At 69.0% G+C, this 55,318-nt stretch carries 56 protein-coding genes, 1 tRNA gene and 9 pseudogenes; 40 read left to right on the top strand and 26 right to left on the bottom strand.

The features are described 5' to 3' along the window. Positions 1-46: 46 nt before the first annotated feature. A pseudogene (locus ACWD3E_RS38980) lies at positions 47-145 on the top strand (IS21-like element helper ATPase IstB); the annotation flags it as partial. Between the two features lie 177 nt (positions 146-322). Here ACWD3E_RS38980 and ACWD3E_RS38975 read toward each other — a convergent pair. Continuing rightward, positions 323-820, bottom strand: a complete 498-nt coding sequence (locus ACWD3E_RS38975) for a peptidylprolyl isomerase (protein WP_451392225.1) — start codon at positions 818-820, stop codon at positions 323-325. Between the two features lie 243 nt (positions 821-1,063). Continuing rightward, positions 1,064-2,023, bottom strand: coding sequence for a restriction endonuclease (locus tag ACWD3E_RS38970; RefSeq protein ID WP_451392224.1), 960 nt, complete (start codon positions 2,021-2,023; stop codon positions 1,064-1,066). Between the two features lie 31 nt (positions 2,024-2,054). Between ACWD3E_RS38970 and ACWD3E_RS38965 the strand changes: the two are divergent. The 16 genes and pseudogenes from ACWD3E_RS38965 to ACWD3E_RS38890 all read left to right on the top strand — a co-directional run. Then, a pseudogene (locus tag ACWD3E_RS38965) lies at positions 2,055-2,234 on the top strand (hypothetical protein); the annotation flags it as partial. Between the two features lie 560 nt (positions 2,235-2,794). Further along, a complete protein-coding gene (locus tag ACWD3E_RS38960) occupies positions 2,795-3,838 on the top strand; it encodes a lytic transglycosylase domain-containing protein (protein WP_451392223.1) in 1,044 nt (347 codons plus the stop codon). Positions 3,839-3,939: 101 nt separating this feature from the next. Further along, positions 3,940-4,995 carry an RNA polymerase sigma factor gene (locus ACWD3E_RS38955; RefSeq protein ID WP_451392222.1) on the top strand — a complete coding sequence of 352 codons (1,056 nt, stop codon included), beginning with the start codon at positions 3,940-3,942 and terminating at the stop codon, positions 4,993-4,995. Between the two features lie 107 nt (positions 4,996-5,102). After that, on the top strand, positions 5,103-6,032 hold the full coding sequence (locus ACWD3E_RS38950) for an ABC transporter ATP-binding protein (protein WP_451392221.1): 930 nt from the start codon (positions 5,103-5,105) through the stop codon (positions 6,030-6,032). Then, positions 6,029-6,799, top strand: a complete 771-nt coding sequence (locus tag ACWD3E_RS38945) for an MlaE family ABC transporter permease (protein ID WP_451392220.1) — start codon at positions 6,029-6,031, stop codon at positions 6,797-6,799. The genes ACWD3E_RS38950 and ACWD3E_RS38945 overlap by 4 nt, the downstream gene beginning before the upstream one ends. Positions 6,800-6,802: 3 nt before the next feature. Continuing rightward, on the top strand, positions 6,803-7,627 hold the full coding sequence (locus ACWD3E_RS38940; protein WP_451392219.1) for an MlaE family ABC transporter permease: 825 nt from the start codon (positions 6,803-6,805) through the stop codon (positions 7,625-7,627). Between the two features lie 20 nt (positions 7,628-7,647). Further along, complete coding sequence (locus ACWD3E_RS38935; protein ID WP_451392218.1) at positions 7,648-8,895, top strand: MCE family protein; 1,248 nt, start codon at positions 7,648-7,650, stop codon at positions 8,893-8,895. Continuing rightward, complete coding sequence (locus tag ACWD3E_RS38930) at positions 8,892-9,932, top strand: MCE family protein (protein WP_451392217.1); 1,041 nt, start codon at positions 8,892-8,894, stop codon at positions 9,930-9,932. Before ACWD3E_RS38935 ends, ACWD3E_RS38930 begins: the two co-directional genes overlap by 4 nt. Beyond that, positions 9,929-11,089: an MCE family protein gene (locus ACWD3E_RS38925; RefSeq protein WP_451392216.1), complete on the top strand. Its 1,161-nt coding sequence runs from the start codon at positions 9,929-9,931 to the stop codon at positions 11,087-11,089. Before ACWD3E_RS38930 ends, ACWD3E_RS38925 begins: the two co-directional genes overlap by 4 nt. Beyond that, positions 11,086-12,195 carry an MCE family protein gene (locus tag ACWD3E_RS38920; protein WP_451392215.1) on the top strand — a complete coding sequence of 370 codons (1,110 nt, stop codon included), beginning with the start codon at positions 11,086-11,088 and terminating at the stop codon, positions 12,193-12,195. The genes ACWD3E_RS38925 and ACWD3E_RS38920 overlap by 4 nt, the downstream gene beginning before the upstream one ends. Further along, a complete protein-coding gene (locus tag ACWD3E_RS38915) occupies positions 12,192-13,475 on the top strand; it encodes an MCE family protein (protein WP_451392214.1) in 1,284 nt (427 codons plus the stop codon). Before ACWD3E_RS38920 ends, ACWD3E_RS38915 begins: the two co-directional genes overlap by 4 nt. Continuing rightward, complete coding sequence (locus ACWD3E_RS38910) at positions 13,472-14,746, top strand: MCE family protein (protein WP_451392213.1); 1,275 nt, start codon at positions 13,472-13,474, stop codon at positions 14,744-14,746. The genes ACWD3E_RS38915 and ACWD3E_RS38910 overlap by 4 nt, the downstream gene beginning before the upstream one ends. Further along, positions 14,719-15,231: a hypothetical protein gene (locus ACWD3E_RS38905; RefSeq protein ID WP_451392212.1), complete on the top strand. Its 513-nt coding sequence runs from the start codon at positions 14,719-14,721 to the stop codon at positions 15,229-15,231. Before ACWD3E_RS38910 ends, ACWD3E_RS38905 begins: the two co-directional genes overlap by 28 nt. A 31-nt stretch (positions 15,232-15,262) precedes the next feature. Further along, a complete protein-coding gene (locus ACWD3E_RS38900) occupies positions 15,263-16,018 on the top strand; it encodes a hypothetical protein (protein ID WP_451392211.1) in 756 nt (251 codons plus the stop codon). A gap of 328 nt (positions 16,019-16,346) precedes the next feature. Continuing rightward, positions 16,347-16,931, top strand: coding sequence for a DinB family protein (locus ACWD3E_RS38895; RefSeq protein ID WP_451392210.1), 585 nt, complete (start codon positions 16,347-16,349; stop codon positions 16,929-16,931). A 40-nt stretch (positions 16,932-16,971) separates the two neighbouring features. Beyond that, positions 16,972-17,798, top strand: a protein-coding gene (locus ACWD3E_RS38890; protein WP_451392242.1) for an IS5 family transposase whose coding sequence is annotated in 2 segments (ribosomal slippage) — positions 16,972-17,328 and positions 17,331-17,798 — 825 coding nt in all. Because the reading frame shifts where the segments join, the coding sequence is not laid out codon by codon here. Positions 17,799-17,908: 110 nt separating this feature from the next. Here the strand turns inward: ACWD3E_RS38890 and ACWD3E_RS38885 are convergent. Both ACWD3E_RS38885 and ACWD3E_RS38880 read right to left on the bottom strand, forming a co-directional pair. Next, entirely contained in the window at positions 17,909-18,859 is a 951-nt protein-coding gene (locus tag ACWD3E_RS38885; RefSeq protein WP_451392209.1) for an alpha/beta hydrolase, read from the bottom strand. Beyond that, positions 18,849-19,061 carry a TetR family transcriptional regulator C-terminal domain-containing protein gene (locus ACWD3E_RS38880; protein WP_451392208.1) on the bottom strand — a complete coding sequence of 71 codons (213 nt, stop codon included), beginning with the start codon at positions 19,059-19,061 and terminating at the stop codon, positions 18,849-18,851. The genes ACWD3E_RS38885 and ACWD3E_RS38880 overlap by 11 nt, the downstream gene beginning before the upstream one ends. A gap of 258 nt (positions 19,062-19,319) precedes the next feature. Here ACWD3E_RS38880 and ACWD3E_RS38875 point away from each other — a divergent pair, with 258 nt between their 5' ends. Together ACWD3E_RS38875 and ACWD3E_RS38870 are read left to right on the top strand one after the other, a co-directional pair. Next, positions 19,320-19,955 (top strand): hypothetical protein, encoded by a 636-nt coding sequence (locus ACWD3E_RS38875; protein WP_451392207.1) that lies wholly within the window; start codon positions 19,320-19,322, stop codon positions 19,953-19,955. A 435-nt stretch (positions 19,956-20,390) separates the two neighbouring features. Continuing rightward, positions 20,391-20,936, top strand: a complete 546-nt coding sequence (locus tag ACWD3E_RS38870; protein ID WP_451392206.1) for a hypothetical protein — start codon at positions 20,391-20,393, stop codon at positions 20,934-20,936. Positions 20,937-21,036: 100 nt separating this feature from the next. On the opposite strand, the gene ACWD3E_RS38865 is transcribed toward ACWD3E_RS38870, so the two are convergent. Then, on the bottom strand, positions 21,037-21,462 hold the full coding sequence (locus ACWD3E_RS38865; protein WP_451392205.1) for a DUF3592 domain-containing protein: 426 nt from the start codon (positions 21,460-21,462) through the stop codon (positions 21,037-21,039). Positions 21,463-22,294: 832 nt separating this feature from the next. Then, a tRNA-Trp gene (locus ACWD3E_RS38860) sits at positions 22,295-22,370 on the bottom strand. A 300-nt stretch (positions 22,371-22,670) separates the two neighbouring features. Between ACWD3E_RS38860 and ACWD3E_RS38855 the strand changes: the two genes are divergently transcribed. Continuing rightward, on the top strand, positions 22,671-23,465 hold the full coding sequence (locus ACWD3E_RS38855; RefSeq protein ID WP_451392204.1) for a hypothetical protein: 795 nt from the start codon (positions 22,671-22,673) through the stop codon (positions 23,463-23,465). A gap of 65 nt (positions 23,466-23,530) precedes the next feature. Next, positions 23,531-25,864 carry a SpoIIE family protein phosphatase gene (locus tag ACWD3E_RS38850; protein ID WP_451392203.1) on the top strand — a complete coding sequence of 778 codons (2,334 nt, stop codon included), beginning with the start codon at positions 23,531-23,533 and terminating at the stop codon, positions 25,862-25,864. 122 nt (positions 25,865-25,986) lie between these two features. Here the strand turns inward: ACWD3E_RS38850 and ACWD3E_RS38845 are convergent, their stop codons facing one another. Further along, complete coding sequence (locus ACWD3E_RS38845) at positions 25,987-26,481, bottom strand: PaaI family thioesterase (RefSeq protein ID WP_389180957.1); 495 nt, start codon at positions 26,479-26,481, stop codon at positions 25,987-25,989. Between the two features lie 174 nt (positions 26,482-26,655). After that, positions 26,656-27,147, bottom strand: coding sequence for a winged helix-turn-helix transcriptional regulator (locus ACWD3E_RS38840; protein WP_451392202.1), 492 nt, complete (start codon positions 27,145-27,147; stop codon positions 26,656-26,658). 108 nt (positions 27,148-27,255) lie between these two features. Here ACWD3E_RS38840 and ACWD3E_RS38835 point away from each other — a divergent pair, with 108 nt between their 5' ends. Continuing rightward, positions 27,256-27,954 (top strand): SDR family oxidoreductase, encoded by a 699-nt coding sequence (locus ACWD3E_RS38835; protein ID WP_451392201.1) that lies wholly within the window; start codon positions 27,256-27,258, stop codon positions 27,952-27,954. 12 nt (positions 27,955-27,966) lie between these two features. After that, the gene (locus ACWD3E_RS38830; protein WP_451392200.1) at positions 27,967-29,550 is read left to right on the top strand and encodes an MFS transporter; all 1,584 of its coding nucleotides are present in this window, start codon (positions 27,967-27,969) and stop codon (positions 29,548-29,550) included. A 46-nt stretch (positions 29,551-29,596) separates the two neighbouring features. Here ACWD3E_RS38830 and ACWD3E_RS38825 read toward each other — a convergent pair. Both ACWD3E_RS38825 and ACWD3E_RS38820 read right to left on the bottom strand, forming a co-directional pair. Beyond that, positions 29,597-30,240: pseudogene (locus tag ACWD3E_RS38825) on the bottom strand (phosphorothioated DNA-binding restriction endonuclease); the annotation flags it as partial. A 23-nt stretch (positions 30,241-30,263) separates the two neighbouring features. Further along, entirely contained in the window at positions 30,264-30,989 is a 726-nt protein-coding gene (locus ACWD3E_RS38820; protein ID WP_451392199.1) for a dienelactone hydrolase family protein, read from the bottom strand. A 486-nt stretch (positions 30,990-31,475) separates the two neighbouring features. Here ACWD3E_RS38820 and ACWD3E_RS38815 point away from each other — a divergent pair, with 486 nt between their 5' ends. Together ACWD3E_RS38815 and ACWD3E_RS38810 are read left to right on the top strand one after the other, a co-directional pair. Continuing rightward, on the top strand, positions 31,476-31,913 hold the full coding sequence (locus ACWD3E_RS38815; protein ID WP_451392198.1) for a hypothetical protein: 438 nt from the start codon (positions 31,476-31,478) through the stop codon (positions 31,911-31,913). Continuing rightward, a complete protein-coding gene (locus tag ACWD3E_RS38810; RefSeq protein ID WP_451392197.1) occupies positions 31,910-32,266 on the top strand; it encodes a hypothetical protein in 357 nt (118 codons plus the stop codon). Before ACWD3E_RS38815 ends, ACWD3E_RS38810 begins: the two co-directional genes overlap by 4 nt. A gap of 146 nt (positions 32,267-32,412) precedes the next feature. On the opposite strand, the gene ACWD3E_RS38805 is transcribed toward ACWD3E_RS38810, so the two are convergent. From ACWD3E_RS38805 to ACWD3E_RS38795, 3 genes are all read right to left on the bottom strand, one after another. Continuing rightward, positions 32,413-32,556, bottom strand: a complete 144-nt coding sequence (locus tag ACWD3E_RS38805) for a hypothetical protein (RefSeq protein WP_451392196.1) — start codon at positions 32,554-32,556, stop codon at positions 32,413-32,415. 438 nt (positions 32,557-32,994) lie between these two features. Then, positions 32,995-33,840: a hypothetical protein gene (locus tag ACWD3E_RS38800; RefSeq protein WP_451392195.1), complete on the bottom strand. Its 846-nt coding sequence runs from the start codon at positions 33,838-33,840 to the stop codon at positions 32,995-32,997. Beyond that, positions 33,837-34,157 carry a PadR family transcriptional regulator gene (locus ACWD3E_RS38795; RefSeq protein ID WP_451392194.1) on the bottom strand — a complete coding sequence of 107 codons (321 nt, stop codon included), beginning with the start codon at positions 34,155-34,157 and terminating at the stop codon, positions 33,837-33,839. The genes ACWD3E_RS38800 and ACWD3E_RS38795 overlap by 4 nt, the downstream gene beginning before the upstream one ends. A gap of 232 nt (positions 34,158-34,389) precedes the next feature. Here ACWD3E_RS38795 and ACWD3E_RS38790 point away from each other — a divergent pair, with 232 nt between their 5' ends. Beyond that, positions 34,390-35,073 carry a transposase family protein gene (locus ACWD3E_RS38790; protein ID WP_451392193.1) on the top strand — a complete coding sequence of 228 codons (684 nt, stop codon included), beginning with the start codon at positions 34,390-34,392 and terminating at the stop codon, positions 35,071-35,073. A 59-nt stretch (positions 35,074-35,132) separates the two neighbouring features. After that, complete coding sequence (locus ACWD3E_RS38785; protein ID WP_451392192.1) at positions 35,133-35,540, top strand: YunG family protein; 408 nt, start codon at positions 35,133-35,135, stop codon at positions 35,538-35,540. A 35-nt stretch (positions 35,541-35,575) separates the two neighbouring features. Here ACWD3E_RS38785 and ACWD3E_RS38780 read toward each other — a convergent pair whose 3' ends face one another. Together ACWD3E_RS38780 and ACWD3E_RS38775 are read right to left on the bottom strand one after the other, a co-directional pair. Then, a complete protein-coding gene (locus ACWD3E_RS38780) occupies positions 35,576-36,016 on the bottom strand; it encodes a hypothetical protein (RefSeq protein WP_451392191.1) in 441 nt (146 codons plus the stop codon). Beyond that, positions 36,013-36,666 (bottom strand): hypothetical protein, encoded by a 654-nt coding sequence (locus ACWD3E_RS38775; protein WP_451392190.1) that lies wholly within the window; start codon positions 36,664-36,666, stop codon positions 36,013-36,015. Before ACWD3E_RS38775 ends, ACWD3E_RS38780 begins: the two co-directional genes overlap by 4 nt. Positions 36,667-36,910: 244 nt before the next feature. Here ACWD3E_RS38775 and ACWD3E_RS38770 point away from each other — a divergent pair. Then, a pseudogene (locus ACWD3E_RS38770) lies at positions 36,911-37,700 on the top strand (DDE-type integrase/transposase/recombinase); the annotation flags it as partial. On the opposite strand, the gene ACWD3E_RS38765 reads toward ACWD3E_RS38770, so the two are convergent. Further along, positions 37,697-38,242, bottom strand: coding sequence for a DUF1772 domain-containing protein (locus ACWD3E_RS38765; RefSeq protein ID WP_451392189.1), 546 nt, complete (start codon positions 38,240-38,242; stop codon positions 37,697-37,699). The pseudogene ACWD3E_RS38770 and the gene ACWD3E_RS38765 sit on opposite strands and share 4 nt — an antisense overlap. Before the next feature lie 5 nt (positions 38,243-38,247). Beyond that, positions 38,248-38,904 carry a maleylpyruvate isomerase family mycothiol-dependent enzyme gene (locus tag ACWD3E_RS38760; RefSeq protein WP_451392188.1) on the bottom strand — a complete coding sequence of 219 codons (657 nt, stop codon included), beginning with the start codon at positions 38,902-38,904 and terminating at the stop codon, positions 38,248-38,250. 71 nt (positions 38,905-38,975) lie between these two features. On the opposite strand from ACWD3E_RS38760, the gene ACWD3E_RS38755 reads away from it, so the two are divergent. Further along, a complete protein-coding gene (locus ACWD3E_RS38755) occupies positions 38,976-39,953 on the top strand; it encodes a LysR family transcriptional regulator (protein ID WP_451392187.1) in 978 nt (325 codons plus the stop codon). On the opposite strand, the gene ACWD3E_RS38750 is transcribed toward ACWD3E_RS38755, so the two are convergent. The 5 genes and pseudogenes from ACWD3E_RS38750 to ACWD3E_RS38730 form a co-directional block, all read right to left on the bottom strand. Further along, the gene (locus ACWD3E_RS38750) at positions 39,950-40,168 is read right to left on the bottom strand and encodes a hypothetical protein (RefSeq protein ID WP_451392241.1); all 219 of its coding nucleotides are present in this window, start codon (positions 40,166-40,168) and stop codon (positions 39,950-39,952) included. The genes ACWD3E_RS38755 and ACWD3E_RS38750 overlap by 4 nt on opposite strands. A 104-nt stretch (positions 40,169-40,272) precedes the next feature. Beyond that, positions 40,273-40,782 (bottom strand): annotated as a pseudogene (locus ACWD3E_RS38745) (transposase family protein); the annotation flags it as partial. Positions 40,783-41,057: 275 nt separating this feature from the next. Beyond that, positions 41,058-41,414: a hypothetical protein gene (locus ACWD3E_RS38740; RefSeq protein ID WP_451392186.1), complete on the bottom strand. Its 357-nt coding sequence runs from the start codon at positions 41,412-41,414 to the stop codon at positions 41,058-41,060. Between the two features lie 110 nt (positions 41,415-41,524). Then, on the bottom strand, positions 41,525-41,695 hold the full coding sequence (locus tag ACWD3E_RS38735; RefSeq protein WP_451392185.1) for a hypothetical protein: 171 nt from the start codon (positions 41,693-41,695) through the stop codon (positions 41,525-41,527). A 157-nt stretch (positions 41,696-41,852) separates the two neighbouring features. Beyond that, entirely contained in the window at positions 41,853-42,839 is a 987-nt protein-coding gene (locus ACWD3E_RS38730) for a hypothetical protein (RefSeq protein WP_451392184.1), read from the bottom strand. Between the two features lie 190 nt (positions 42,840-43,029). Between ACWD3E_RS38730 and ACWD3E_RS38725 the strand changes: the two genes are divergently transcribed. Both ACWD3E_RS38725 and ACWD3E_RS38720 read left to right on the top strand, forming a co-directional pair. Continuing rightward, positions 43,030-43,632 (top strand): hypothetical protein, encoded by a 603-nt coding sequence (locus tag ACWD3E_RS38725; protein WP_451392183.1) that lies wholly within the window; start codon positions 43,030-43,032, stop codon positions 43,630-43,632. A gap of 115 nt (positions 43,633-43,747) precedes the next feature. Further along, a complete protein-coding gene (locus ACWD3E_RS38720) occupies positions 43,748-43,933 on the top strand; it encodes a hypothetical protein (protein ID WP_451392182.1) in 186 nt (61 codons plus the stop codon). A gap of 324 nt (positions 43,934-44,257) precedes the next feature. On the opposite strand, the gene ACWD3E_RS38715 is transcribed toward ACWD3E_RS38720, so the two are convergent. Beyond that, a complete protein-coding gene (locus tag ACWD3E_RS38715) occupies positions 44,258-45,058 on the bottom strand; it encodes an FkbM family methyltransferase (protein WP_451392181.1) in 801 nt (266 codons plus the stop codon). A 215-nt stretch (positions 45,059-45,273) separates the two neighbouring features. Between ACWD3E_RS38715 and ACWD3E_RS38710 the strand changes: the two are divergent. Then, positions 45,274-45,505, top strand: a pseudogene (locus tag ACWD3E_RS38710) (helix-turn-helix domain-containing protein); the annotation flags it as partial. Between the two features lie 173 nt (positions 45,506-45,678). On the opposite strand, the pseudogene ACWD3E_RS38705 reads toward ACWD3E_RS38710, so the two are convergent. Further along, positions 45,679-46,472: pseudogene (locus ACWD3E_RS38705) on the bottom strand (transposase); the annotation flags it as partial. 113 nt (positions 46,473-46,585) lie between these two features. Next, complete coding sequence (locus ACWD3E_RS38700; RefSeq protein ID WP_451392180.1) at positions 46,586-47,575, bottom strand: helix-turn-helix transcriptional regulator; 990 nt, start codon at positions 47,573-47,575, stop codon at positions 46,586-46,588. Positions 47,576-47,668: 93 nt separating this feature from the next. Here ACWD3E_RS38700 and ACWD3E_RS38695 point away from each other — a divergent pair, with 93 nt between their 5' ends. The 6 genes and pseudogenes from ACWD3E_RS38695 (at position 47,669) to ACWD3E_RS38670 (ending at position 51,824) form a co-directional block, all read left to right on the top strand. Beyond that, the gene (locus ACWD3E_RS38695) at positions 47,669-48,067 is read left to right on the top strand and encodes a VOC family protein (protein WP_451392179.1); all 399 of its coding nucleotides are present in this window, start codon (positions 47,669-47,671) and stop codon (positions 48,065-48,067) included. Positions 48,068-48,116: 49 nt separating this feature from the next. Further along, positions 48,117-49,219, top strand: a pseudogene (locus ACWD3E_RS38690) (IS481 family transposase). A 229-nt stretch (positions 49,220-49,448) separates the two neighbouring features. Further along, positions 49,449-49,745, top strand: a complete 297-nt coding sequence (locus ACWD3E_RS38685) for a hypothetical protein (RefSeq protein WP_451392178.1) — start codon at positions 49,449-49,451, stop codon at positions 49,743-49,745. A 195-nt stretch (positions 49,746-49,940) separates the two neighbouring features. After that, entirely contained in the window at positions 49,941-50,882 is a 942-nt protein-coding gene (locus ACWD3E_RS38680) for a hypothetical protein (protein WP_451392177.1), read from the top strand. 275 nt (positions 50,883-51,157) lie between these two features. Next, the gene (locus tag ACWD3E_RS38675) at positions 51,158-51,340 is read left to right on the top strand and encodes a hypothetical protein (protein ID WP_451392176.1); all 183 of its coding nucleotides are present in this window, start codon (positions 51,158-51,160) and stop codon (positions 51,338-51,340) included. 214 nt (positions 51,341-51,554) lie between these two features. Continuing rightward, complete coding sequence (locus ACWD3E_RS38670; RefSeq protein ID WP_451392175.1) at positions 51,555-51,824, top strand: hypothetical protein; 270 nt, start codon at positions 51,555-51,557, stop codon at positions 51,822-51,824. Between the two features lie 468 nt (positions 51,825-52,292). Here the strand turns inward: ACWD3E_RS38670 and ACWD3E_RS38665 are convergent, their stop codons facing one another. Then, complete coding sequence (locus ACWD3E_RS38665; RefSeq protein ID WP_451392174.1) at positions 52,293-52,847, bottom strand: CGNR zinc finger domain-containing protein; 555 nt, start codon at positions 52,845-52,847, stop codon at positions 52,293-52,295. A 160-nt stretch (positions 52,848-53,007) separates the two neighbouring features. Between ACWD3E_RS38665 and ACWD3E_RS38660 the strand changes: the two genes are divergently transcribed. Continuing rightward, positions 53,008-53,856 carry an SDR family NAD(P)-dependent oxidoreductase gene (locus ACWD3E_RS38660; RefSeq protein ID WP_451392173.1) on the top strand — a complete coding sequence of 283 codons (849 nt, stop codon included), beginning with the start codon at positions 53,008-53,010 and terminating at the stop codon, positions 53,854-53,856. 828 nt (positions 53,857-54,684) lie between these two features. Next, positions 54,685-55,092, top strand: a pseudogene (locus ACWD3E_RS38655) (transposase family protein); the annotation flags it as partial. Positions 55,093-55,318: the final 226 nt, after the last annotated feature.

Here is a 55,318-nt window from a genome sequence, read left to right as displayed (position 1 = left end):
ATCCTCGCGGACGTCGGCCGCCTCGCGGCGGGGGTTGCCGGTCCCCGCCGTGAAGGGCTACCGCGTCCGCTACACACTTGCCACGAGGCTGGTGAACGAGCTGGTCGAGGCCACCGACGAGATGGAGGCCGTCGACACGCTCGCGGCGGTCACAGCTGCCTGTGCGGCCTGGGACGCCTCGCGCCGACGGCGCCACTGAACTTCGTACTCGTCACCAGTGAGGCCCGTCCTGGCCCCGGGCGACTTCATCTCCCTGGTCGTGCCGGTGGTGGTGTTGCGCACGCTCCTGCTCAGCGGATCGGACCAGGGCGAGAGGCCGGGATCAGGCGGCGTCGACGACGCCGGAGGCCGCGATCTCGACCTTGCCCTTGGGGGCACCGGACTGCGAGCCCAGGGCCTCGATCTGGTCGACGAGCTCCTGGCCCTCGACGACCTCGCCGAAGACGACGTGCTTGCCGTCGAGCCAGGGGGTGAGGACGGTGGTGATGAAGAACTGCGAGCCGTTGGTGTTGCGGCCGGCGTTCGCCATCGACAGCAGGTACTTGCGGTCGTGCTTCAGCTTGAAGTTCTCGTCCTCGAACTTCTCGCCGTAGATGCTCTTGCCACCGGTGCCGTTGTGGTTGGTGAAGTCACCGCCCTGCAGCATGAACTGGGGGATGATGCGGTGGAAGCCCGAACCGGCGTAGCCATAGCCGTTCTGGCCGGTGGCCAGCTCACGGAAGTTGCGCGCGGTCTTCGGGACGACCTCGTCGAACAGGTTGAAGACGATACGGCCAGCAGCGGAGCCGTTGATGCTGATATCGAAGTAGACGTTGCTCATGGGGCTCATCCTGTCACCCCTGATGCCGGGCACGCCGAACGGGCCCGGCATCACCAGACATGCAGGACGAGGCGAGCACCGGGCGCGACGCGGTCATACAGCTGGGCGCGGCCACACCCGGGCCCAGTGAACCCCGTACTCGGTAGGCGTGGCGAAGCCGTCGCAGCACAGACAGGTACCGCGCTCGGCGACAGGCCCTATACCGATCCGGCAACCCAGACAGCGCAACAGTTCCCCCTGGCATCAGTCCAGTTCCAGGGGCTTCCCGCAAGTTGCCCAAGTGCGCAATGCCGTGCGGTCCACCAGGGCGATACCGTACCTCGCCGCTGCCGCCTCCGCGTCCTGAGTGAAGCGTGCGTTCGTCACCATGATCGGATGGGTGGCCCGGTGGTCCGGCCTGGCCGTTCCGTTGAACGTCTGCACCTCGGGCGATCCGATCTTGGCGGACGGTGTCCTTCGGAGTTTGCACTGCACAACAATCCGTTCACCGTTCCCTCCGGTGGCGATGACGTCCGCGCCCCTGTCACCGGCACCCCCGTACGCGCGCTGCACCACGTATCCGTCGCGTTCCAGGAGCGAGGCGATGAGCGTTTCAAACTCCCGGCCCGTGAGGTCGCGTATCTCCTCAAGGGAGATGCTGGCGCTGCTCTGGAGGTACTCCTGCCGTTGCTGTTCTTCCGCATCCAGCTGCTGCAACTCGTCCTGGTGGGTTTCCGAAGCACAGGCGTAGCGTGCCCGCGCCCGTTTCAGCTCCTCAAGCAGCTCGCCCAACGGGGCGGCCTTGGCCGAGGGAAACTGCGTGCGCCGCTCCCTCATCAGTCGGCCGAGGTCCATCATGACGTCATGACGCGCCTGTTCGCACCGCTGGACGGCCTTGTCCGTTACGGACACCAGCTCGCGCAGGTCCCCCTTGAGAATCATTTCTGCCGCGCAGCGCCCGTAGCGCACGGTGTCCTGTGGTGCCGTCACATCCTTGAGGGTCCGGATGGCCTTCTCACAGCGGGCGAGTTCGGCTTTCACCTCCTCGCCCAGCCCACGCCAGTCAGCCAGGAGCTCCTCCGCCAGACGCCCTTCCGTCATCCACGCGAACGCGGCCTCCAGGTCCACAGACGTCGCCTGCTCAAGGGCCGACTCCAGCACACTCCGCACCGTGCGCTCCGGCGACGGCCGGACCGAATCCGCGGAAGGTTCCAGCAAGCTCATACGAACAGCCTAGAAGCAAACACTGACACACCAGGGCCTGCGCTCCCACGATGAGCGCCTGGTCGAACAGCTGGCCTCGCGCGCCCTGTCCCGGGGCCGGCACGAGCGCAAGATGCACGTGAAGCGTGACGAGGAGGGCCCGACCGTCGGCGCCGACGGCGAGGACCAGGAGCAGAAGAACACCGACGGCACTGCGGAGTCCGCGCTGCTCTGGCCGAGGGGCGGTGCGTGAGCCACGGGCGCTCTTGCCGTCGACGGCCAGGGTGTCGGCCCCGGCAGGATCGGTACCGAGCAGGTCCGAGAGCCCGCCCGGGCATACGGGCGTTCAGGACACGGCGGATGGTCGCCGCGCTCGGCGCGACACAGGCGCTGAACGCGGTCGTGGTACGGGCGCCGAGGCGGGCGAGGGTGTCCTGCGGGGCGCTGCGGGCCCCTGCCCGATCGCAGCAAGCGAGCGCACTCCGGCCAACCACCCATGTTCGCAAGCCTGTTGGAGTCCCCGCGTCCAGGTCAGCACTGCTCACACGGGCGGCGAGCTGACACGCTCCCGCTTCGAGCCAGACCGTCCGCAGCCCACCCTTACGCACGTGGTGGGGCGGGTCGGCGATCGGGGTCGGTGACCGCCCCGACCGCTTGGTGAGACCTTGGCGGACACGCGTGTGTACCCCCCTCCCGAAAAGGCGCCGCCCCATCCGCCCGCTTCCACGCGACGGACCTGCCCTCCGGCCGCGTAGAGCAGACGACGGATTCACCCACGGAGGGGACTGCACAGTGACAGCGCGTGCACTCAAGGGGGCACTGAGGGGTGCCAGGGCTACGGCGATCGCGGCGGCGGCGATGGCCGTCCTGACCGCGTCGCAGGCGCCGGGGGCAGTCTCGGCCGAGGCCGCGGAGCCCGCGCGGAAGGCGGCTCCCGCCGAGCACGGCCCCAGCGTGTCCGGCAACACCCCGTACCGCACCGGACTTCCCCCGCTGCGGACACGGAAGAACGGCTCGGCACCGGGAGCGACGGGCGGCGGCGCCCTGCCCGCGAGCGCGTTCGCCGCGTACCGGCGTGCCGAGGAAGAGCTGGCGCGCAGCGAGCCCGGCTGCCGGCTGCACTGGCAGCTACTGGCCGCGATCGGCCAGGTGGAGTCCGGGCAGGCATGGGGCGGCCGGGTGACCCCGGACGGTACGACCGTGACGCCCATCCTCGGCCCGCGGCTGACCGGCGGCGCCTTCGCCGTCGTGCCGGACACCGACGGCGGCGCGTACGACGGCGACACGGTGTACGACCGCGCGGTCGGCCCGATGCAGTTCATCCCGTCCACCTGGGCCCGCTGGGGCGCGGACGGCAACGGCGACGGACGGTCGGACCCGAACAACGTCTACGACGCGGCGCTCGCCGCCGGCCGCTACCTGTGCGCGGGCGGCCGGGACCTGTCGCACCCCGCCGACCTGGACCGGGCGATCCTGGGCTACAACCACTCGGACGCCTATCTGCGCACCGTCAAGGCCTGGTACGCGTACTACCTGACCGGACACCGCGTGGTGCCGGACGCGTCCGCCGGATCCCCGTCGGACCGGCTAAAGCCGTCCCGCCCGCAGAGGCCGAAGCCCTCGCCGTCGAAGCCCTCGGACGACCGGAAGCCGAGCCCTGGTCCCTCGCGCACGCCGTCCGCGCCGCCCGCCTCACCCTCCCCCAGCCCGTCCCGTACGGCCGGCGTCCCGAAGGCGTCCGGGACGCCGCTGGTCCCCGTCCCCGAGCCGACTCTCACGCTGCCCGGCGGCGGCGTGCTGCCCGACGCCGGGCCGCTGACCATCGGCAACGGCTAGAACACGATGGGCGTCTCCCCCTCCACAACCACGACTACTCGGCGGTAGTGTCGCCGCCCGCCGGGAGCACAGGACCGGCGGGTGAGTGCGAAGGGGCCCTCATGGCGACGGACATACCTGCGGACACGGACATACCTGCGGACACAGCGGCCGCCGAGGAGCGTTGGCAGCGCATGTGGAGCCATCGTGAGCAGCTGCTCAAGGTGGCCCGACGACGCTCCATGAGCCAGGAGGACGCCGAGGACGCCGTGCATGAGGCGATGCTGCGGGCCGCGGAACGCCCGGACCTCGACGACGAGCGACTCGGCGCCTGGCTGACGAAGGTGACGATGCGGCTGTGCGTCGACCGGTACCGGCAGGTCAACCGCGAGGCCGAGGTGGGCAGCCGCCCCACGCTCGTCGCGCCGGGCCCGGTACCCGTCGAGGAGGCGGTGTGCGACCGGGCCGAGGCGAAGTGGCTCGCCGTGCGCAGCGGAGAGCTGCCCGCCCGGCAGGCGGAGGCGCTCCGGCTGAAGTCCGAGGACCTGGACGTGAGCCAGGTCGCGGTGCGGATGGGGCTCAGCTATCGGACCGTCGAGTCGCTGCTCGCCCGGGCCCGGCGGACGCTGCGCGCCTCGCTGGCCGGGACGCTCGGGCTGGTGCTGTTCCTGGTCGGGCGCGGGCGGCTGCGCGGGGGCGGCAAGGTCCAGGTGGTCGCGGTGACCTCGACGGCGGCGACCCTGGCGGTGGCGGGGTTCGTGCTGCCGTACGCGCTCAATGCGGGCGGAAACGGGAACGGTCCGGCGCCGCGGCCGGCCGCGTCCAACGCGCAGGTCCGGCTCAGCGACGCCACGGGCCGGGGACGCACCCCCAAGACGCGCACCTCCTCGCCCCCGGCGCGCGAGGCCCGGAGTCGGACGCCCTCACCCACCGGGAGAACGGCCCTGCCGCTGCCGGTCCCTGTGCCGTCCCTGCCGGACGTTCCCTCGTCCCCACTGCCGGGGCTTTCGGCGCCGCAGGTGCCCGGCGTGCCGAAGGTGCCGGACCTGCCGACGAGGTCGGCCGCCTCGTCGGTCCCGTCGCTTCCCCCGGCCTCGGCGGTACCGGCCGCTCCGTTCTCCGCCCCTGTCCCTGCCCCGAGGACGCCTTCGCGCACGCCGTCGCCGAAGCTGCCGTAGCACGCCGTAAACGCGTCCGAAAAAAATCCCGGTCGCCGCGACGGACGCCCCGCGCCTCCCCGTAGAGCAGATGTCGGAGCTGCTCCACGGGCGAAGGGTGGAACCGGATGGGTGTCGAGATCTGTGTGGAAGGACTGACCAAGTCCTTCGGCCACCAGGTCATCTGGCAGGACGTCTCGCTGACTCTGCCTGCCGGGGAGGTCTCGGTGATGCTCGGCCCCTCGGGGACGGGCAAATCGGTGTTCCTCAAGACGCTCGTGGGGCTGCTGAAGCCGGAGCGCGGCTCCATCACGATCCAGGGCCGGGACATCACCAAGCTCCGTGAGCACGACCTGTACGAGGTGCGGAAGCTTTTCGGCGTGCTGTTCCAGGACGGCGCGCTGTTCGGCTCCATGAACCTGTACGACAACATCGCCTTCCCGCTGCGCGAGCACACCCGCAAGTCCGAGAGCGAGGTCCGGCGCATCGTGCTGGAGAAGATGGACATGGTCGGGCTGATCGGCGCCGAGGGGAAGCTGCCCGGCGAGATCTCCGGCGGTATGCGCAAGCGTGCCGGGCTCGCCCGCGCCCTGGTCCTCGACCCGGAGATCATCCTGTTCGACGAGCCGGACTCGGGCCTGGACCCGGTCCGCGTGGCCTACCTCAACCAGCTCATCGTCGACCTCAATGCCCAGATCGACGCGACCTTCCTGATCGTCACCCACGACATCGCCTCGGCCCGCCAGGTCCCGGACAACATCGGGCTGCTGTTCCGGCGCGAGCTGGTGATGTTCGGGCCTCGCGAGGAACTGCTGACCAGTGACGAGCCCGTCGTACGGCAGTTCCTGAACGGCCGGATGCAGGGGCCGATCGGCATGGCGGAGGAGAAGGACGCGGCCCAGGTCGAGCAGGAGCTGGCCCAGATCGACGAGGGTCCACGAGTCCGGGACCTGACTCCCCGCCTGCTGCCCGGCCCCGGCATCACCCGCCCGCCCCGCTGGGAGGCGATCGCGAGACGCGAGGCAGAGCTGCACGGGACGGGGGTGAGCAGCGCATGAGGCTCTCCCCGACAGGTGCGCTCCGACACTCGGGCAACCTCTTCGCGATGGCGCTGGACGTCGTCCGGACCCTGCCCCGACGGCCCTTCCAGGCACGGGAGTTCATCCAGCAGGCGTGGTTCGTGGCGAGCGTCACCATTCTGCCGACGGCGCTGGTCTCGATCCCCTTCGGGGCGGTCATCGCGCTGCAGATCGGCAGCCTGACCCGGCAGTTGGGCGCGGAGTCCTTCTCCGGTGCCGCGTCCGTGCTCGCGGTGCTGCGCGAAGCCTCGCCGATCGTCACCGCGCTGCTGATCGCGGGCGCAGGCGGCACGGCGATCTGTGCGGATCTCGGGGCGCGCAAGATCCGGGACGAGATCGACGCGATGCAGGTGCTCGGCATCGACCCGATACACAGGCTCGTCGTACCGCGCGTGCTGGCGTCGATGGTCGTGGCCGTGCTGCTCAACGGCCTCGTCTCGGTCGTCGGCGTTGCGGGCGGCTACTTCTTCAACGTCGTCCTCCAGCACGGGACGCCCGGCGCCTACCTGGCGTCCTTCACCACCCTCGCCCAGCTGTCCGACCTGTGGGCGGCGGAGATCAAGGCGCTCGTGTTCGGGGCCATCGCGGCGATCGTCGCCTCGTACAAGGGGCTGACGGCACAGGGTGGTCCGAAGGGCGTGGGCGATGCCGTCAACGAGTCCGTAGTGATCACCTTCATGTTGCTGTTCGTGACCAACTTCGTGATGACCGCGGTGTACTTCCAGGTCGTCCCGCAGAGGGGTTAGCCGATGAGACCTCGGAAAGTCCTCGATCGCCCCTTGCGCTCACTCGAAGAGCTGGGCGCCCAACTGTCCTTCTACGGGCGCTCGCTCGCATGGACGGGCCGCACCCTGCGCCGCTACAAGAAGGAGATCCTGCGGCTGCTCGCCGAGGTGAGCTTCGGGCGCGGCGCGCTCGCCGTCGTCGGCGGCACGGTCGGCGTGATCGCGTTCCTGTCCTTCTTCACCGGCACCGAGGTCGGCCTCCAGGGCTACGCGGCCCTCAACCAGCTCGGCACCTCCAACTTCGTGGCGTTCCTGTCGGCGTACTTCAACACCCGGGAGATCGCCCCGCTGGTGGCCGGGCTCGCCCTGTCCGCGACGGTCGGCGCCGGGTTCACCGCGCAGCTCGGTGCGATGCGGATCAGCGAGGAGACCGACGCGCTGGAGGTGATGGGCGTCCCGTCGCTGCCGTTCCTGGTGACGTCGAGGATGATCGCCGGCTTCGTCGCGGTGATCCCGCTGTACGTGATCGGGCTGCTGTCCTCGTACCTGGCCGCCCGCACCATCACCACCAGCTACTACGGGCAGTCGACGGGCACGTACGACCACTACTTCCACCAGTACCTGCCGCCTGTCGACGTGTTCTGGTCCTTCGGCAAGGTGATCGTCTTCGCCGTGCTGATCATCCTGGTGCACTGCTACTACGGCTACCACGCGAGCGGCGGCCCGGCGGGCGTCGGCGTCGCGGTGGGCCGTGCGGTGCGGACCTCGATCGTCGCCATCAACGTCCTGGACTTCTTCCTGAGCCTCGCGATCTGGGGCGCCACCACGACCGTACGGATAGCGGGGTGAGAGCGGTGCGCATCCACAGAATGAGACTCAGGCTGTACGGCATCGCCTTCCTCGCCGTGCTCGCACTGCTGCTGTCGCTCGCGGTGGCCGTCTACCAGCAGGCGTTCACGTCCGTCGTGCCCATCACCCTGGAGGCCGGCACCCTCGGCAACCAGCTCGGTCCGCGCGCCGATGTCAAGCTGCGCGGGCTGCTGGTCGGCGAGGTGCGCGAGGTGCACGCGGACGGCACGAAGGCCACGCTCGACATCGCGCTCGATCCCCGGTACGTCCCGTACATCCCCTCGGACGTGCACGCCCGCCTTCTGCCCAAGACGCTGTTCGGCGAGAAGTACGTCGACCTGGTCCCGCCCCCGCGTTCTGCGCGGTCGTCGGCTCGGCCCATCCGCGCCGGAGACGTCATCACCCAGGACCGCACGAAGGTCGGCATCGAGGTGCAGCAGCTGATGAACGACCTGCTGCCGCTGCTGCGCACGGTCCAGCCGGGTGAACTCAACGCCACGCTCTCGGCGTTCGCCACAGCGCTGGAGGGCCGCGGTGACCGGATCGGTGACAACCTCACCCGGGTCGAGGGTTATCTGCGCCGTCTCAACCCGCACATGCCCTCCCTCAAGGAGGACATCTCGCGGTTCGCGGACGTCACCGAGGTGTACGGCGACGCCGCGCCCGACCTGATGCGGATCCTGCGCAACACGGTCACCACCAGCCGCACGATCGTCGACAAGAAGGAGCAGCTGGCCGCCGCGCTCCGCTCGACCGCTTCCGTGGCGGACACGGCGAACGACTTCCTGTCCGAGAACGGGGACCGGCTGATCACCCTGGGCCGGGTCTCCCGCCCCACGTTGGAGCTGTTCGCCCGCTACTCCCCCGAGTACCCGTGCCTGTTCCACGGACTGGTCCGGCAGGAGAAGGCCTCGGAGGACGCGTTCCGGGGTGGCGAGATGCGGATCACCCTCGAAGTCGTCCGGCCGCAGGGAGCGTACCAGCCTGGTGAGGAGCCGGTGTACGGCGAACGGTCCGGCCCGAACTGCCGTGGCCTGCCGCATCCTCAGGTGCCCGGCCCGAAACCCCATCTCAATGACGGTACGTCGGCCGGAGGTTCCGGCGGCGCACTCCCCGGAGGTGTCAACGTGTCCGCCACCCGGGCCGAGCAGCGGGCCGTCGGCTCGCTCGTGGCCCCCGTCATGGGCGTCCCCGCCGACCAGGTGCCGCCGGTCGCGACCCTGCTGTTCGGTCCGCTCGCGCGCGGAACGGCGGTGAGTGTCGCATGAGCAGGTCAGGAGCCCGGCAGACCGCTGCCCCGCTGGTCAAGTTCAGCCTCTTCGCACTGGTCACGATCGCGGCGACGGCGCTGCTCGCCGCCACCATCGTCAACATCTCCTTCACTCCGAAGGACACCTACCACGCCGTGTTCACCGACGTCACCGGGCTGGAGACCGGCGACGACATCCGCGTGGCCGGAGTGCGGGTGGGAGAGGTCGAGGGCATCCGGGTCAAGGACCGGACCCTGGCGGAGGTCACGTTCACCGTCAGCGCGGTCCGGCCGCTGCTCGCGGGGACCCACGCGGTCGTCCGCTACCGCAACCTGGTCGGGCAGCGGTACATCGCGCTCACCGAAGGCCCCGGCGACGTCACCGCCCGGCTGCGGCCGGGCGGCACCATCCCGCTGTCCCGTACCCAGCCGGCGCTGGACCTCAACGCCCTGCTGAACGGCTTCAAGCCGCTGTTCGCCGCGCTCAGCCCGAGCGACGTCAACCAGCTCGCCACCGAGATCGTCCGGACCCTCCAGGGCGAGGGTGGCACGGTGAACAGCCTCCTCGCGCACACGGCCTCGCTCACCACCACCCTCGCCGACCGCGACAAGCTGATCGGCTCGGTGGTCGACAACCTCAACACCGTCCTGGACACGCTCGACAAGCGCGGCTCCCGCTTCTCCGGGCTGCTCACACAGCTGCGCCGGGTGGTCTCGGGGCTGGCCGCCGACCGCAAGCCCATCGGGAAGTCGCTGGTGAGCGTCGGTGACCTCACCGACGTCACGTCGGGGCTGCTGAAGGACGCGCGTCCACCGCTGAAGGACGACATCGCCGGGCTCGGCGATCTCACCGGAACCCTGAACAAGAACGAGCACACCGTGGAGGGCGTCCTGAAGCGGCTGCCGAACAAGCTCAACGAGCTGACCGGAACGGCGTCCTACGGCTCCTGGTTCAACTTCTACCTCTGCGACTTCGACGGCCGGATCGTGCTGCCGAAGACCAAGCAGGTGATCTCCCCGGACCTGCACGTGGCGCGGGCGAGGTGTGGCGGATGAGACTGCGTGTCCTACGTCGGCGCCGTCCTGAGCCGCTGGTGAAGGTACGGGTCCTGCCGCCGAAGCTGCCGAAACTCCCCCGGCTGCTGCCGAAGCGCAAGCCCCGCCCCCAGCCGCTGGTCAAGGTACGCGTCCTGCCGCCGAAGCTGCCCAGGATCCGGCTCAAGCGCCCACGCCTGAAGCCCTTCCGCGAGAGGAACCCTGTCGTCGTAGGCGCCGTCGGCCTCACCGTCCTCGCCCTGCTCACGTTTGCCGCCTTCAACGCCGACAGCCTGCCGCTGATCGGCGGCGGCAACACCTACAGCGCGGCCTTCTCCGAGGCCGGCGGGCTCAAGCCGGGCGACGAGGTACGGATCGCCGGGGTCAAGGTCGGCAAGGTCGAGGGCGTCGACCTGGACGGCGATCACGTCAAGGTCACCTTCAAGGTGAAGGGCCATTCCGGGTTCGGCACCGACACGGGCGCGGCGATCCGCGTCAAGACGATCCTCGGCGCGAAGTACCTGGCCCTGTACCCGAAGGGGCCCGGCCAGTTGAAGCCGGGCAGCGAGATCCCGCTCGGCCGGACCGTGTCGGCGTACGACGTCGTCCAGGCCTTCAGCGACCTGACGACCACCGCCGAGGCGGTCGACACGGACCGGCTCGCGAAGGCGCTGGACACCATCTCCCTCACCTTCCAGGACTCCCCCGAGGAGGTGCGGGCGTCGATCAAGGGACTGTCACGGATCTCCAGGACCGTCGCCTCCCGTGACCAGGCGCTGCGCGGGCTCCTCGACCATGCGAACGGGGTCACCAAGGTGCTGGCCGGTCACACCAAGGACTTCTCCGCTCTGGTGAAGGACGGTGACGCGCTGTTCAAGGAGATCCACAACCGGCGCGCGGCGATCCACACGCTGCTCAAGAGTTCCGCGCTGCTGGGCATCGAGCTGTCCGGCCTGGTCGACGACAACAGCAAGGAGATCGGGCCCGCACTGAAGAACCTCAACACCTTCCTGAAGATGCTCGAACGCAACCAGGCGAGCCTCGACCGCAGCGTCCAGCTCCTCGCCCCCTACGTGCGGCTGTTCACCAACACCCTCGGAAACGGCCGCTGGTTCGACTCCTACGTCCAGAACATGGTCGCCGCCCCGGTCACGCCACGGACGGGAGGCACCCGATGACCCGCAGACTCCTGGCCCTGTTCACCGCGCTCGCGGTCGTCGCCGGCCTCGCCGTCGTCCTCTGGCCGGGCCCCGGCCCCGTCCGCGTCACGGCGTACTTCCCGCGCACCGTCGGCATCTACCCCGGCTCGGACGTCCGCGTCCTCGGCGTCCGCATCGGCGAGATCAGGAAGATCACACCGGAGGGCGACCGGGTTCGGGTGGAGCTGGAGTACGACCGGGGGCGCAAGGTCCCCGCCGACGCACAGGCCGCCATCGTCAACTCCTCGGTGGTCAGCGACCGTTACGTGCAGCTGCTGCCGGTGTACCGCAAGGGCGCGGTCATGCGGGACGGAGACGTCATCCCCGAGTCCCGTACGGCCGTCCCCGTCGAGCTGGACCGGATCTTCGACAGCCTGCACACCACCGCCGAGGCGCTCGGCCCGAACGGCGCCAACAGGCAGGGCTCGCTGTCCCGGCTGCTAGGGGTGAGCGCGGACAACCTCCGGGGGCAGGGCCAGAACCTCAACCAGACGGTGGACAACCTGTCCCAGGCGGTCACCACGCTGTCCGACGGGCGCGGCGACCTGTTCGGGACCGTACGGAACCTTCAGGTGTTCACGGCCGCGCTGGCGGCGGACGACACCAGCGTGCGGTCGTTCAACACCGACCTCGCCGACGTGGCCGGGCAGCTGGCCGGGGAGCGCAAGGATCTCGCCGCCGCGCTGAAGTACCTGGCCGCCGCACTCGGTGACGTGGCCGGCTTCGTGAAGGGCAACAAGAAGGCGCTGACCTCGGACGTGCAGGGCCTGGCCAGGGTCACCAAGGTCCTCGTCACCCAACGGGCCGCACTGGAGGAACTGTTGACCGTCGCGCCCACGGGCCTGTCGAACCTGCAGAACGCCTACAACCCCGCCGCCGGCACCCTCGACACCCGCAACAACGCGCAAGCCTCTCAGGATCCGTCATCGCTGCTCTGCTCGATCCTGAAGACGACCGGCGACGACCACGACAATTGCGCCGGGCTGAAGAAGCTCTTCGACTCCCTGCCCAAGGTGCCGTCGGCCCCGGCGTCGACGGGCGCGGTCGACAAGACCCTCGGCGGAATCCTGGGGGCACCGGCATGAGGGGGAAGCGCTCGGGGCGGGTGGCCGCCTGGACGGCGATCGGCTCGCTGCTGCTGACCGGCTGCGAGTTCAACGGCTGGTACGACGTCCCGCTCCCCGGCGGCGCCGCCTCGGACGGCCACGCCTACCACGTCACCGTCGAGTTCCGGGACGTCCTGGACCTGGTGCCGCAGTCGGCAGTCAAGGTCGACGACGTCACCGTGGGCACGGTCGAGAAGGTGGAACTGGACGGCTGGCACGCGCGGGTACGGCTGCGCATCGCCGACTCGGTGAAGCTGCCCGGCAACGCGGTCGCCGACCTGAGGCAGACAAGCATGCTCGGCGAGAAGTACGTCGCCCTGTCCGCGCCGGCCGGCGCCACGCCCGTCGGACGGCTCCACGACGGCGACCTCGTCCCGCTGTCCCGCAGCGGCCGCAACCCGGAGGTCGAGGAGGTGCTCTCGGCCCTGTCCGCGCTGCTCAACGGCGGTGGGGTGGCCCAGCTGAAGACGATCACCGTCGAGCTGAACAAGGCCCTCGGCGGCCGCGAGGACCGGGTCAGGTCCCTGCTGAAGCAGCTCGACACGTTCCTCGGCGGCCTCGACGACCAGCGGGCGGAGATCGTGCGCGCGTTGAAGGGCGTCGACCGGCTCGCAAAGCGGCTGAAGAAGGAGAAGAAGACGATCGTCCTGGCCGTCGACACCATGCCGCCCGCCCTGAAGGCCCTCGCCGACCAGCGCAAGGACCTGACGAAGATGCTCACCGCCCTGTCCGGACTCGGCAAGACCGGCACCAGGGTGGTGAACGCCTCCCACGACGACACCGTCGCCGACCTGAAGAAGCTCCAGCCCATCCTGCAGGAGCTGAACAAGGTGGGCGACGACCTGCCCAACTCCCTGGAGATCCTCACCACTTACCCGTTCCCGCGCAACGCGACGGACGCCGTCAAGGGCGACTACGTCAACCTGAAGATCACCGCCGACCTCGACCTGGCGGACCTGTACGGCAACATCACCGGCAAGCCGGTCAAGGGCGGGAAGTCCCCGGCCCCCGGGACCCCGCACCTTCCCGGCCTCCCCACTCCCGCCCCTCTCCCGTCCATCCCGTCCCTGCCGGGCACCCCGTCCGCGCCCCCCGTTCCCTCCGCACCCGCCGTGCCCTCGACGCCCTCCGACGGCAGCACCCTGCTGTGCCCGCCTGTGTGCACCGCGGCCTACAGCCCCGAGGGCGGCTCGCGTCGTCTCCCGCCCGGGATCGATCTCGGCCTCGCCGAGCTGATGCTGAAGGGGATAATGCCGTGATCACACGTACGGTCAGGGCCCAGCTGCTCGCCTTCGCAACCGTCACGGCCCTCGGGGTGTCGTACGTCGGCGCCCGGTACACGGGCCTCGTGGACGACGTCCTGCACCGCGGGTACACCGTGCGCGCCGACTTCGCCGAGTCCGGGGGCGTCTTCCCCGGCGCCGAGGTCACCTACCGGGGCGTGCCGGTGGGCCGCGTGGGCGATCTGCAGCTGACCGGGTCCGGGGTCTCGGTGGCGCTGAAGATCGAGGACGGCGCCCCGAGGATCCCGGCCGACACGCTCGCGGTGGTCGCCGACCGTTCGGCGGTGGGCGAGCAGTACGTCGACCTCCAGCCGCGGCGGTCGGGCGGGCCGTACCTCATGGACGGCAGCCCGATCCCGCGCAGCCGCACCCGGACCCCGCTGCCGGTCACCGACCTGGTCCTCAGCCTCGACCAGCTGGTCAACTCGGTCGGCAAGGACGATCTGCGGGTCACCGTGGACGAGCTGGGCAAGGCCTTCGCCGGCACCGGACGGAACCTGAGCCGGCTGGTGGACTCCGGCAACGCGCTGGTGGAATCGGCATCCGAGTCACTCCCCCAGACGGTCTCGCTGATCGAGGACTCGCGGAAGGTGCTCAAGACACAGGCCGACCAGGGCTCGGCCATCAAGTCGTTCTCCCGCGACCTGGCCACGCTCAGCGAGCAGCTGAAGTCGAGCGACGGCGATCTGCGCAGGCTGATCGGCAACACCGCGCCCGCCGCCCAGCAATTGGACTCCCTGCTGAAGTCCACCCGGCCGCACGTACCGGTCCTGCTGGCCAACCTCATCAGCGGCGGCCAGATCACCCTGGCCCGGCTGCCCGGCGTCGAACAGGCCCTGGTCACGCTCCCGCTCACGGTCGCGGGCAGCTACACGGTCATCCCCGGCGACGGCACCACCCACTTCGGGCTGACCGTGAACGCCGACGACCCGCCCGCGTGCACCCAGGGCTACGGCACCCAGCGGCGCGACCCCGCCGACACCGGCACGCGCCCGGCGAACACCGGCGCGCGCTGCACGGCACCGCGCGGCAGCACGACCTCGGTGCGCGGTGCCCAGAACGCGCCCGGCCCGGCCACCGGCCGGTACGGCGCCGACCAGGCCGCGTTCGTGGCCCCGTACGACCCGGAGACCGGCACCGTGACCGGCCCGGACGGCACGCCCGTCGAGATCGGCTCGACGGGCGGCGAACAGACCGTGTTCGGAAAGGAGTCGTGGCAATGGCTGCTCGTGGGACCGATGGCGTGACAGGGGGCCGGGCGAGGCTGTTGTCGGCGGGGCTCGTCGCCGCGACCGTGCTGACGACCGTGCTGTGTGTCTGGCTGGGCCTGAAGCTGTCCGACCAGCACGCGGCGGAGCAGCGCCGTCAGGACATCCTGGCGGCGGCCCGCCAGTCGGCGCTGAACTTCACCTCGCTCGACTACCGGCACTACGACCGGGACAGCCGCACCGTGCTGCAGGGCGCCACCGGTGACTTCAAGAAACAGTTCGCCGCGCAGACCGCGCAGCTGACGAAGCTCGTCGCCCAGAACAAGTCGGTGTCCGAGGGGCAGGTCCTGGAAGCGGGCATCGTGCGGTCCGACGCGCGCTCGGCCCGGGTCCTGGTCACGGCCGACAGCAAGGTGACCAACACCGCGGCGCCCGAGGGCCAGACGCGCACCTACCGGCTCCAGCTCGACCTCGTGCGCGTGGCAGGCCGCTGGCTGACCTCCGATGTCGCGTTCGTGGGCTGACCCGATGAGGCCATCAATGAGGAGAGACACCGTGGCGAACCCGACCTCCCGCACCCGTGGCACCGGCTCCCCGGCCCGCCGCACCATGACCGCGGCCGCCCGCGCGGCGGCCAAGCGCGCCGGGCGACCGACGCACCCCGAGCGCGCTGACCGCCAGGAAGAGGAAGCCATCCCCGGGCGCACCCTGCTCGTCGAGCCCCCGGCGGACGGCTGGGAGGACCCGCCGGAGCCCGAGCCCGAGCCCTTCGAGGATCAGCCGGAGGAAAGCGCGCCCTCGCGCAGGGTCGGACGGAGCGTGCTCACCACGGTGCTGGGCCTCGTCCTCGTGGCGGCCCTGATCATGGCCGCCGTCCTCGGGTGGCAGTACCGGCAGGGGCGGCAGGCGGAGCAGGCCCGGGGCGAGGCCCTCGCGGCCGCGCGGAAGGCGGCGCCGGTCGTGCTGTCGTACGACTACCGGCACCTGGACCGGGACTTCGCCCGGGCCCGCGCCCTGCTGACCGGGCACTTCCGCGACCAGTACGGCAGGACGACGAAGACGGTGGTCGCGCCGACAGCGACGAGGTACCACGGCGTGGTGAAGGCGACCGTGGCCACACCCTCCGACGGCGGCACCCCTGCTGCGTCCGTCGTGTCGGCCACACCGGACAAGGCCGTCGTCCTGCTCTTCGTCAACCAGGTCACCCAGAGCACCCAGGTCGCGGAGCCCCGGCTGGACCTGAACCGGGTGCGATTGACGCTCACGCGCACCTCCGACAGCTGGAAGGTGAGTGGCGTCGACGCCCTCTGACCAGGCGTATGAATTCACGGTGATTCGAAGACATCATGCCGAGCACGTTCTAATTCATAACTCCCTCACTTTCTTGGTTCGTCCTCACAGAGGGGCCCTGATCGGGTAAGAGGCAAAGAAAGCGGCGGATTAACTGACGCTAAGAGGTCGTTTTATCCGCTGTTTTATCCCAGAATTGGTTGTTTAGAGGTTGTCTCACGTGGGCAGATTCCTGAGTTCCTTGCAGCAGGTCGGGGCGGTGGCCATAGCTGACCACGGCTCCGCCAGTCGTTGCGGAGCGCGTACGGGATCTTGAGACCATGAGCAGCCCATGGCAGGCTCGTGCCGCATGATCGATGAGTTCGCGAAAGACAACCTGCACAAGAGACTGCGGCGGGACCGTGAGGCGCTGCTCTGGAAGCTCGATGGCTTGTCCGAATACGACGCGCGCCGGCCTCTGACAGCGACCGGGACCAACCTCCTCGGCCTGGTCAAACACGTGGCCACGGTCGAGGCCAGGTACTTCGGTGAGGTCTTCGACCGCCCTTCTCCGGAACCGCTGTGCCGATGGCAGGACTCCGACGGCAGCGATCAATGGGCGGCCGAGAACGAGACGCGCGATCAGATCATCGGGTTCTACCGGCGCACGTGGGAACACTCGGACGCGACGATCAACGAGCTTGCCCTCAATGCCCCCGGCCACGTGCCCTGGTGGTCGGAGCCTTATCCGAACACGAACCTGTTCGCCATCATGGTTCATGTCCTCGGTGAGACCATTCGGCATGCCGGGCACGCAGACATCTTGCGCGAGGGCGTCGACGGCCGGACCGGGGTGCGCGCCGAAAACGAGCAGCCGATCGACGAGGAAGCCCGTGCAGCCTACTTCGCGAAGATCGAGCAGGCCGCCAGGACGGCCGCACCAACCAAGGCTTAGAAGGCTGTCCCACGACGTGACGTGATGTTCGAGCGGCATGATGCCGGCCGTGAGTGCTGATCTGTCGAAGCGTCTGGTTCCTGATGCACTATGGGAGCTGGTCGCCCCGTTATTGCCGTCGTTCGCGGCTCGACCGCAAGGTGGTGGGACCGCTCCGTGTGACGAGCGGGCCGTGTTCACGGCAGTGGTGTACGTCCTGACCAGCGGCTGTGCCTGGCGGCATCTGCCGCCGACGTTCGGCACGTCGCCCGCCACCGCGCATCGCCGCTTCACAGTATGGACCGAGGCCGGCCTATGGCGTCGGCTCCACCGGGCGGTGCTGGACGAACTCGGGGCCTGGGGCGAGGTGGACTGGACGTCGGCGATCGTCGACGCGGCCTCCGTTCGCTCCAAAAGGGGGGATCGCTGACCGGGCCGAACCCGGTCGATCGCGGCAAGAAGGGCAGCAAGCTGCACGTGCTGTCCGATGCCCAGGGCGTCCCACTCACCGTCGCCGTGTCCGGCGCGAACATGCACGACAACCTCGCCCTCAAGCCGCTCGTCCTCGGCATCCCCGCCATCCGGTCCCGTCGGGGACCACGGCGACGCCGCCCCGTCAAACTCCGCGCGGACAAGGCGTACTTTTCCGCCGACCACCTGGCCTGGCTGCGCGAGCGTGGGCTCGTCGCGCGCATCGCGCGGCCAGGCGTCGAGTCCGGCGAACGCCTGGGTCGGCACCGCTGGAGGATCGAGCGGTCGATCGCTTGGCTCTTCGGCTACCGCCGCTTGACCGTCCGGTATGAACGAAAGGGCTCACACTTCCTCGCCTTCCTCGGCCTGGCTGCTGCCCTGACCTGCTACAAGAAGCTCGCGAAACTTGCCACGTGAGACACCCTCTTAGTGACTGTTTTCGGATCGCGCCAGGAGATGGTGGCTTCGCCGGTGAGGCGGAGAGCCATGAGGTCGGTCGTGGCGAGGTGGACGGTGTCCGCCACAGGTCAGCTCTTCGGGACGGCGTCGGCGAAGGCGGTGCGCAGGTGTGCCGCGGCCTGCTCCACGGCCCGGCGGGCCGCGTCGAGCGTGCCGGACATGGTGAAGAAGCCGTGGGCCATCCCCGGGTAGCGGGTCGATTCGGCGGGCACCCCGCTCTCCCGCAGCCGCTGGACATAGCTCTCCCCCTCGTCGCGCAGCGGGTCGTACTCGGCGGTGATCACCAGTGCGGGCGGCAGACCGGAGTGGTCGGGGGCGCGCAGTGGGGAGGCGAGGGGATGGGTGCCGTCCTCGGGGGTGGCGAGGTAGTTGTCCCAGTACCAGTGCACCGACTTGTCGTTGAAGAGCAGCGGGTCGGTGTTCTCCCGGCGGGACGGGGTGTCCGCCAGATGGTCCGTGTTCGGGTAGACGAGCAACTGGGTCAGGATGTCCGGGCCACCCGCGTCACGGGCCATGAGGGTCACGGCCGCGGCGAGGTTGCCGCCGGCGCTGTCACCGGCGACGGCCAGGCGGCTCGCGTCCCCGCCGAACTCCTCGGCGTGCTCGGCGGCCCACCGTACGCCCGCGAAGCAGTCCTGTGGTGCGGCGGGGAACTTGTGCTCGGGTGCCAGGCGGTAGCCGACGGCGACGGTGAGACAGCCGACGGAGTTGGCCAGGTTTCGGCAGAGCGCGTCACTCGTGTCCAGGGAGCCCAGGGTCCAGCCGCCGCCGAAGAAGTAGACGAGCACGGGCAGCGCGCCCTGGCCCGACGGCCGGTAGACGCGCACTGTAAGAGGCCCGCCGGGGCCGGGGATCGTGAGGTCGTGCACCTGGTCCACCGGCTCGGGTGTGCCGGCCTCGGCCTGGATGGCGGCGAGGTCGGCGGCCCGAGCCTCCTCGAGCGTCATGGTGTACAGCGGACGGATGCCCTCCGCCGCCCGGCGGTCATACAGGGTCTGCAACTGCGGATCAAATGGCATGGTGCCTCCGGTCCAGGCCCGCGAGCCCTGCGGTCACGGGCGGTTCAAGGGTGTCAGGTAGCAGCGACATGAAGTTTCCGTGCAGTACGGATTCGGCGCTGGCCATTTCCAAGAGAGCGACGAGTTCGAAGGCGAGCTGGGCGGAGTCCGTGTCCGTGCGGACCTCGCCCACTTCCTTGGCCTCGCCGATGGTCGCGACCACAGGACCGGGCAGCGCAGCAGAGCGGGTCTCCCCTGGATCACGAATGCCTGTACGAGCGCCCGATGTTCTGGCGACGTGCAGCGGGAACGAAAGGGTCACATGACAGGCTTGCCACACCAAAACAGGGCCTGCGACCCGTACCATCACTGCTCCAGGTGTTACTGCTTCAGCTTCCGCGCGTTCCCAGTCCGGAGGATCTACCTGACCTGATACGTCGGCCACCAGGACCCGAAAAATTCGGCCATACAGGAGGACATGATGTCTGGAAGCATCCCCTCAGCCACCGAACTGACATCGCAGTACATCAGCCAGGTGACCAGCGACCTCGAACGCAACGCCAAGGAGCAGGAACGCATCACGGCTGAAATCGCCGCGCTGCAGCAGCAACTGGCTGCTCTGCAGCATGACCACAGCGTCCTGGACACCATGCGGGAAGCACTCGGTGCCCAGGCCCACCCTGTACCGGCTGCTGAGCCGGCCGGCGCCTCCGTGCCCTCGCCCCGGAAGAAGGCCGCCACGGCCGCCGGTCGGCGCCGGCAGGCGAAGACCGGCACAGCTGCGCAGCCCGACGTTGCGAAGCGGCCCCGTAAGAAGGCCGCGACTGCAGCGCAGTCCGGAAGACCAGCTCAGCCCACCCTGGTGACACTCATCGACCAACACCTGACCAGCCAGAGCGAACCACGCTCAGCAGCCGAAATCACCGCCGCCCTCAGCCAGGCACACCCCGACCGGGACATCCAGGCGACGGTCGTGCGCAACACTCTCGAAAACCTTGTGGCAAGGAACAAGGCCCAACGCACCAAGCAGGGCCGCTCCGTCTTCTACACCGCGCACAACACGCCGGAACCGTCGGCATCCCCTGAGGCTGAGGAACAGCCCGACACCACTGAATAGCCTGCTGAAGACGCACTTTGGGGTTCCGCGGCCCTTCGCGGCACCGAACCTGCCGGCCTGGTGCTGTGCGCGTCTGGGGCTCCCGTACCGAGAACGGCCTGCGGCATCTGCTCAATGAGGGGGATCCGATGGGCGTTGGGTGCAGTTCCCTTCAAAGGAAGGCTCGCTGTCGCCCGGCCAAGCGAGTCGTCGTAAGTATGGTGTCGGCGCGGGTTCGCAGTGTGTGTGGTCGTCGTCGGCAATGCATTGGTCGGTCCAGGATCATCGTCTCGTCCACGGCACTGCAAGCCGCATGAACGCGGCCTGCGATCAGGGCCACTCGCGGAGGGAATCCAGGCCAATAGGCGCCGCTACCCCTGCTGCTGGCTGAAGCCCGAACCAATGAGTAGATCAGCACCGGCTGACAGCAGCTGCCATGCACGCCAGGATGCGCTCATGGACCAAGGGCTCGCGGCAGCACTCGGCGCAAGTGTTGGTGTGGCCGGCACTCTGGGCACAGCCTTTCTCACGTATGTGGCGGCGCGTCGCCAGTCAGATGAACAGGCAAAACTCGAACATCTTCGCAGCCTGCGAGCCGAGCGCCGTGAGGCATACCTGGCGGTGTTTCAGGCCGCTGAGTCCGTTGACCGGGCCATGATGCTCATAGCGGCGAGGGACGATGTGCCTGGTGCCAGCATGCGATCGGCTCCTGACGAAGAAGTGTTGCGCAACCTAGCTGACGCCCTCGGCGTGGCCGTACACGCGTTGTATGCCGCCCAGGCTCGCTTGGCCCTCGTGGGGCCCGACGATGCAAGACAGTCGGCAGTCGATGTTTGGGCAGCGGCACGTGAACTGCGCCGCTTTGTTGAGGAGGTTCGGCGAGGTGACGTGGCACCAGCTGAGTATCAGACCCGGTGTGGCGGTGCAGTCGATCGATACGAGCACGAGAGAACACGCTTTGCAAATCTGGTGAGATCAATCATGGAGGCACCCCCGAAATGACCGGCCGGTTCCACACCACAGTGTCCTACCGGTTCCGGAGCGCCTGCTCGGTGAAAGGGAGGCACACGCCCCGACCCGCTGAACCTACGCGGCCACAGCACTAGAAAGCGAGGAGTCGGACGAGCAGCACCACCAACGTCCCCCCGGTGAGCACCGACCCCACCACGGTGAACAGCTTGTCGACCGTCGCCGTGTCCCACCCCTGAATGGCAAACCGACGCGGGTCTTCCGGGTCGTATTGGACGGTGACCGTCGTTCCCACGCCGAGGCGCCTGCCGAGGGACCCACGGCCGAACCTGGACGGGTACTCGCACGCTCGCCCGTCCCGGGTCGTCCAGGCTGCGACCGGGTGGACGAATTTGACGCCTTCGTCGCTTCGCGTGACGTCGTGGCGGACGATGCGGCCCTTCACCGTGACGCCTGTGCGCCGGATAGCACTGGCGCGGCGGAGTCCGTACACGCCGAAGCAGAGGTGGACCACGCCAATCGTCAGCGGGATAAGCGAGAACAGCCAGCCGCGTTCCATGTGGGGTGTGACGCGTGCGTGGGGATGTCGGTTGCGAGTGGGCCGGGTCCGTCGCCGCCGGTGAATCTGTGAAACGCGCAGGCAGAGGGCCGGAGCGCCGGTGGATACTGCCGGGGTACCGGGCGGCTCCGGAGATGCGGTGGGCCTTCCGCCGGTGGCAGGACGACAGCCCGCTGCGGCGTGCCGCCTTGGCAGGCTGGCCTACCTCCAGCGGGGACGGCTGGCTGGAGGTGGTCCAGCCCACCGCTCGCGCCCGCTGAACGCTTTGGTCATCCGGCCAGGACCGAAGGCGGCAGCCTTCCACGGTTGAGGAACCGGTCCGTGCCCGAACTCACGGGGTTCTGTGCGACCTGGTGACCAGGCGATAGCCTCGTCTGTCAGCGACGCGCGGAGCTCAGCCCATGTGAAGGTCCGTATGGGTTCGAAATCTCCCGGGCCGCGGCCGACAGCAGTCTTCTCCTCTCCCAGGACTACTGATGCAGGGGGAGACAGTCGTTGCCGTGGGATGACCTCAAGTTGACCGACCTGAGCCGCCTGCGCCGTTCTCTGGCCGACGCCCTCCGTGATTACTACGGCGGTGAGGACGGCACAGCAGTGATGACGGTCGACGCGAGCTTGGCGAAGGGGCGCGTACCTGGCGATCCGCGGCAAGGACGGCTCGGTCCGGCCGCTGTACCTGTGGCTGGCCCCTGCGGAGCAGTTCGGAGGCGACGGCTCCAACAACCCCGAGAGGGGGCCGTACATGATGCAGAAGGTCATCCCCGTCGCGGAGTCGCCCCAGCGCCGGCCGCCGGCAGTAGCGGAGGCTCTGACGACCTGGGAGTCGCGATCATGGCAGGGGTGGCAGGAGTCGAACCTGCGGCATCCGGTTTTGGAGACCGGCGCTCTGGCCTCTGAGCTACACCCCTTCGATGGGAGTCAGCTTGGCACGCCCGGCACTCGATCTCCACGGGATTTCGACGGGGCAGTCTCGTGCTGCCGTGCCTGCGGGAGGGCGCTTCGACCTCGCTGACCGCGACCTGAGTGCCAATGGTTGCTCGGCTCGGAGGCTGTGCAGGACTGTGACGGCCTTGCCGAGGATGGTGGCACCGTTGCCGTCGATGGGCGCGGATCTGCGGCAACACGGCCTCCATTCTCGGCAGGGCCGTCGCCGTCATGCGCGGCGTGTGAGTGCGGGTCGAAGAGCAGGGGCCTTGAGGGCTGGACCAGTGGGGAGGTACTTCCGGGAGCTGCCTCATGAGTCGAAGGCCGTCCTCGCACTGTGCGGGCCGGACAATGTCGTCGTCGACGTCGCCGCGGCCGCACTGGCGACCCAGCGTGAGCGGTGGGAGCAGGAGAGGCGCTGCGCCCGGATCCATCGGCGCCTGCCCGCGGACCTGGCCGGGCTGGTGCCCGCAGATGTCGGTGCGCTGCGGTCCGGTCTGCTGGAGGAGCAGGAGTTCCGCACCAGCACCTACCAGGTTGAGCGGGACCGAGCCGTGCGGTGGCTGCGCGCCCTGACCGGCACGGCGGCCTATCTCGCCGCCGCGCACATGGTGCCTGCTCCGCTCGCTCTGGACGTGGTCACCACCGCCCCGCTCGACGAGCAGACCCGGGCCGCCCTGCGTCGGCCGGCCCCCTGGTCGCTCATCACGCACGACCCCGTTCCCCTGCGCGCGGCCGAGGCGGATGACGACGAGCTCGCCGCGCTCATCGAGGCCGGCGTATGTATGGGGCCGGAGCCCGTCATCCTCGGCGGCCTGCTCGCCGCCCAACCAGACAGGCAGCTCGACACGACGTCCGGGTTCCTGCTCATCTCCTCCTTCGACGCCAAAGGCCGGCGGTGCTGGATGCTGCAGCCGGCCGCGTTCGGCGACCACGCCGGAGGCCGCGTGCTGTACGGGTACGCCGCGCAGCTCGCGTTCGCCCAGTGGACGCCACCGCCCGTTCTCCCCGACCCCGGCCCGCGCCCCAGCTCGCGCAGCGCCCTGGGCAGGATCGCCACGAGCGAGGCCGTCGCCTGATCGACCGCCAGGTGTCACCCCTCCCCTCCTCCCAGCCTGCGCTCCTTCGCGAGCGCTGTCATGTCGTGAGCAGCCTTACCCCCCTGACGCGAGGCTCGCGACGTCATAAGAGCCGCACCAACGCGCCGGGCCTTCATGAAGGGGGCAGGTACTCCGATCACCCGGCGATGACGCCGAGTACGTGGACAACGCGGACAGCACCTGCGGAATCAGCTGAGGCCGCAACGCGGCAGGTCCAACACGTCTCGGCATGCGAGGGAGCGACGCGTAGGAGCCAGGAGCAGGCTGGATACGGGAGGTGGGTTGCCGTGGCGCACAACCAAGCCATTTCGCCCGTCGAGGGTGCGGCAGTACTGGAAGCTCTGTTCCACCAGTCCCCGACTGGCCTGATGGTCCTGGACACGGAGTTGCGAATCCTGCGGATCAACGTCGACACGCCGTTCCTGTACGAAGTGCCCCCTGAGCAGATCACGGGCCGACGCGTCACCGACGTGTATGACTTTTCGGCGCCCGGTGAGGTCGAGGCGATGCTGCACGGCGTGCTGGAGAGCGGCGCGCCCACACAGGGGCGACTGGTGGGAGTGCGTCCGAAGGGCGCGCCGGGGCCGGAGTACCTGTTCTCCGTCTCGGCGTCCCGCCTTGAGGATGCGCAGGGGAGGATCTTGGGGGTGCTGACGGAGATACTCGATGTCACCGAACGCGAAAAGGTACGTGCCCGTCTGCGCGTCCTCGGCGCGGTGCGCGAGCGCGTGGGACAGACCCTCGACGTGGTGGCCACCTGCGAGGAACTGGTGCAGGCGGTGGTGCCGGATCTTGCCGACATCGCCGTGGTGGAAGTGGTGGACGCGGTGGTGCGTGGCGAGGAACCTCCGCCAAGTCCTCTCGGACGGCAGGTGCCGCTGCGCCGTGCCGCCTTCGGCCGCAGTGGCGGCGAGGAGCAGGTTCAGGCACATCCGGTGGGTGACGTGCGCGCTCTGCCATTCCCGACGCCATACGCGCGGACGCTGACCGACCTCAAGCCCCGCCTCGTCGCCCTGGGCCCCGAAACACCCTGGTTGGCGGCCGTCCCGCAGCGCGCCGAGGCGATCCACGCCTCCGGTGCCCACAGCCTTATCACCACACCCCTGACTCTGCGGGGAACCGTGCTCGGACTGATGAGCCTTTACCGCACCGACCAGAGCGACGTCTACGACCAGGGCGATGTCACCCTCGCCGTCGCACTGGCCGCTCACACCGCCCTGTGCATCGACAACGCCCGCCGATACACCCGCGAACACACCATCGCCTTGACCATCCAGCGCCACCTGCTGCTTCCCGAGGCTGCGACGCAGACGACCGTTGAAACCGCGCACATACTGGTGCCCTCTGAGGTGGGCGGAGGTGGTGGGTTCGACACCTTCGCCCTGTCCGGCGCCCGTACCGCACTGGTCGTCGGCGAAGTGGCCGGCCAAGGCATCCACGCGGCCACAACCTTGGGACAGATAGGGACCGCCATGCACTCCCTGGCCGCGCTCGGCCTGGAGCCCGACGAGCTCCTCGCTCGCCTCAACGACACCGCAATACGTCTGGCCCAGGAACGCGCAGCTCTGCCGCCCGGCGATCCCATGCCGCTCAGGGGAAGCTGCGTGTACGCGGTCTACGACCCGCTCGCCCAGACGTGCACCATCGCCCTGGCCGGCCACCCCCCACCCGTGATCGCCCATCCCGACGGGAGTACCGAGATCCCTCACCTGCCGAGCGGACCTCCCCTGGGCAGTACCGAAGGGCCCCCCTTCGCTGCCACCACGGTCTCTGTCGCCGACGGCAGCATCCTCGCCTTCTACACCCCCTCCTTCCTGAACACCCCGCAATCCCCGGAGACCCTCCAACGGGTGCTGGCCCACACTGACCGGCCACTGCAGGATCTGTGCGACGACGTGCTCTACCGGCTGGGGATCGACACCCGCCACGGCGACGTCATCCTCCTCCTCGCCCGCACCCACACATTTCCCGCGGACCAGGTCGCCGCATGGCATCTCGACCACCACCCCAAAGCCGTTGCCACGGCGCGCGCCCACACCCAACACCAGCTCACCCATTGGGGAGTGGATGAGGAAACCGCCTACACCACCGAAATGGTCGTCAGCGAACTGGTCACCAACGCCATCCGCTACGGCACCCCGCCGGTGCGGTTGCGGCTCATCAAGGACCGCACGCTCACCTGCGAAGTCCACGACAGCAATGCCCTCGCGCCACGGCTGCGCCACGCGAAGACGGTCGACGAAGGCGGGCGCGGCTTGTTCATCGTCGCCCAACTCGCACAGTACTGGGGTGTCCGTTACTCCCTCGACGGCAAGACCGTCTGGGCCGAGCAGACTCTCCCGCCCGCAACCTCGCCCCGCCCCCAACAGCGGTCATAGCGACACCGAGGGCGCGCGGATCGTCGTCGGCCAGCCGTATGCGTCCCTAGAACACCTGGCCGATGCAGCCCGGACGGGTCAGCCAGTTCCGTGGGTCCCCTCCATCGCGCCGCGCATGGTGGTCAGCGGGCCACGACCGGGAAGAGCATGCAGCTGCTGGTGGCGTGGGCCAGGAGCCGGTCGTCGGAGTCGCGGAGCTCTGCCTGGGCGAGAGCGGTGCGGCGGCCGCTGTTGAGGACGGTGCCTATGGCGCGGACCTTGCCGGTGTCGACGGTGATCGGGCGCAGGAACTTCAAGGTCAGGTCGATCGAGGTGTATCCCATGCCCTGAGGCAGCACGGACTGCACCGCGCAGCCGGCCGCCGAGTCGAGCAGCGTGGCGTAGACGCCGCCGTGGACGCTGCCGATCGGGTTGTAGTGCTCCTCGCCCGGCACCAGGACGAAGACCGCCCGGCCGTGCTCGGCCTCCTCCAGGGTGAAGCCCAGGGTGGCGGCGATCGGCGGGGCGGGCAGGCGCCCGGCCAGGATCTCGCGGAGGAAGTCGAGGCCGCTGTGGTGAGGGACGGCGTCGGCGGAAATGGCAGGGTCTTCCCAGCCGAACACGCGTGATCTGTGTATTGCCGCTCCTGCCCGGTCGGTCGCGTCGGCACTCAGGGACTTCTTCGATGTTTCGGACATGCGGGAGCTCCTCGGGGGCGTGAGTTGTCGGTGTAGCGTGCCGGTTGGCGATGGCGGGGGCGGGCCACTTCTGCGGTGGAATCGTCCTGTCGGGTGTTTCAGCCGCCGCTGGGTTCAGGGGCTGTCCGGGCTGACGCGGATGAGACCCGGGCCGGCGTCGACGAACGAGTCCCCGATCGGCACGTCGTGGCCGTCGTCGCAGCGGAGCACCGCGTGCACCGGGGCGCCGCAATTCTCGTGGCGTACGACCACGGGGGGCCCTTGTTCGTCGGTGGCCCAGGTGTCGCCCCACTGCCGCAGCGCCATGATGACGGTCCGGAAGTCCCGCCCCTTCTGGGTCAGTTGATAGGCGTACCGGGTCCGCTGGCCGGGCTCCTGATAGGGGACGCGTTCCAGGAGACCGGCGGCGGTCAGTTCTTTCAGGCGCGCCGCGGCGGCGGGTTCGCCGATGCCCACACGCTTGGCGAAGTCGTCGAACCGGCGTGTGCCGAAGAACGCCTCGCGCATGATCAGCAGCGCTGTCCTGTTGCCGACGATCTCCAGAGTCCTGGCGATGGAGCAGTTGGCCGTGGACCAGGCGTCCCGTTCCTCCAGCAGATCCTTCATCTCTCCACCCTTCACCTGGCTTGCCTCAAGCAAAGTCAGCCTATACCCTCATAGCTGACTTATGCAATCGTAAGTCAGCTGGGGTGTGCGCATCACGAGGGAGGAATCATGGACATCAGCACAGCAACCGTCCTGGTCACCGGGGCCAACCGCGGGCTCGGCAGGGCGCTCGCCCAGGAGCTGCTCGCGCGTGGCGCCACGGTGTACGGGGCGGCCCGCCGACCGGACCAGATCGATCTGCCCGGCGTGAAAGCGATACGGCTCGACGTCACCGACCCCGCCTCCGTCGCCGCGGCCGCCGAGGAGGCCCGTGACATCTCCGTCCTGATCAACAACGCGGGCAGTTCCACGGGCGCCGATCTGCTGACCGGCAGCTGGGACGCCGTCCGCCTGGAGATGGAGACCCACTATCTGGGCACCCTCGGCATGATCCGGGCTTTCGCTCCCGTGATCGAGTCCCAGGGCGGAGGCGCCGTCCTCAACATCCTGTCCGCGCTGTCGTGGATCAGCTTTCCCGCCGTCGGTGCCTACGCCGCCGCCAAGTCCGCGGAGTGGAGCCTGACCAACGCGGTTCGCCAGCAGCTCGCGCCCCGGGGCATCACCGTGTCCGGACTCCACGTCGGCTACATGGACACCGACATGGCCCGCCATGTCAACGGGCCCAAGACCGACCCGGCGGGCGTCGCCCGCGCGGCCGTCGACGGCATTGCCTCCGGGGCTGCCGAGATCGTCGTCGACGACCGCAGCCGCCAGGTACAGGCCGACCTCTCCGGCGGCGTCGCCGCCCTTTACCCGCAGCTCGGCTGAGACGAGGACACCGTGACTTCCGCTCCTTCCCCCGCCCCGGGCCGGCTCAAGCCGACCGACCGGCACACCGGTGTCCGGCCCTCCCCGAACCACCCCTCCCGGCTCGCCGCCGGCGTCACACTCATCGCGATGTGCCTGGGCGCCATGACGACCTTTCTGCTGATCACCGCATCGGTGTCGGCACTGTCGGCCATCCAGGACGAGCTGCACGTCTCCCCGACCGGCCTCGTCTGGATCCCCTCCGCGTACACCCTGGTCGTGGCCAGTCTGGTGATGTCCGCGGGCACCATCGGCAACCTCTACGGCCGCAAGCGCGCCTTCGTCACCGGCGCCGCGATCATGATCATCGGCTCGCTCATCGTCTATGCGGCGGGTTCGGCGGGAGGCGTCATCGCCGGCCAGCTCGTCTCCGGCCTCGGCGGCGCACTCATCCTGCCCAACAGCCTGGCCATCCTGGGGGCCACGTTCCCCGACCCCCACCGGCGCACCGAAGTCGTCACCATCTGGGCGGCCTCCTCGGGCATCGGACTCGCCGCAGGCCCCCTGATCGCGGGCACACTGCTGGACCACTTCCACTGGAACACGGTCTTCCTGTCGACCGCCGTCCTCGCCGTGGTCACCCTGGCCGCAGCAGCCTTCATAGCGGAATCGCGCGGCCCCGCCGGCAAGCTCGACATCCCCGGCCAGGTCCTGGCCGTCCTGGGCATCGCCGCCCTCGTCTACGCCCTCATCGAAGGCGGACACGACGGCTACACCAGCCCCCGCATCCTCATCGCCTGGATCACCGCGGCCGCGGCCCTGACCGGTTTCGTCCTCGTCGAGCGCGCCGGCCGCACACCCATGCTGGACATCACCCTGTTCCGATCGGCATCCTTCAGCGCCGTCATGTTCGTCGCGGCCGTCTCCCTGTTCGGCTTCACCGGCCTGGCCATCCTGTCGGTGCTCTTCTACGAGCGTGTCCAGCACCTGTCCGCCCTGGACGTGGGATGGCGGCTGCTGGCCTTCTTCGGCGTCTACGTCATCGTCAGCTACGCGACCGGACGCGTGATCCGCCGCACCGGCTTCAAGCTCCCACTGACCCTGGGCTTCCTCATCGGAGCCGCCGCCACGGCCGGACTCACCACGCTGGAGCCGACCACCCCCTATGCCCGGGTGTGGTGGCTCTACGCGCTCTTCGGAGCCGCAAGCGGGATGGTGGCCGCGCCGAGCACCGCCGCCGCCCTGGTGAGCGTCTCCCATGAACACGCCGGCATGGCCTCCGGAGCCGTCAACACCTTCCGCCAGATCGGATCCGTCACTGGCACCTCCCTCCTCGGCGCACTGCTCGCCAGCCGGCTCCAGTCCCAACTGCCGCCCCAGCTGGACGCCCACCACGTGCCCCGAGCGGCCTGGCCCACCGTCGAACACGCCGTATCCAGCGGCAGCGGCGGCCACCGAGCAGCCCCGCCGAACGTGACCGCCGCGATCGGCGACGCCTTCACCTCCGGCGTCCACGCCGGCATGATCGTCATCGCCGCCGTGTTCCTGTGCGCGGCCCTTGCCTCAGCCCTGCTGGTACACAACCGACCGCACCACACCACCGCCACGCCGAACTGACGCGCAGCTTCTCGCCGTCGCAGCGATGCCGACGGTGCCGGGGCGGTCAGGCTGCAGTGGCGGGGCGTGGCTCGCCGTGGAAGACCTGGCGGGCGTGCCAGTCGCGGTGAGCGGCCGCGACAGGGTGCGCGCCGGGCTGTGGGCCGAAGAGTGGCCGGCCCGCGAGGGCTATGACGTGCTCGCGGGCGGCGGGGCTGTGGCCGACGAAGCGCTGTGAGACCAGGATGCGCTGATCGTCTCCCACGCCGAGGACGCCCTTGTCGAAGAGCTTGTGGTGCAGCGAGCACAGGCACAGCCCGTTGTCGATGTCGTCGGGACCGCCGAACGCCCACCAGCGCACGTGGGCGGCCTCCAGCCCGACCGGCACCGCGCCGATCCTGCCGTCGTAACCGCAAAAGGCGCACCGGTACTCGTAGGCGGTCAGCACCAGCTCCCGCATCCGCGGGTCCCGCTGCCTGCGTGCCGTCGAGAGGTGCTCGGTCTGCGCCCGCTCCAGTTCCAGGCCGACGGCTTCGCACAGTTCGCCGTGGAGGGAGGGTGGGAAGTGCAGGTCGAGCAGCAATCTCGTGATCCTGCCGAGCAGTTGCGGTTCGCGTCGCAGTGCTGCTCTCAAGTCCGGCGCCGGCCGTCCGGTGGCACCCGTCTCGCGCAGCTCCCGCACCCGCTTCCCGGGCTCCCGGGCCCCCGGTCCGGGATCGTGGTTGCCGACCAGATCACTCCGTTATGGGCAGGCACTCGGCGAGCAGGTCGACGACGTCCCGCCAAGCCCGCTGCGCGTGCTGAGGGTGAAAACCGACCCCAGGAAGCACGATGTGGTCGACCGGTGGGTGATGGAAGGCGTGCAAGGCGCCGCCGTAGACCACGAGGCGCCAGTCAACGCCCGCAGCCTGCATCTCGGCAGTGAATGCGTCCCGTTGCGCGGGCGGCATGATCGGGTCTTCCGACCCGACTCCGGCCCACACCGGGCAGTGAATGCGCGCCGTCTCGCCTGGTCGGCCCGTGGTCAGTCCGTTGACTGTCGCGATCGCGCGCAGGTCGACGCCGTCGCGCCCGAGTTCCAGCGCGATTGCGCCCCCGGTGCCGTAGCCGACGGCGGCGATCCGGTCCGGGTCGGTCCGCGGCTCGGCGCGGAGCACGTCGAGCGCCGCGTGGCCGATGCCTCGCATCCGGTCGGGGTCGGCGAGCAGCGGCATGCAACGGGCCAACATCTCCTCAGGGTCGTCCAAGTAGCGCCCGCCGTGGAGGTCGAAGGCCAGGGCCACGTATCCCAGCTCGGCGAGCACATCGGCCCGGCGGCGCTCGACGTCGCTGAGCCCCATCCCCTCGGGCCCGACCAAGACCACGGGCCGGCGGTCGACACCGGCCGGGAGCGCGAGATGCCCGATCATCGTCAGGCCGTCGGCCGCGTATTCGATCGTGCGCGTTGTAACCGTCGTCATGAGCCTGGACTGTAGTGATCGTCGAGCCCGGTCGGGCCGGTGTTCTGCCGCCGGCAGAAGGCAGGTCTCTGGCGTATTCCGGAACCACCCCGTCAGCGGTTCAGCTCAGAGCCTGTGGACAAACCGCCGTCCGCCCGAAGGGCGGGCGCACCGGACGCCGCTGCTCGCAGACGGGGTTTGTTCACAGGCTCTCATCGACTGTCGCCGGTCCTCGAGGAAGCCAGCCTGTTGGTCACCTTGCGTGATCTCCTGGGGCGTATCGGCTCCATGTCCCGCCTGTCTCTCTGATGAGGCGGCTGGTGGTCTTGTCGTGGTAGCCGAGGGCGTCCGCAACGACGGGTGGGTACGTCGGTGAGTTTGGGGAACAGGTGTCGGTTAGCGCCGTGAACGACTCGGGTTGAGGCGCGTGGATGTCGGTGAGTTTCGGCAACACCGGAGGACTTGCGGTGGGAGCATGGCCCTGCTCCATGCTGCGAGGAGGCGTCGGTGGCGCCGAAGTCCAAGGTTGAGCTGTACGCGGCGATCCGTAGGGACTGCCGTGCCGGGCCGTCGAAGCGTGCGGTGATGCGCAAGTACGGCGTTGGCCACCCGACGATCCAGAACGCGCTGGAGTCGGCCTGGCCCAAGCCCCGTAAGAAGCTGCCGCCGCGGGCGACCCGTCAGGACCCGTACAAGCCGCTGGTCGATCAGATGCTGCGGACCGATCTGGACGCGCCGCGAAAACAACGGCACACCGCCAAGCGCGTCTTCGACCGGCTGCTTGAGGAGCACCAGGCGCACGGCATCTCCTACGGCATGGTCCGCGACTACGTCGCGGTGCGCCGGGGTGAGATCCGCGCGATGGCCGGCCGTGGTCCCGTTGAGGCGGTCGTGCCTCAGTCGCACCGCCCGGGCGTCGAAGCGGAGGTCGACTTCGGGACGTGACGGTGCGTCTGGCAGGACAAACGGTGGTCTGCTACCTGTTCAGCTTCCGTCTGTCGTATTCGGGCAAGGCCGTTCACCGGATCTTCACGTCCGGCGGACAGGAGGCGTTCTTCGAAGGCCACGTGCACGCCCTCAGCGTCCTGGGCGGGGCGCCGACCGGGAAGGTCCGCTACGACAACTTGAAGGCTGCGGTCGCCAAGGTGATCGGGTTCACCCGGGAAAGACGGGAGAACGAGCGGTGGGTCGCCTTCCGCGAGCATTACAGCCTGGACAGTTTCTACTGCCACCCCGGCCTGGCCGGCGTCTCGTGCTTGTCTCGGGGCGGTCCGGCCACCGCCGCGACAGCCGCCTGAAAATCCCTCCACCGGCGTTCGGCTGCCTGCCCGCTCGACGCCAATCCGAACGGCAAACAGGAACATCACCATGCCTCATAGCGCCGGGACCTGCGGAAAGGAACCTTGTTGGGTTCCTCGGCTCGGGCCCGGGTGCTGGCGAGCCGCTAGGAGTCGGTGCCGGTCTCGATGATCGTGCCGTTGAAGGTAGGGTCCGCCCGCAGGATCCCGCCGATCACCGCCTTGTACGGATCCGGCGCGGTCGGCCGCGGCGGCAGCTTCCTACGCGGCTCCGGCCAGACCGAGTCCACCGCCTTGCGGACCGTCCGTCACGACACGTTGTACTTCCGCTCGATACCCCGCAGCGTCATGCCGCCGCGGTGGTCGCGTCGGATCGCGGCGTACAGCTCGACCTTCGACATCTGCGGCATGACCAAGGCCATTCACCAGGAGCACCTCGATGCTCCCGTGGCAAGTGCCCCAGTGATCCCTTCTCATCCTGTGGTTCGAGGCTGATGTCGAGGGGCTGCTGGGGGGCATGACGGGGCAGGGCTCCTGGTCGTCCAGTTGGTGATCTCACTCATCAACGCCCGGACGCAGGAGCCCTGTTGGTCCCGTAGCGGTCAGACACTTGTCCGGAAAGCGCCAGGCCCCTGACGATCCCGTGATCGATAGGCGGATGGCGTCTCAGGCCAGCCACGTGAACAGGACTCGTGGCACGCCCTGGAACGGGAGCATCGCAGCGTCACTCACACGTCACCACCAAGATCCACCGGGTGCTCCCTACGGAGTGCGGCCTTGGCTCCGCGACCGGAGCTGACCAGGGCTGCTGTGGAAGCGGCAACGGTGACGGTCAGTATGGGCATCGTGACCAACTGGGCCGCGTCATCGGTATTCATGGCCAACGCCGCCACGCAGGCGATGCCTGTAGTCGTCACGGCGAACGCCACCGCAACCCCGGACAGGGCAAGCAGCCGCAAGAGCTTGACGGATGGTCGGCACCGGGTGACGACGACGGCCGGTGCCACCGCCATGGTGATGAGGAACGCTGCCGGCCCGAGCACCGCCAAGGCTCCGACCCAATAGGAGATCGGGTCGATGGAGGCGTACGCCAGGAGGAACGGCGCGATCAGCCACGTGGGCAGCGTCGGGACAACAGCCACCATCGGGCGCCACGCGGCCCGGTTGCCGGTTCGGGAGGTTTCCGCGAGGAGGGCGAGGGCGCCAGCCAGCAGGATGAGCCCAGCGCCGTACATGGCGTACTGCGCAATGTCGAGCAGTCGGCGCACCGGGTCCGGAGTCAGGCCGGGATCCTCGGACAGGATGAAGTCCAGCATCGGCAGGGCATACAGTGCGGCGCACCAGGTGACCCAGGTGGTGGCGACGCTTGCCTGCATGCGGCGCCGGCGCCGTTCGGTGGACTCTTCGGGCATCACCGGGTGAAGCCATGCCCGCAGCGCGCCGACAAGAAGGTCCGCGACGATGCTCGGGCCGGCGCCGGTGTCCTCGACCAGTGCTTCAAGTTCGCATCCGTAGCGCTCCCGGAACGAGGGAGGGTATGCCCGCAAGGCCACCCGGGCCGCCATGTTGATCACGCGTTTGCCACCCCCAGTCGGGTCAACCCGGTGCGTGCGAAGCGAGCCATCGCCCGGAGCCTGTCGTCGAGCACGGTCTGGCCTTCCGCGGTGATGCGGTAGGGCCGCCGACGCTCATCCTCGTCCAGCGGCGCGACCAGGCCGCTTTCCTCCAGCCGTGCGATGGCGGCATACAGCGTGCCTGGTCCCAGCCTGATGGACGTCTGCTCCGCGACATCCTTGGTGATCGCGTAGCCATGCTTGGGGCCGTCGGCCAGGCTGGCCAGGATCAGCAACGTGGGTTCGGCCCATCCGACGCGGTCCCGTTGACGCGGCATCAGCTACCTCCTTCATCCCTCGCGGCTATTACGTTATACGATACTGCGTCGTACGTAGTACTAGGCGAGTCCGGCAGGACCCGGGCACCATGACTCTCGCAGCGCCCCGCCCACCGCCGAGGCCACGCTGACCAGCGGCAGATCCACCTGGCCCCCGGCCTGCCGCCTCAGCGAAACCCTTCTCGCCCTGAGGTTCGAGGCTGATGGCGAAGGGCCGGTGGGGGTTCGTGACGTGGCAGGGCTCCTGGTCATTTCGGTTGGTGATCTCACTCATCAACGCCCAGACATAGAAGCCCTGTTGGTGCCGTATCGAGCCATGCGGGACGTCGAGCATGAGGTCGTCGAGTACGTCTCCTGGCTCATCTACGCCCGAAGGCGTGAACTGCGCTCGCGCTGGCGGCGGCTGAGCTGCTTTCAGCAGGCCGTCCTCGTGCTGGTGCACCTGCGCAAAAACGAGACACTGCAGCAGGTGGGAGTCGGGTTCGGTGTCACCACAGCCACCGCCGGCCGGTATGTGACCGAGGCCGTCGTGCTAGCCGACCACGCTCCCACCCTGCTGGACGCACTGCACCATCACGACCCGAACGAGTTCCTCATCCTGGACAGCACCCTGATCAGGACTGACCGCGTGGCCGCCGACGAGCCGTACGCGGCCCGGGAACTGTCCGAAGAGCTGGGCGTTCGTGTGCCCGTGCGCTTCATGTTCAAGTTCCTTTGCCGGGAGGGAATCAGCCCCGTGTGGTTTGGGGTGCATGAGGCTGTCGTGGCGGAGCCCCTGGTCCCGGACCCGGGTGAGATCGCCTGGCAGGGCTGGTTGACAGAAGCCGAATTGTGCGAGGTCGTCGATCAATGGCTCTTCGTTCCGGGAGGACGGGAAGCTCTGCGCCGATATCTGCAGTCCGGGTCCGGCAGCTGAAGAGGGAGTCTCCCCGGCGATCTGCCGATGATGTCAGTGGCGGCTGCGATGCTGTGGGCATGATCCCTTGGAACCTGCTGGACATCGACAAAGCCTTGCGCGCCAGTTGGGCCGCCGACACCTGTTCTCCTGACGACCTCGCTCGCGCCGACTGGCAGCCCGGCAACCCAGCGTGGGGCCACTGTGACATCACGGCTCTGATCGTGAACGACATCTTCGGTGGCGACCTCATGGTCGGGGAGGTCCACTGCAGCGGGGAGCAGCATGGATTTCACTGGTGGAATCGACTGCCCAGCGGTGTGGAGCTCGACCTGACGCGCGAGCAGTTCCTGGATGGCCAGACTGTCACCGCAGCCCGTGACGTCAAACGCCCGCCGGGGCCTCTGCCTCGGCGCTGGGAGGAGTACCTCCTCCTGCGTGAGCGCGTCATCAAGCACCTCGGTCACCTCCCCGAGCCCGCCGTCTGACCGAGCACGGATCGTCCTTCAGCTGCAGGTTCCGATCACCGTGGTCTGCGGTGAGGGAGACGACAAACCCGGCTGGTTCCAGCAGCGGCCTCACGGAGGCGGACGATCTCGTGCTGGGCGGCGAGCCGGGCCAGGGCCTGGCTGCGGAAGTCCGTGAGCTCGTCGATCCTCTGTTCCGAATGTGCCAGCCGCTCCCTGAGCTTGGTGTTCTCTGCCTTGAGTCGGGTGATCTGGGCTTCGCGGGGGTCGGGGATCTCACCGGTCTGCTGCAGGGCCTGCAGGCGACGTTCGAACTCTTCGCGGAGGTGTGCGTAGGGGTGGGTGCCGTAGAAGGCAGTGCGGTCGACGCCCGCTTCGTGGGCGAGGGTCTTGAAGTCACACTTTCCGCCGGGCGGGATCTCGCCGCGCAGGAGGCGGTCCACGGCGGCGCGGATGTGGTTCTCGTACTCGGCCCGCTGGGATGCGGAGATTCTCATGCGGAGTCCTCATTCATGGTGGTGCAGGCGGCGTCGATCTCGGCGACGACGCGGAGGGCCCGGTCGTAGTCGGCCTTCAGGCGGGTGCGTTCGGTCTTTCGTGTGGTGCCGAGCTGTCCGAGGAAGGTCTCGGTGCGTTCGGCGTGGTCGGCCCAGACGGGCCAGTGGCAGGTGTGATGGGTGGCCTGCGGACAGCGGGCGGAGTCACGCATCCCGACCAGCGGACGGTCGGCGGTCGGGGTGCCGGCCGGCTTGAGGCAGAGTGCCCGGGACGGGTCGGTGAACCAGCAGTAGTTCGCGGGCCCGAGGTGAAGGACCTTGGCGCGTTTGATCAGCAGGTTGAGCACGTCGCGGTCACTGCGCTGGGTCTTGGGGGCCGTGGCTGACGCCGGGTCGAGCTTCTCTTCGATGCTGGCGAAGCACTCGGTGAGGCTCCGGGCTCCGGGGCCGGCCGGGAGGATGCCCTGCTGGTAGTTCCGGAACTCGGTCAGGACCAGGTCCAGGTTCCGGTCGCTCTCGCGCTTGTTCACCTCGGCCAGCAATTCGGCCTGAGCTCCGCCGGGGCGGGAGGCATACCCTTCTGTTGCGGCTACTGCGATGTGCTTCAGGTGCAGCTTGGAGGCCAGCACGCCGCCCGGCCGGTAGGCCATTTCCAAGGCCAGCGTGCGACGCAGCCGCCTCGGATTGACCTGCCCATCTGGGATGGGCGCGAGCGCGAGGCGGTGCCCCGCCGGGGAGTTGCCCCAGTTGCGGAACCACTTGTAACAGAGCTGGACCGGGCCGCCACGACGGACGGCTCATCTTGGCGGCCTCCACGGCGCTGGGGCGAGCCGCTGATGGTGACCGAGCCGGATGCCCGAGGAGGGCTGATCAACGGCGTCCGGCGCCCCTGGGAGTCACAAGTGGGTCCGCCGATGGCGGGCCGAGGGGGACGACGGCCTGGAGGACCGCTCCCGCAGACCACTCACCACGCCGCATCGAACGGCCGCCACGAAGGAAGCGGATGTGTGCCGGCTCCGGCAGGACCGCAAGCTCGGCCCGGCCAGGATCGGCCCCATACTCGGGCTCCCCCATCCACCGTGCACCGCATCCCGGTCCGCCATCGCTTGAACCGCCTGGCCTGGCTGGACCGGCCGACCGGCGGGCCGATACGCCGCCACGAATGCTCCCGTCCCGGCGAACTCGTCCACGTGCACATCAAGAAGCTGGGCAACATCCCTGACGGATGAGGCTGGCGAACTGTCGGCAGGACGGCCGGCAACCGCAACCGACAGGCCACCACCACCGAGCGCAGGAGCTGCACGCCGGTGATCGGCTACTCCTACATTCATTCCGCAGTGGACGACCATTCCCGCCTGGCCTACAGCGAGATCCTGCCCGACGAACGCCAGCACACCGCCATCGCCTTCTGGCAGCGAGCACTAGCCTTCTTCGCCGCCCACGGCATCGCCGTCGAACGGGTCCTGACCGACACGGCTCCTGCTACAAGTCGAAGCTGTTCACCCAGTGCCTCACCGCGGCCCGCATCGTCCATAGGCGCATCCGGCCCTACACCAGCAACACCGAGCGGACCGAAGCCCTGGCAGACTTCGTCCACACCTACAACCACCACCACTGCCACACCGCACTCGGCGGCCACCCACCGGTCAGCCGCGTGAACAACGCTGCGGGTGAATACAGCTAGGCCGTGTCTTTCGGATCACCTCGCTGACCGGATGAAGATGGCGGCGAGGTAGAGGCCAGCGGGGCGTGTGGTACGAGTTCGCCGGATGACCGCTTGAGGGTGAGGGCGATGAGCAGCCCGAAGGCGAGGGCGGCGGTGGCGGTGCGGGCGTCGTTGAAGAGTTCCCAGCGGCGCAGGATCTCCGCGTGGTCGGGCGGCGGTGCGGTGGCGGCCCACTGCTTGATGCGGCCGTTGATCGGGACGTTCCCGAACCGCGTGATCAGGAAGGAGGACACCGTCAGGAACCCCGCCGCGCCGGCCAGGACGCGGGCCCGGCCGCGTACCGAGGCGGCCAGGGCGAGGGTGCTGAGGGCCGAGACCGCCATGGTGGCCTGCATGGTGATGCCGTTCATCTTCATCAGCTCGGCGTGGAAGTCGAGCCGCATCTCGATCGGCACGGCGTTGAAGGTCGGGACAAGGTTGGCGGCGCCGTAGCCGAAGGCACCGGACAGCAGGCCGGTGGAGAAGAGAGCGAGCGCCTGGAGGAGTCGGGTGCGTCGCACTGCCGTCACCGGCCGGTGAAGCGGCCGGCCGCCTCGCCGCGGAGTCGGCCGGGCGGCAGACGGCGGCCGAAGGCGAGCAGGAGGAGGTCTTGGGCAGCTCCGTATACCGGATCCGCCCCGGACCCGTAGGACCAGTCCGTGTCCTGCGCGCACACCCGTACGCCGGTGAGGTCGACGCCGAAGAACTTCAGGCCGCGGGGCTGGATCGCGTCGAGCAGGATGCGCAGCCGGTCCTCGGGGACCCGCCGGTCGAGCCCGAGGGCGGCCGTGACGTCCAGGCCGTGGACCACGTCGTGGCCGAGGGCGGCCGGGAGCCCGCCGACCGGCGGGGTCCACGGGTGGTGGGCGTGGTCGCGGAGGAAGGCGCTGAGCTCGGTAGTGGAGTGGGCGGCCGCGTCCCGGCGGGCGACTCGGTCGGTCATGCGGTGGAGGTTGCCCCGTGCCCTCAGGAGTTCGCCCAGGGTGGCGGGGAGGGAGAGTCGGAAGCCCATGGACATGTGGGCGACGACCTCGCGGACGGTCCAGCCCGTACACAGACTGGGGGCGTGCCAGTCGTCGACCCGCAGGGCGTCGAAGAGATCGGCCAGCTCGCGGCGTTCGGCGGCGATGGCGGCCTTGAGGGCGGCCTGATTGTCTGCGGTGAGTTCCGTCGCGCTTTGCATGTGATCAAGCCTGCGGGTGGCTGATTCATATGGCCAATAGATAGTTCTGCTGCCACCTAGCATCAACAGTTATGGAACTCCGCCAGCTGCGCTACCTCGTCACCGTCGTCGAAGAGGGCGGCTTCACGCGTGCCGCCGCCCGGCTGCACCTGGCCCAGCCGGGCCTGAGCGCACAGATCCGGCAGCTGGAGCAGGAGTTGGGACAGCCGCTGCTCGACCGCTCACACCGGTCAGTGACCTTGACCGAGACGGGCCGGGCGGTCCTGCCGTACGCGCGGGCGGCACTGGCCGCCGCGGACGCGGTGCGGGATACGGTGGACGCGTACACGGGGCTGCTGCGCGGGCGGGTGTCGCTGGGGCTGGTCTCCGGGGCCACGGGGCACGCGTTCGACATCGCTTCCTTCCTGGCGGACTTCCACGACGCCCACCCGGCGCTGGAGATCGCGCTCACCGAGGATTCGTCGGAGCGGATGCAGGCCGCGCTGCTGGCCGGTGAGCTCGACATAGCGCTCCTCGGGCCGACCGAGGAGGTGCCGCCGCCCGGGCTGTCCTTCCAGACGGTGATCGACGTCCCGCTGGCGGTCCTCGCAGCGGCCGAGGACCCGCTCTTCGAACGGGCCGACGGTACGAGCGTGCCGCTGGCCGAGCTGCGCGACCGGGCGCTGATCTGCCTGCCGCGCGGGACCGGGGTGCGGGCGGCGCTGGAACGGGCCTGCGGGCGGGCGGGATTCCGGCCGCGGGTCGCCTTCGAGGCGGCGGCGCCACATGTGCTGGTTCAGCTGGCGGCCCGGGGGCTGGGCGTTGCGGTGCTGCCGGGCGGGGAGGGCGAGGAGGGGCACCGAGAGGCCGAGGACGGCTCTGCTTTCGGCGGCCCCGCCCTGCGGACCCTGACCATCGTCAACCCCGGCATCCGCGCCCGCATCGCCCTCGCCTGGCGCTCCGCCGGCCCCGCGAGCCCGGCGGCGAAGGTCCTGCTGGACAGCCTCCGCGGGCGGCTGCGCGAGAGCCTGCCGGCGATGGCGGAGCGGTCCGAGGTGCCGGCGGGCTAGGTGTTGCGGGTCAGGACGTTGGTGACAGACGAACCGGTCTCTGCACGATCTGCGCGCTCGCGGCCGTCGACGAGTTCGTCCCAGTGCTCGGCGGTCCAGGCGTAGACGTCCAGAAGGACGGCGAGGATGCTTTGTCCGAGTGGAGTGAGGCTGTAGCCGGGAAAGTCGGCGCCGGCGTCATGGGTGATGAAGCCGTCGCGGTTGAGTGAGCGCAGTGCCCGGGTGAGCTCTTTGGGGCTCGTCCTCGGCAGCGCCCTGCGTACCTCGCGGCGCGGGCGGGATCGGTACGGAGCTTGGCGAGGATCCGCCAGTTCTTCAGGTGGGCGAAGCCGTGCTCGACCGGTGCCCGTCCAACTGCCAGGACACGGTTGGCGGTCTTCTGGCCTGCAGTGCGCTTGTGGGTGCGGCCGGCGGCGTAGCCGGTGACGATCACGGGGTCGCTGATATCGTTGTCCAGGCCGCGGAAGCCGAGGTCTGCCAGCGCCCCAGGGCCGACGGCGCGCAGGTGGGTCAGGGCGGCGGTGTTGTCGTGGGTGTGGCCGGGCCTGGCTGCGGATATCCAGATCAGGCACCCCTTCTCGTCGGTCAGGGCGAGGAAGTGCAGGCCATGGCTACGGTGCTTGCGGGAGTAGTTCCGCCGGTCGGCCCTCCCGGTGCGGCGCTGAGTGTGGATGAGGGTGCCGTCGATCAGCACCACCCCCCCCCGCCCTGCTTGGAGAGCTTCTTCAGGGCGCGGTCCAGGCGCGGCGCCTGCGCGGCGGAGCAGGGCGATCAGCTCGTCGCGCCAGCGGCGGACGGTGGACTCGGACACGTTGTTGCCGCCGGCCATGTCGGCCAGGCGCCGGTCGTGACGCAGTACGGCCAGAACGATGACCGCGGTCCCCGGCGGCAAGATCCGCCATCGGGACCGAATCGCTTCAGATGACGCCTGAGCAGCTCGGTGAGGTGGTTGACGGTGCGCGTGGACAGCGGCAGGCGGCACTCGTAGACAAGCGGGCAGGTGTCCTCGGCGTGCCTTTTGGTATTCGTCACACAATTCCAACGGCCGCCGGGGGTCACCCGGTTACGCTCTCGCCGTCCAACCCAGAGCGGGGTCGTTCCTGTTCACAGGCGGGTGGTGAATCGACCCTCCGGCGTTTTCCGCAGCCAGCCGCGATCGGTCAGTCTGACCAGCTTCCCCCGCAGCGGTTCCAGCTTGCTCCGCATGCTGATGTCCGCTCCCAGCATCTCCCCGACTTCCCGGGCCATGATCGGTCCAGCAGCTTGCCGCACAGCAGCGAGGATTCGCTGATACTCCGGCGGAAGCATGGTCTCCTCCACGCCCGGCTCGCGGTGCGGGATCAGCATCACCGCCCGGCCGCCCACCTGCCCGGGCGCCGGCGGGGCCGAGGCGCGTTCGTCGGCGAGCTGCTCACTCACCTGCTCAAAAACACGTTCGGCGACGGCGAGCTCCTCCATCATGAACCGGATCGTAGGAGGCGCCGGGCCGAGGAACGGCAGGAACCGTCGAGACCGTCCCAACTCGCCCGTCAGATGACCAAGACCGCGGACTCCCGCGCTCGACCAGGTTCTTAACGCTGGTCTGCCCCAGCAGCGTCCGCGGCGCGGAAGCCGTCGGCGGTCCAGTCGCGGACCTGACCGTCCTGGTGGTGCTGGCAGGCGTCGGTTCCGGGGACGACGGCAGCTCGGCACCAGAGCCGACGGGCGTTCAGGTGCGGGCAGGCCGCAGAGTTCTTGGACATGTCTGGTTCCCCTCAGATGAGATGACGGACCCAAGCCATGCCCTGCCAAGCCAAGACCTCGAATGTTGCAGTCATGCCTTCAGCGCGGCATGGGCCAGGAGCGGCGTGCTGTCGTCGAGCCCGAAACCAGTGGCGGTACCGGCTCCGGGCATGCCGATCAACTCCGACGCTCCGGGCCTAGCAGGCTCGCCGCGCGTGGAGTCCGCTCGTACAGGACGTGGTGGCCGCGGCGGGTCCGGGCGATGAGACCGGCGCGGTGCAGGATGCCGAGGTGGTAGGAGACGGTGCTGGCGGCCAGGAAGTGACGCTCACCCAGTTCGGCAGTGGTTCGTGCTGTGCCGAGATCAGACAGCAGACGGGCCCGGGTGACCCCGAGCAGATCGGGCGTAGTCGACGTCGGCCTGGCGCCGGCGTCGGGACCGCTTCGGACCGGGTAGGTGAACATGGGCTGCCGCTGGACGGGATGTGGCCCCGAGTCGACGACCATGAGCAGGTCGGTGGCGAACACCGACGGTGTCAGCACCAGGCTGGTCGTTCCGCAGAACCGGCCCGGGAAGCGGGTCGTCAAGCGCAGGTGGTCGTCATTCCAGGCGACTCGGGGATGCAGGCTGGCCAGCATGCCGCTCAGTCCGTGCCGTGCGGTGATACGAGCGCGGTGGTCGATGTCGGCCTCTATAAGGGTGCGCAAAGTCGTCCAGTGCGGGGCTATGGCTGCGTGCCACAGCTGGTCGAGCTCGGTCGCAAGCCGCTTGGCGAGCGCACGCTCGCCGTCTTCAAGGATCTTCCGCATGATCGCAGGAGCGGCGCGGCCCACTACCCGGTGCTCGGCGACGCCCCCCGTCATGATGCGAACCTCAAGCCGAAGTCGGTCGGAGTCGGTCATGGCGACCGCGTGCAGCTCGTCTTCCAATGTAGCTTCGGGCGTGTCGGGCTGCGGAGTGATGAAGTCCGGCACGTAGTCCCAGGAGCCGGAGAACAGCACCCTCAGCACTTCCAGCTTTCTTTGACGGATCGTCTCCTGGATCCGGGGCCGCCACCCCCCTCCGAAGGCCGGGCTGTTCGAGCGCAAGAGCCACAGGCCGCTGACCGTGGTGTTCAGTGGCGAGATCGCGAATCGCGTGTTCGTGAGAGCGATTGCGTCCATGTCGACACGCAGCACTTCATCCCCCGTGCGTGACACTGTCGGCGAGACGGGAAGCCGTCCGCTTCGAACCTGATCGAATCATTCGACCGCGAGCATGTCATCAGATTCGCTGGAACCAGCGCACTTGTCCACAGTTAACCGGCGGACGAGAGCGCGCAGGCTATCGCCGTTACGTGAGGAGACAGCAAGCATGCTCAAGCTCCGCAAGACCCGACGCGCCCTCGCCATGACCGTCGCCACCATCGCCCTCGCTGGTGGCATGAGCACCCTCTCGGCGGGGCCGGCGTCGGCCACCAGCTACGTCTGCGTCCCGCTGTCGTCCGGCGTCGACACCTCTCAGTGCTCCCACACGTCCACCCTGCACACCGGCAGCGAGTGGACGCCCACGACGACGTTCAACAGCGCCTTCACGTACCTGCGGTTCCAGGGCGACGGCAACCTCGTCCTGTACTGCAAGTACAGCGGCTACTCGTACGGCCTGGGTCGTAACGTCTCGGCTGGGCAGGCCGTGTGGGCGAGCGGCTTCACCAACAGCGGCACCAGGTACAACGCGGACAAGTGGGACTTCTGGTCCGACGGCAACATGGCCACATACGGGTCTTACCAGGCCATCGGATCAAACGACCCCTGGCACGTCACCTGGAACACCCAGACCTGGTACGGCTCCGACACCATCGCCATCGTGCAGACCGACGGCAACTTCGTCCTATGGGAGGGCGGCGTAGCACGCTGGGCATCGAACACCTACCACTACTGCCCCGGCAGCCAGGACTACTGGAACGGCTACCGGTAACACTGGCCGGGCACCGCACAACTCGCTGCGATCGGGGAGGCTCGCTCTTCCCCGATCACAGCAGTGCAGAGGAGCAGTTCCTAGGGCCACAGGGTCGCGTCCACCATTCCGGGCCGTGCAGCTCCGCCAGGTGGTCGGCCGTCGCGACGAAGCCGGCGGCGCGCAACTCCGCATCGCCAGTCGACGGGTCGGCAAGCAGGTCCGCGATGCGCTCGTCCACGGCCGCGCTGGTCCGCGCGACGAATGCCTGCTGTGCACTGAGACCAGTGCGCTCCAGTCGAACACGGCTTCGCCCGCCTGAGAAACTGGCGGATCCTCACCAAGCTCCGCACCGACCCCGCTCGGGCCACAGCCCTCCTGCGCGCCGTGCTCGTCCTGCTCGTCCTGACCAACCTCGAAGCCGGCCGCTGACGGACGATCAAGGCCGCAGACACGCGCCCGTCACCAGCACGAGCACGGTCAAGGACCATCACGCCAGCCCCGCTGACCAGCACGTTCGAAGATGGCGAAGCTTCACTGTGCCCCTGACTATCGGTGGGTGACCAACCGCGTGCGTCAGAGGTGGGCTCGGCGCGGCCGCGAGGAGCGCCGACTCGCTGCGTGATCACGATCTACAGCTGGAGTATTAGGGCCTGACCGCAAACACCATGCCAATGTCGCCGGCCTGCTGCACCGAGTCCTGCTCGGTGCTGACCGCGAAGCCGTGCATAAGGAGGACCTCGCAGACAGTGTCGCGGTTCTGCTGCCAGCGCTCCACCTCGACGACGGCCTGGCGGACCAGCGGCCAATGCCGTTCCTCGATGCCTCTGAGCACATCGAGTTCCGCGCCTTCCACATCAACCTTGAGCAGGTCGATGTGGTCGATGCCCTGCTCGTCGAGCGCTGATGACAAGGGCCTGACCTTCACCCGGTGCGTCTCAAGCCGCCGCATCACCCGCAGCTTGCGGCTGACGAGAAGAGTGAGGATGGGAGCGGGTACGCGGCGCAGGACCGGTCCCAGGCCGCCCTGGCGGATCATTTCGACAACGCTGGCGGTGACCCGCCGCCGCTCAGCCTCGATGTTCCCCTGATTCCGCGATGAGGACGAGAAGATCGTGGCGGCCGGAATGTAGCTGAAATCGAGCTCGTCGTCACGGGACGCCAGGCCGTAAGGGAGCACGGTCAGACGTCCGTTGAAGAATTCGCGGGCATTGCGTTCGAGTGTCGCGTGGAGTGGCGGCACCGGCTCGAAGGCGTAGATCCGCACGTCCCCGTCCAGCCGCTCATAGACGGCCGCCGAGAACACACCGATGTTGGCGCCCACGTCGAGTACCGTCGCGCCCGGCGTGCACTCGACGCCGTGGGTGAAGTAGCCGCCCACCTCCTCGCGCAGGAAGGACGCCTCCCAACGATTGATGCTGTGCAGTTCAATCGTGTTCGTGGCCATGACAAGACGATTTATCAGGGTTGGAGTCAACAATCCAGTCCGCAGGCTTCACTTCGGCCGAGTCCCTGATCCACAGGGTGCGACACCACCCCATTCTCATAGCAGTGAGCCCTTTCCAACCTCCCGCGTCAGCTGGGCAGCTGGCCTGACAGATGGATGAAGCCCCTGGTAGATGGGTTTTCGACCAAGAGAACCGTGTCCACCAGAGGCTTCGCATGCTTGTCTACCTGTCCTGGCGTCGACGCGTCCAGCTCCTTCCCGCGCTTCCTCGCCGCCCGCCTGAGGGAACACCGCCGCGCTCTCGGAAACCGATGGAGGCGCCTGAACGCGGGCCGGCAGGCCCTGCTCACCCTCGCCCATCTGCGCAACGGCCAGCCCTACGCCCAGCTCGCGGCCGGTTTCGGGATCGGCACCACCACCGTCTACCGGTACCTCGTCTCCAGCGTGTCGGAGGAGGACTTCGGCTCGCACGCCACCCGCATCTCGGCAGACGGGACGATTTGGCGCCCGTAGTTGGGCATCGTAGACCGCGGCCTCACCGAGACCGGCCTGAGCATCAGACCCGCATGACCTGCCGCGACAAGGCCTGCAAGATTGCTCTCGGGTGTCTTGTCGTATCAAGGCGCGATGCCCCGCCAGGCCTTCAGCTTGTTGATCAGGCGCTCGACGGTGTTCCGCTCTTTGTAGAGATCAGCGTCGTGGCGTGTGGGGCGGCCACCTCTGCCCTTCTTCTTCCGGTTGGCGGGGCCGGCCGACGGGGAGACGGATGCGCACCTTCTGCGGCGCTGGGACGAACTGCGGACTGTCGGCGGCCTGTCCTGCGGTCAGGACGAGGGACAAGGGACGGCACTTGCGGTCTACGGCGAGATGAATCTTGCTCGTCAGTCCACCGCGAGATCTGCCGAGCAGGGCTTGGTTCAAGCGGAGCTTGCGCCGTCGCCTGATGTGCCGCCGCTCCTCCTGACCGGGGTCGTCACTGCCGCGCTGTCCGTTCTGCTCTGGCGGGCCGCCCCCTTTTGCCGGGCCCGCTCCTGCTCGATGGCGGCCTCTTCAAGGGCGTCCAGAACCTCCTTGCCGATGCGCATCCCGGCTGCGTCGTGGTGGGCGCGGGCCGTGGTGGAGTCCACGCTGACCAGGGATAAGTCCGTCTGCCCCTGGCGAGCGGCCTCGGCGATCAGGCCTTCGAGCAGTGCGGTGAAGACGCCGGCATCCCTCCACACCCGGAAGCGGCCGTAGACAGTCGGCCACGGGCCGAACTCGGCGGGCATCTCCCGCCACTGACTGCTGGTGCGGAACCGCCAGATCACACCCTCGAACTGTTCCCGCAGCCGCTCGGGGTACGGCCGTATTCGCCCATCGGCAGGAACGGCTCGATCAACTTCCACTGCTCGTCGGTGAGTTGCCTGCGTGTCACGATCGTCTTCCTACCGGATCCGCCTTCCCGAGGGACCCGGATCAGCAAGATTGATCACGACATCACACAGGCCCTAGATGTGCCGGCACTCTCATGACATTGGTTCCTCGCTGTCAGGTTTGGCGGGCGTAGGACGTGAGGCGATCGGCGAGCGCGATGACGAGGTCGCGCAGTTCAGCGGGGCGCTCGATGACGAACGGCCGGTCGAGTGAGGCGAGTACCCGAGGCAACCAGTCGAGCTGTTGCGCCCGTAGCTCGACGCGCAGCCAGTGCTCGGCCGCCGGATCCTGGCCGGCCGCGGGCTCATGCTCCTCCAGGCTCGCGACGCTGGCGGGGAGGTACGCGCGGATTTGCTCAACTGTCCCGTGGATCCGCAAGGTCACCTCATGCCGGTACTCGGCCGTGGCAAATCCTGACAACACGCGCTGTGCCGGACCGGGACCCACGGGCGCTTCGAATGAGCCGGGCAGGGTCCGCGTGTCTGCGATGCGATCGAGCCGGAAGGTTCGGTCCTCGCCGACCTGGGCGTCCTTGCCCGTGACGTACCACCGGCCCTCATGGGCGACGATCCCGTACGCGTGCAGCGTGCGTTCGCTGCGCCGTCCGTCGCGGTCCGTGTAGCGGATCGAGACCGGTCGGCGGTGGCGTACCGCATCGGCGATGGTGAGCAGGACCTCAGCGTCCGGGTGGTCTAACTCGCCGGGGTGATCCGTGAAGGCGAGAGCTTCCAGGAGTGTGTCGAGCCGACGGGCGATGTGCTTGGGCAGCACCCGCCGGATCTTCGCTGACGCCGTCTCGCTTGCCGTGCGCTCCGTCGTCGTCAACCCTGCTCGGCGGCCGGCGACCAGGCCGAGCAGCACGGCCAGCGCCTCGTCGTCGCTGAGCATGAGTGGTGGCAAGCGGTACCCGGGAGCCAGCCGGTACCCGCCGTAGCGGCCGCGCACCGATTCCACGGGCACGTCCAGGTCGATCAGCTGGTCCACATACCGCCGCACGGTGCGCCCTTCGACGCCGAGCCGGTCGGCGAGTTCGGCCACCGTCCGGGTGCCACCCGACTGCAGCAGCTCCAGGAGTGTCAGCACGCGGCCGGTGGGTCGAGGCACGCTCGCAGCCTAGCGCGAATACAGGACCGATTCTGTCCACTATTTCTCCTAGCCTGCGACGTGCACGCCTCCAACACAGCCAAGGAGATCCCCATGGACTTCGTCTCGATCCGCATCATCACCAGCGACGTAGCGCGCCTCGTCGAGTTCTACGAGCGAGCCACAGGGGCGCGGGCGACGTGGGCCACCGAGGACTTCGCCGAACTCAAGACCGCGGGTGCCACCCTCGCGATCGCCGGCACCCGCACCGTCCCGCTGTTCGCCCCGGGCTCTGCCCGCCCGGCGGACAACCACAGCGTGATCACCGAGTTCCTCGTCGACGACGTGGACCGCGTTCACCAGAACCTGACCGGCTTCGTCACCGACTTCGTCAACAAGCCCACCACGATGCCCTGGGGCAACCGGTCGCTGCTGTTCCGCGACCCAGACGGCAACCTCGTCAACTTCTTCACCCCCGTCACCCCGGAGGCCATCGAAAAGTTCGCACGCTGACGCCATGCGCAGCCGCTCACGCGGGAGCCCTGAGACCCCAGGGCTTCCGGTGAACGAGGCCGCCGAGTCCAGGAACGCCACCAGCAGGGGACATGGGAACGCACCGCTGACCCCTCGAAGGAGTCCGCGCTTGTGTCTGCGGATCGACGCCGGACGTCCGATCGCGCACGTGGCTGCGGAAGCCGGGATCTCCCGCCGCTGCCTGGCCAAGTGGTACGCCCGCTGGCGCGTGCACGGCGAGAACGGACTACTCGACCGCTCCTCCCGCCCCACCACCAGCCCCGCCCGCACCCCGAGGACATCGCTGACCTGGTGGAGGCGCTGCGGCGGCAGACCAAGCGCGGGCCGGCCCGGCTCGCCGCCGACCTGCAGCGGCTGCACGGCGTCACACTCGCGCCCGCGACCGTCCACCGCATCCTGGTGAGGCGAGGACTCAACCGGCTCCGGGACCTCGACCCACCGACCGGCGAGCAGCTGCGCGAGGTCATCCGCCACGAGCACGACCGGGTCGGCGACCTGGTCCACGTCGACGTCAAGAAGGTCGGACGCATCCCGACCGGCGGCGGCCGGCGGATGCACGGCGTCGGCACCGAGTCCGCCCGCGCCTCCAAACGCACCGGTCCCGGCACCGGCAAGGCCGGATACACGTACCTGCATTCGGCGCTCGACGACCACTCCCGGCTCGCCTACACCGAGGCCCTGGACGATGAGAAGGCCGTCACCGCGGTCGCCTTCTGGCACCAGGCCGTTGCCTTCTTCACCGCCCACGGCATCACACCGATCCGCCGCTGCCTCACCGACAACGGCGCGAGCTACCGGTCTACGACCTGGGCTGACGCGCTCGCCGCGACTGGTACGAAGCACAAGCGGACCAGGCCGTACACGCCGCGCACGCGCGGGAAGGCGGAGAGGTATATCGGGACGCTCCCCCGCGAGTGGGCGTACGTCCGCGACTGCACAACCGAGCGTGAACGCCTAGTCGCACTCGCGGAGTTCGTGAACTACTACAACCACGAGCGGCCGCACGCCGCGCTCGGCGGCCGACCGCCCATCAGCCGGACCGCCGGGAGCGACTACCGGATCGCCTTCGACCAGCCGACCGAACCACTCGCGGACATCGTGCGGCAGCTCACCTTCGAGGACTTCGCGTAACCAAGGTCCCGAGACACCACAGCTGGGGATCCGGCCACCCCGCGACCTGAACTCGCCGTGGCTCAGCTCACGTTGAGATCTGGCCGGATCATGAGGGAACTGTGCGGACGCCATGGCATGCTCATGGCCCGACACCGAGTTACCGGCCGGTTCTACCTGCGAGTAGGACCGGTCGCCGGTGTCTCTTCACCACCCCCCACTCCACACAGGACCGACCTTGCGCAGACGTATGAGGCACGGGCGCGCTTTCCTGCCCGCCTTCGCCGTGACCACCCTCTTCCTCGCCGCCTCCTGCTCCTCGCCCGCGCCGCACGCCGAACAGTCGGCCCCCGGCCACGGCCAGGAGATCCGGGCCACCTCCCACCCCTCCGCCGACCCGGACCACTCCCTTGCCGTCGCCGCCGCCCCCGCGGCCACCGCGACCGCCACGGCGGGCCCCGCCGGTTCGGGCCGGCAGGCACACAAGACCGCTCTCACCGTCAGCTCGTACGACAGCCGCACCCGGCACGCGGTGCTCGCCAAGTAACGGTCGGGCAGCGGTACTTCATCCACCAGGCCGAGTACGCCGACCCCGTCGAGCACACCGGGCACCGCGTCCTCCCCCGCCCCGCACAGCGCCGCCGTCGGTGACGTCATCGCCAGCGCCCCGGCGCCGGGTGCGCCGCACGGGCTCCTCGCCAAGGTCACCAAGGTCATCGGCGACACGGACCACGGCACCGAGGTGCAGACCGAACCGGCCACGCTCAACGCACTGTTGGGCGACGACACGGCGAAGGGCACCGTGCCGGTCGACCCGTCCGCCTTCACCGTCGACAAGCTGCTGCCCGATGTGAAGGTGTCCTGGTCGAAGACCGGTGACGTGCACGTCGGCCCCAAGGGCGCGGCGGTGCCGCTCGGCAGTCTCCGACTCGACGTCAGCGCCGCAGTGCCGACGGCCAAGGACGCCCCCGTCTCGGCCGCCGCCTCGGTGTCCGGCTTCGTCCAGGTCGCGCCGCAGGTCGACTTCACCTACGGCGGCGCGGGGTCCGACGCGCCGCCCGGCTCGGCCTACCTCGGCGTGTCCGGTGACTGGACCTCCGGGTGGGCGGTCAAGGGCCGGGCCGCCGCGGCCACCGGCACCCCGCTCCGTATCCCGTTCGCGAAGCTGCACGCCGACCCCGTCCTGCAGGTCGGCCCCGTCCCCGTCGTCGTCAACCTCGACCTGACCTGCTACGTCCAGCTCAGTGGCGACGGCCGGGTCACCGTGGACGTGGAGCAGAGCCTCAAGGGCGACTTCAAGGCGGGCGGCACCTTCGGTCCGGCCAAGGGCTGGGCGCCGGTCAGCTCCTCCACCATGACGAGCACGCCGGTACGGGCCTCCGTCACCGCCGCCGGCGACGTGAAGACGGCACTCGGCGCCGAGGCCTCGGTCGGCCTCTACGGCACCGTCGGCGTCACCGCCGACCTGGCCCCGTATCTGCGCGGCGAGGCTTCCGGGACGGTCACCACCTCCTCGGACGGCGGCGGTCCGAAGGCCGAGGGCACCTGGGGTGTGTACGGCGGGGTCGACTTGTCGGGCACCCTGCGGATCCAGTTGTCGATCTTCGGTACGCCGGTCTTCCAGCGGAGCGTGCCGCTGGGCTCCCTGCATCGCGAGTGGAAGCTGGCGGGCGGCGACTTCTAGGCAGGCGGTCCGGAAGCCCGGCGCGGGACCTACTGCGGCCGGATGCGGGCTACGGCTCGGCAGGCCAGGTCGTCCCTACGCCCGCGTCCTGCTCACCATGACCGAGGACGGCACCGCCGAGGGCCCGCTACTAGGCTGCACCGTGTCCTTCATGCCCGCGCGCACCCACGCGACGCCGGTGTTCGGCAACCCCGCCCACCGGGCCACAGGCCTCCCGGAGAAGGGCCGTACGGCCCGGCACGCCCCGCAGCGGATCACTGCGCGAGGGCGGGCCGGTGAAGCTGTGGGAACGCGTCGAGGACGTCCTGGACGTCTACGACGCGGCTGGCGCACCGGGCCCGGAGACGTTCACGCTGCCGTGTACTGCGGCGGGCAGCACCTGGGGCATTCGCAGATGCCCGGTCTGGCCGCGTGCTGAACGCGACCGCCGGGCCGACGGCGACACATTCTCCCGCTGAAGTCGCCCAATCGCAGCACTGCCCTGCGGTCACAGGGCGCGTCGGTACCGTCCGGCTCCTACTGTCTGCAGTGGCATGCCCTGCTCCCTCCTGACGGGCGCGGGCTGGTGGCCCCGTGTCTTCTTCGCACGTTGCACGGGGCCACCCCAATCGGCAGTCTCCTCAGCCGCGGATACATCCGCCGATCACGTCCCCGCCGCTACGCTCAATTCCCATGACCGGCATGACCGGCTACTTCCCAGACGTCGGCCGTGCGCTCTTCAGCAAGCTCGAGACCGCTCAGGATTGGTGCGAGCGACGGGCTGCGGAGAAGTACCCGGGCGACATCGTGGAGTGGGCCGATCGGGAGGAGCCAGAGCAGGTGGGAACCTTCACCGGCCAGATCGGCCAAACATGGCACCGCCAGGTCCCGAAGGCGGGCCACAACATCCCTCGAATCAGCCTCGGTAGCGTGGTCTCAATTCCGCTTGAGGCGGAGACGTGATCGGACTCGTCCACGAGCACCGAACGGATGGTCTCGGAACGGAGACCCTCCTCGTCGACATCGAGATGGAGTCGCTGCAGGGGGATCCGGGCTGGACTCTGTGTACGTCGGTGTTGTTGTCGCGTCTGCTGTTCGAGGGCGGGGACGAGGGTCTCGGGCGAACGTGTTCGTAGTGGCGCGCCTTCTCCAGGGCACGTCAGCGCGTCTGGTGCTCCGGGTGTGCTCGTCTCTTGTCCGTCCCGGCCCGTGTCGGGGTCACCCGGCGCCTCTGCTGACGGAGGCGGCTCCGGCGATGCCGGGGCCGTAGCGGGCACGTGCCTGGTCGAGCCTCGCGACGTCTCTCACGACCGTCGCACACGGCCATCAACTACCCGATGAGCCATCGACTCTGCGCAGGCGGCCCGGCGCCACTCACCTCCTGCTCCGCGGGCGCACCGCAGGTCACCCTTCCCCAATGAAAGGGCGGTCTCACGCCTCGGACGGCGCGCCACTGCCTTGGCGCTGCCGCTGACGGTGTTTGCGCATCGACACCTGAGAGCCGCAGCCAGTGCTGCAGTACAGCCCTCCCCCATTGCGGGTGCGGTCGAAGAAACCGAAGTGGCATGGGGGGTTCCGGCACGCCTTGATGCGCCCCCAGTCGCTGCTCTGCGCAAACGTCGTCACTGCGGCCAGTACGGTTCCGAACACACGCGGCACCCCCGCCTGCGGCGACGCCAGCTCGACACCGCCAGCCGTGACCACCGTCGCCAGCGGGTAGAGCGAACCCACGCGCCGCAGGTGCCGTTCGGCACGCTGCAGCGGCTCACCCAGAGTTTCCTCATCGCCCGAGTGCGCGAGCAGCACAGTCACCAGGGCGTCACGCAGCTCGCGCGCGACCGCGGCGTCAGCGTCGGTCACCACGGTTTCGCCACCGAACTCGTCGCGCTCCGCCAGCCACGCTGCGAACGAGTCCCCGTCTTCGAACAACTCCCGGCGACCCGATCCGTCCGCGCGGGTGTTCACGAACGCAAGGACGGTCTCCACCGTCGGCGGGACGGTGCGAGGGCTGAGTTTGGGAGATCCGGCTGCCGCACTGCTCATACATCCACCCTACATCAGTACCAACGGAGCTAATCCAGCTAGAGAGCAACTCTGGCTTCCAAGTGCGTTGACGCGTTGCGATCTAACGCCTTACGGTCGCAACATGAATGGAACTTCCAACCAGCAGACCCGCCTCCGCACATGGCTGATCACCGGCGCGACGTCCGGCATCGGCCGCGAACTGACGCTCCAGGCACTGGAGAGCGGCGACGCCGTCTCAGCCCTCGCCCGCGACACCTCCTCCCTGGATGAACTGGCGGAAGCGCACGGTGAGCGCCTGCTTCTCGTCCGGGCGGACGTACGGGACGAGCAAGCCGTCCGGGACGCGGTGAAAGGCACGCTCGCACGGTTCGGCCGCATCGACGTGGTGGCCAACAATGCGGGATACGGACTGTTCGGAGCCGTTGAGGAGGCCTCCGACACGCAGGTCCGTGCCGTGTTCGACACCAACGTCTTCGGAGTGCTCAACGTGCTCCGCGCAACGCTGCCGGTGCTCCGCGCACAGCGGTCCGGGCACATCCTCCAGGGCTCGTCGGTCTACGGGCAGTCCGCCCATCCCGGCGTGGGTCTGCTGGCCGCCACCAAGTACGCGGTCGAGGGGCTGTCGGACGCGCTGGCGGCCGAGGTCGCGCCGCTCGGCATCAACGTCACGATCATCCAGCCCGGGCTGACCGCGACGTCCTTCCTGGCCAACCTCGATGTCGCGGCTGACCTGGGCGACTACGACCAGACCGTCCGAGAGGTCCAGAAGGGCATCGGAGAGCTGCCGGCATCCGCATTCTCCGCCGCGGCGCGGATCGCCGCAGGCATGCGGACCGCGGTCGACAGCCCCAACCCTCCGCTGCGCCTGGCCCTTGGCGTCTCCAGCGCGACGGGCATGCGCCCCGCTCTGGAGGCACGCATCGCAGACCTGGACAGCTGGCAGCACGTGACCGACGGCGTCGACAGGTAGCAAGCCACGAATCCCGCCGGGGGGACGTGGTCATGGCGGAGGCGGCCCGGGCCCTCCTCACCGCCCGGCCGACCAAGAGGCCTGGGTCGAAGCCACGGCAGATGGCTTCGACCCAGGCCCCCTACCGCTGCGCTGCGCTCTCCCTGGCGGACGTCGGCCGCGGTCCGTCCGCCTGCTGGCCTGGGATGGTCACGGCTGGGTGGAGGTCGAGCCGGTTGCCGTGTCGAGCTCGAACCGGCCAGGGCCGTGGCGGACCCGGTCATCGAGGCCGGGGCGGGCACCGCGAGCAAGGTCGCGTCAGCCGCGGCCGGGGCATCGGGGAAGGCGATCCGGGGCCGGGCCGGGTCCGCGCTGCCGTTCACCGCGGCTAGCTGCCAGCCGCGCTGTATGGGCCCGGAGTCCTATCTCTGGCCCAGGCCGCAAGCTGGAGCCGGGCTCTCGCTGATCGGAACATCCGCGGATCCGGCCACCACCCGCGGCAGCCTGCTGCGCCCCCTACGGCGGCGGCGTGTCGCCGCACGCGCAGTTGCCGACCACCGACAGACCATCGTGGACGTCATCTGCGCATACCTGCGCATGCCCTACACGCCACCCGCGATCTCCGCCCCCAGCAAAGGGGAGCACAATGGATGGCGGCAGAAGGCAGCCCGTTCCCGGCAGGCCACCCGAGCACGCGTCCACGGGAAGATGGACAACCAGCGACGGCAGGAACTTCAGGTTCGTAAGACCGCCGAACGCATTCTCACCGAGCCTCATTCATCCTGTGCTGGAGGGTGAAATGGGCTGGTCAGCGGGTGTGGTGACGAGGCAGCGCCCCTCGTCGTCGGCGTGGTGATTCCACTCATCACACCGGCGACCGAAGGGGCCCTGTTGGTTCCGTATCGTGCCATCCTCGACGTCCCGTATGAGCTCGTCGAGCATGTTTCCTGGCTGTTGTACGAGCACCGCCGGGCCCGCAACACCCGCTGGCGCAAGCTCGGCTGCTTCAAGCAGGCGCTCCTCACACTGGTCCACCTGTGTAAGAACGAGACGTTCTCGCAGCTCGGAGCCGGTTTCGGGATATCCCAGGCCACCGCCTGGCGATACGTCGACGAGGCTCTGGATGTACTGGCCTCCTGGGTGCCCGGCCTGCACGAAGCCCTCACCGGTCTCGGTGAGGGCGACTACGTCATCGTTGACGGCACCCTGATCCCCATCGATCGTATCGCTGCGGACGAGCCGTACTACTCACAGAAACAGCTCGCAACATCAGGGCAGTGACCAGCGTCGAGGCCTGAGCATCACAGCTGGCTACTTTGCCCCTGGGGACAGAGATAGGAGCCCCGGGTCCTCATCCCCGCTATGCGTTACTGACCTTCCCGTTGGGTTGAGACACCTCACGTTGTTATGCGGTCAAGCTGCGGCGGCCAGCTCGGTGGGAAAGGCGGTGTTTTCGTCGAACAACTTGCGGTGCTGGAGGCAG

The organism is Streptomyces sp. NPDC002676 (assembly GCF_053592455.1).
Note: the sequence above shows the minus strand (reverse complement) of the source record. Positions and strands in the feature narration are given on the sequence as shown.

Coding starts and splice junctions, on each gene's coding strand:
- ACWD3E_RS38975 (WP_451392225.1), bottom strand. CDS start 820: ATGAGCAACGTCTACTTCGATATCAGCATCAACGGCTCCGCTGCTGGC.
- ACWD3E_RS38970 (WP_451392224.1), bottom strand. CDS start 2,023: ATGAGCTTGCTGGAACCTTCCGCGGATTCGGTCCGGCCGTCGCCGGAG.
- ACWD3E_RS38955 (WP_451392222.1), top strand. CDS start 3,940: ATGGCGACGGACATACCTGCGGACACGGACATACCTGCGGACACAGCG.
- ACWD3E_RS38950 (WP_451392221.1), top strand. CDS start 5,103: ATGGGTGTCGAGATCTGTGTGGAAGGACTGACCAAGTCCTTCGGCCAC.
- ACWD3E_RS38945 (WP_451392220.1), top strand. CDS start 6,029: ATGAGGCTCTCCCCGACAGGTGCGCTCCGACACTCGGGCAACCTCTTC.
- ACWD3E_RS38940 (WP_451392219.1), top strand. CDS start 6,803: ATGAGACCTCGGAAAGTCCTCGATCGCCCCTTGCGCTCACTCGAAGAG.
- ACWD3E_RS38935 (WP_451392218.1), top strand. CDS start 7,648: ATGAGACTCAGGCTGTACGGCATCGCCTTCCTCGCCGTGCTCGCACTG.
- ACWD3E_RS38930 (WP_451392217.1), top strand. CDS start 8,892: ATGAGCAGGTCAGGAGCCCGGCAGACCGCTGCCCCGCTGGTCAAGTTC.
- ACWD3E_RS38925 (WP_451392216.1), top strand. CDS start 9,929: ATGAGACTGCGTGTCCTACGTCGGCGCCGTCCTGAGCCGCTGGTGAAG.
- ACWD3E_RS38920 (WP_451392215.1), top strand. CDS start 11,086: ATGACCCGCAGACTCCTGGCCCTGTTCACCGCGCTCGCGGTCGTCGCC.
- ACWD3E_RS38915 (WP_451392214.1), top strand. CDS start 12,192: ATGAGGGGGAAGCGCTCGGGGCGGGTGGCCGCCTGGACGGCGATCGGC.
- ACWD3E_RS38905 (WP_451392212.1), top strand. CDS start 14,719: ATGGCTGCTCGTGGGACCGATGGCGTGACAGGGGGCCGGGCGAGGCTG.
- ACWD3E_RS38895 (WP_451392210.1), top strand. CDS start 16,347: ATGATCGATGAGTTCGCGAAAGACAACCTGCACAAGAGACTGCGGCGG.
- ACWD3E_RS38885 (WP_451392209.1), bottom strand. CDS start 18,859: ATGCCATTTGATCCGCAGTTGCAGACCCTGTATGACCGCCGGGCGGCG.
- ACWD3E_RS38875 (WP_451392207.1), top strand. CDS start 19,320: ATGTCTGGAAGCATCCCCTCAGCCACCGAACTGACATCGCAGTACATC.
- ACWD3E_RS38870 (WP_451392206.1), top strand. CDS start 20,391: ATGGACCAAGGGCTCGCGGCAGCACTCGGCGCAAGTGTTGGTGTGGCC.
- ACWD3E_RS38865 (WP_451392205.1), bottom strand. CDS start 21,462: ATGGAACGCGGCTGGCTGTTCTCGCTTATCCCGCTGACGATTGGCGTG.
- ACWD3E_RS38840 (WP_451392202.1), bottom strand. CDS start 27,147: ATGAAGGATCTGCTGGAGGAACGGGACGCCTGGTCCACGGCCAACTGC.
- ACWD3E_RS38835 (WP_451392201.1), top strand. CDS start 27,256: ATGGACATCAGCACAGCAACCGTCCTGGTCACCGGGGCCAACCGCGGG.
- ACWD3E_RS38820 (WP_451392199.1), bottom strand. CDS start 30,989: ATGACGACGGTTACAACGCGCACGATCGAATACGCGGCCGACGGCCTG.
- ACWD3E_RS38795 (WP_451392194.1), bottom strand. CDS start 34,157: ATGCCGCGTCAACGGGACCGCGTCGGATGGGCCGAACCCACGTTGCTG.
- ACWD3E_RS38785 (WP_451392192.1), top strand. CDS start 35,133: ATGATCCCTTGGAACCTGCTGGACATCGACAAAGCCTTGCGCGCCAGT.
- ACWD3E_RS38780 (WP_451392191.1), bottom strand. CDS start 36,016: ATGAGAATCTCCGCATCCCAGCGGGCCGAGTACGAGAACCACATCCGC.
- ACWD3E_RS38775 (WP_451392190.1), bottom strand. CDS start 36,666: ATGGCCTACCGGCCGGGCGGCGTGCTGGCCTCCAAGCTGCACCTGAAG.
- ACWD3E_RS38760 (WP_451392188.1), bottom strand. CDS start 38,904: ATGCAAAGCGCGACGGAACTCACCGCAGACAATCAGGCCGCCCTCAAG.
- ACWD3E_RS38755 (WP_451392187.1), top strand. CDS start 38,976: ATGGAACTCCGCCAGCTGCGCTACCTCGTCACCGTCGTCGAAGAGGGC.
- ACWD3E_RS38740 (WP_451392186.1), bottom strand. CDS start 41,414: ATGATGGAGGAGCTCGCCGTCGCCGAACGTGTTTTTGAGCAGGTGAGT.
- ACWD3E_RS38735 (WP_451392185.1), bottom strand. CDS start 41,695: ATGTCCAAGAACTCTGCGGCCTGCCCGCACCTGAACGCCCGTCGGCTC.
- ACWD3E_RS38730 (WP_451392184.1), bottom strand. CDS start 42,839: ATGGACGCAATCGCTCTCACGAACACGCGATTCGCGATCTCGCCACTG.
- ACWD3E_RS38725 (WP_451392183.1), top strand. CDS start 43,030: ATGCTCAAGCTCCGCAAGACCCGACGCGCCCTCGCCATGACCGTCGCC.
- ACWD3E_RS38715 (WP_451392181.1), bottom strand. CDS start 45,058: ATGGCCACGAACACGATTGAACTGCACAGCATCAATCGTTGGGAGGCG.
- ACWD3E_RS38695 (WP_451392179.1), top strand. CDS start 47,669: ATGGACTTCGTCTCGATCCGCATCATCACCAGCGACGTAGCGCGCCTC.
- ACWD3E_RS38685 (WP_451392178.1), top strand. CDS start 49,449: ATGAGGCACGGGCGCGCTTTCCTGCCCGCCTTCGCCGTGACCACCCTC.
- ACWD3E_RS38670 (WP_451392175.1), top strand. CDS start 51,555: ATGACCGGCATGACCGGCTACTTCCCAGACGTCGGCCGTGCGCTCTTC.
- ACWD3E_RS38660 (WP_451392173.1), top strand. CDS start 53,008: ATGAATGGAACTTCCAACCAGCAGACCCGCCTCCGCACATGGCTGATC.